This is a genomic window from Nocardiopsis prasina DSM 43845, assembly GCF_000341265.1.
Taxonomy (GTDB): Bacteria; Actinomycetota; Actinomycetes; order Streptosporangiales; family Streptosporangiaceae; genus Nocardiopsis; species Nocardiopsis prasina.
Genome location: NZ_ANAE01000002.1, coordinates 1 through 56,925 on the forward strand (window position 1 = coordinate 1; position 56,925 = coordinate 56,925).

Annotated in this window: 52 protein-coding genes and 1 pseudogene (1 of these 53 only partly in view); 21 read left to right on the top strand and 32 right to left on the bottom strand. The window is 71.3% G+C overall.

The features are described 5' to 3' along the window. Nucleotides 1-85 precede the first annotated feature (85 nt). Nucleotides 86-616, bottom strand: a complete 531-nt coding sequence (locus D452_RS0100015) for a hypothetical protein (RefSeq protein ID WP_026128825.1) — start codon at nt 614-616, stop codon at nt 86-88. Between the two features lie 171 nt (nt 617-787). Continuing rightward, nucleotides 788-1,351: a hypothetical protein gene (locus tag D452_RS0100020; protein WP_026128826.1), complete on the bottom strand. Its 564-nt coding sequence runs from the start codon at nt 1,349-1,351 to the stop codon at nt 788-790. 327 nt (nt 1,352-1,678) lie between these two features. Between D452_RS0100020 and D452_RS0100025 the strand changes: the two genes are divergently transcribed. Continuing rightward, a complete protein-coding gene (locus D452_RS0100025; RefSeq protein WP_026128827.1) occupies nt 1,679-2,347 on the top strand; it encodes a response regulator transcription factor in 669 nt (222 codons plus the stop codon). Nucleotides 2,348-2,412: 65 nt separating this feature from the next. Then, a complete protein-coding gene (locus tag D452_RS0100030) occupies nt 2,413-3,699 on the top strand; it encodes a sensor histidine kinase (protein ID WP_017542136.1) in 1,287 nt (428 codons plus the stop codon). Nucleotides 3,700-4,443: 744 nt separating this feature from the next. Here D452_RS0100030 and D452_RS0100035 read toward each other — a convergent pair. The 3 genes from D452_RS0100035 to wecB all read right to left on the bottom strand — a co-directional run bounded on the left by D452_RS0100035 (nt 4,444) and on the right by wecB (nt 9,716). Beyond that, entirely contained in the window at nt 4,444-6,633 is a 2,190-nt protein-coding gene (locus tag D452_RS0100035; RefSeq protein ID WP_017542137.1) for a glycosyltransferase, read from the bottom strand. Between the two features lie 118 nt (nt 6,634-6,751). After that, nucleotides 6,752-8,497 carry a hypothetical protein gene (locus D452_RS0100040; protein WP_017542138.1) on the bottom strand — a complete coding sequence of 582 codons (1,746 nt, stop codon included), beginning with the start codon at nt 8,495-8,497 and terminating at the stop codon, nt 6,752-6,754. Nucleotides 8,498-8,606: 109 nt separating this feature from the next. Beyond that, complete coding sequence (wecB, locus tag D452_RS0100045) at nt 8,607-9,716, bottom strand: non-hydrolyzing UDP-N-acetylglucosamine 2-epimerase (protein WP_026128828.1); 1,110 nt, start codon at nt 9,714-9,716, stop codon at nt 8,607-8,609. 176 nt (nt 9,717-9,892) lie between these two features. Between wecB and D452_RS0100050 the strand changes: the two genes are divergently transcribed. The 4 genes from D452_RS0100050 (at nt 9,893) to D452_RS0100065 (ending at nt 15,338) form a co-directional block, all read left to right on the top strand. After that, the gene (locus tag D452_RS0100050) at nt 9,893-11,710 is read left to right on the top strand and encodes a glycosyltransferase family 4 protein (protein WP_040692598.1); all 1,818 of its coding nucleotides are present in this window, start codon (nt 9,893-9,895) and stop codon (nt 11,708-11,710) included. Nucleotides 11,711-11,822: 112 nt separating this feature from the next. After that, nucleotides 11,823-13,193, top strand: a complete 1,371-nt coding sequence (locus tag D452_RS0100055) for a nucleotide sugar dehydrogenase (RefSeq protein WP_017542141.1) — start codon at nt 11,823-11,825, stop codon at nt 13,191-13,193. 247 nt (nt 13,194-13,440) lie between these two features. Further along, the gene (locus D452_RS0100060; protein ID WP_017542142.1) at nt 13,441-14,622 is read left to right on the top strand and encodes a glycosyltransferase family 4 protein; all 1,182 of its coding nucleotides are present in this window, start codon (nt 13,441-13,443) and stop codon (nt 14,620-14,622) included. A 110-nt stretch (nt 14,623-14,732) separates the two neighbouring features. Beyond that, a complete protein-coding gene (locus D452_RS0100065; protein ID WP_017542143.1) occupies nt 14,733-15,338 on the top strand; it encodes a malonic semialdehyde reductase in 606 nt (201 codons plus the stop codon). A gap of 270 nt (nt 15,339-15,608) precedes the next feature. On the opposite strand, the gene D452_RS0100075 is transcribed toward D452_RS0100065, so the two are convergent. Continuing rightward, complete coding sequence (locus D452_RS0100075) at nt 15,609-16,775, bottom strand: PP2C family protein-serine/threonine phosphatase (protein WP_026128829.1); 1,167 nt, start codon at nt 16,773-16,775, stop codon at nt 15,609-15,611. A 168-nt stretch (nt 16,776-16,943) separates the two neighbouring features. Here D452_RS0100075 and D452_RS0100080 point away from each other — a divergent pair, with 168 nt between their 5' ends. Then, entirely contained in the window at nt 16,944-17,441 is a 498-nt protein-coding gene (locus D452_RS0100080; RefSeq protein WP_017542146.1) for a MarR family winged helix-turn-helix transcriptional regulator, read from the top strand. A 271-nt stretch (nt 17,442-17,712) separates the two neighbouring features. On the opposite strand, the gene D452_RS0100085 is transcribed toward D452_RS0100080, so the two are convergent. From D452_RS0100085 to D452_RS0100120, 8 genes are all read right to left on the bottom strand, one after another. Next, nucleotides 17,713-18,543, bottom strand: coding sequence for a glycosyltransferase family 2 protein (locus tag D452_RS0100085; RefSeq protein WP_017542147.1), 831 nt, complete (start codon nt 18,541-18,543; stop codon nt 17,713-17,715). Nucleotides 18,544-18,831: 288 nt separating this feature from the next. After that, nucleotides 18,832-19,602 (bottom strand): CDP-alcohol phosphatidyltransferase family protein, encoded by a 771-nt coding sequence (locus D452_RS0100090; protein WP_017542148.1) that lies wholly within the window; start codon nt 19,600-19,602, stop codon nt 18,832-18,834. Then, nucleotides 19,580-20,629, bottom strand: coding sequence for an iron-containing alcohol dehydrogenase family protein (locus D452_RS0100095; RefSeq protein WP_017542149.1), 1,050 nt, complete (start codon nt 20,627-20,629; stop codon nt 19,580-19,582). The genes D452_RS0100090 and D452_RS0100095 overlap by 23 nt, the downstream gene beginning before the upstream one ends. A gap of 5 nt (nt 20,630-20,634) precedes the next feature. After that, nucleotides 20,635-21,366 (bottom strand): phosphocholine cytidylyltransferase family protein, encoded by a 732-nt coding sequence (locus D452_RS0100100; protein ID WP_017542150.1) that lies wholly within the window; start codon nt 21,364-21,366, stop codon nt 20,635-20,637. Between the two features lie 33 nt (nt 21,367-21,399). Beyond that, on the bottom strand, nt 21,400-22,149 hold the full coding sequence (locus tag D452_RS0100105; protein WP_017542151.1) for a DUF5941 domain-containing protein: 750 nt from the start codon (nt 22,147-22,149) through the stop codon (nt 21,400-21,402). Next, entirely contained in the window at nt 22,146-22,913 is a 768-nt protein-coding gene (locus tag D452_RS0100110) for a hypothetical protein (protein ID WP_026128831.1), read from the bottom strand. Before D452_RS0100110 ends, D452_RS0100105 begins: the two co-directional genes overlap by 4 nt. 189 nt (nt 22,914-23,102) lie before the next feature. Further along, the gene (locus tag D452_RS0100115; protein ID WP_017542153.1) at nt 23,103-24,044 is read right to left on the bottom strand and encodes an ABC transporter ATP-binding protein; all 942 of its coding nucleotides are present in this window, start codon (nt 24,042-24,044) and stop codon (nt 23,103-23,105) included. Beyond that, on the bottom strand, nt 24,044-24,889 hold the full coding sequence (locus D452_RS0100120; protein ID WP_017542154.1) for an ABC transporter permease: 846 nt from the start codon (nt 24,887-24,889) through the stop codon (nt 24,044-24,046). Before D452_RS0100120 ends, D452_RS0100115 begins: the two co-directional genes overlap by 1 nt. 696 nt (nt 24,890-25,585) lie before the next feature. Between D452_RS0100120 and D452_RS0100125 the strand changes: the two genes are divergently transcribed. Continuing rightward, nucleotides 25,586-26,332, top strand: coding sequence for an IspD/TarI family cytidylyltransferase (locus tag D452_RS0100125; protein WP_017542155.1), 747 nt, complete (start codon nt 25,586-25,588; stop codon nt 26,330-26,332). Beyond that, nucleotides 26,329-27,108, top strand: a complete 780-nt coding sequence (locus D452_RS0100130) for a glycerophosphodiester phosphodiesterase (RefSeq protein WP_017542156.1) — start codon at nt 26,329-26,331, stop codon at nt 27,106-27,108. The genes D452_RS0100125 and D452_RS0100130 overlap by 4 nt, the downstream gene beginning before the upstream one ends. Nucleotides 27,109-27,149: 41 nt before the next feature. Here D452_RS0100130 and D452_RS0100135 read toward each other — a convergent pair whose 3' ends face one another. Together D452_RS0100135 and D452_RS0100140 are read right to left on the bottom strand one after the other, a co-directional pair. Continuing rightward, nucleotides 27,150-28,220, bottom strand: a complete 1,071-nt coding sequence (locus D452_RS0100135; protein WP_017542157.1) for a DUF4429 domain-containing protein — start codon at nt 28,218-28,220, stop codon at nt 27,150-27,152. Between the two features lie 141 nt (nt 28,221-28,361). Continuing rightward, on the bottom strand, nt 28,362-29,381 hold the full coding sequence (locus D452_RS0100140; protein WP_026128832.1) for a glycosyltransferase family 2 protein: 1,020 nt from the start codon (nt 29,379-29,381) through the stop codon (nt 28,362-28,364). Nucleotides 29,382-29,724: 343 nt separating this feature from the next. Here D452_RS0100140 and D452_RS0100145 point away from each other — a divergent pair, with 343 nt between their 5' ends. From D452_RS0100145 to D452_RS27265, 4 genes are all read left to right on the top strand, one after another. Further along, nucleotides 29,725-31,239: an LCP family protein gene (locus D452_RS0100145; RefSeq protein ID WP_017542159.1), complete on the top strand. Its 1,515-nt coding sequence runs from the start codon at nt 29,725-29,727 to the stop codon at nt 31,237-31,239. 20 nt (nt 31,240-31,259) lie between these two features. After that, nucleotides 31,260-31,973 carry a YIP1 family protein gene (locus D452_RS0100150; protein ID WP_017542160.1) on the top strand — a complete coding sequence of 238 codons (714 nt, stop codon included), beginning with the start codon at nt 31,260-31,262 and terminating at the stop codon, nt 31,971-31,973. Between the two features lie 265 nt (nt 31,974-32,238). Next, complete coding sequence (locus D452_RS0100155) at nt 32,239-33,570, top strand: UDP-glucose dehydrogenase family protein (RefSeq protein WP_017542161.1); 1,332 nt, start codon at nt 32,239-32,241, stop codon at nt 33,568-33,570. Nucleotides 33,571-33,696: 126 nt separating this feature from the next. After that, a complete protein-coding gene (locus D452_RS27265) occupies nt 33,697-34,032 on the top strand; it encodes a hypothetical protein (protein ID WP_017542162.1) in 336 nt (111 codons plus the stop codon). A gap of 164 nt (nt 34,033-34,196) precedes the next feature. Here D452_RS27265 and purE read toward each other — a convergent pair whose 3' ends face one another. Both purE and D452_RS0100170 read right to left on the bottom strand, forming a co-directional pair. Next, nucleotides 34,197-34,730, bottom strand: a complete 534-nt coding sequence (gene purE, locus D452_RS0100165) for a 5-(carboxyamino)imidazole ribonucleotide mutase (RefSeq protein WP_017542163.1) — start codon at nt 34,728-34,730, stop codon at nt 34,197-34,199. Further along, on the bottom strand, nt 34,727-35,884 hold the full coding sequence (locus D452_RS0100170; protein WP_040692601.1) for a 5-(carboxyamino)imidazole ribonucleotide synthase: 1,158 nt from the start codon (nt 35,882-35,884) through the stop codon (nt 34,727-34,729). Before D452_RS0100170 ends, purE begins: the two co-directional genes overlap by 4 nt. A gap of 193 nt (nt 35,885-36,077) precedes the next feature. Between D452_RS0100170 and D452_RS27270 the strand changes: the two genes are divergently transcribed. After that, complete coding sequence (locus tag D452_RS27270) at nt 36,078-36,554, top strand: GtrA family protein (RefSeq protein ID WP_017542165.1); 477 nt, start codon at nt 36,078-36,080, stop codon at nt 36,552-36,554. On the opposite strand, the pseudogene D452_RS27275 reads toward D452_RS27270, so the two are convergent. Next, nucleotides 36,545-37,539 (bottom strand): annotated as a pseudogene (locus D452_RS27275) (CPBP family intramembrane glutamic endopeptidase). The gene D452_RS27270 and the pseudogene D452_RS27275 overlap by 10 nt on opposite strands. Nucleotides 37,540-37,944: 405 nt before the next feature. Between D452_RS27275 and D452_RS0100185 the strand changes: the two are divergent. Next, nucleotides 37,945-39,084, top strand: coding sequence for an Mrp/NBP35 family ATP-binding protein (locus tag D452_RS0100185; protein ID WP_017542166.1), 1,140 nt, complete (start codon nt 37,945-37,947; stop codon nt 39,082-39,084). 106 nt (nt 39,085-39,190) lie between these two features. Here D452_RS0100185 and D452_RS0100190 read toward each other — a convergent pair whose 3' ends face one another. From D452_RS0100190 to sigE, 4 genes are all read right to left on the bottom strand, one after another. Next, nucleotides 39,191-40,597: a S1C family serine protease gene (locus D452_RS0100190; protein ID WP_239646296.1), complete on the bottom strand. Its 1,407-nt coding sequence runs from the start codon at nt 40,595-40,597 to the stop codon at nt 39,191-39,193. Between the two features lie 297 nt (nt 40,598-40,894). Beyond that, entirely contained in the window at nt 40,895-41,968 is a 1,074-nt protein-coding gene (locus D452_RS0100195; RefSeq protein WP_026128835.1) for a sigma-E factor regulatory protein RseB domain-containing protein, read from the bottom strand. Further along, nucleotides 41,965-42,768: an anti-sigma factor family protein gene (locus tag D452_RS27280; RefSeq protein WP_233515948.1), complete on the bottom strand. Its 804-nt coding sequence runs from the start codon at nt 42,766-42,768 to the stop codon at nt 41,965-41,967. The genes D452_RS0100195 and D452_RS27280 overlap by 4 nt, the downstream gene beginning before the upstream one ends. Next, nucleotides 42,765-43,403, bottom strand: coding sequence for an RNA polymerase sigma factor SigE (sigE, locus tag D452_RS0100205; protein WP_049578218.1), 639 nt, complete (start codon nt 43,401-43,403; stop codon nt 42,765-42,767). The genes D452_RS27280 and sigE overlap by 4 nt, the downstream gene beginning before the upstream one ends. Nucleotides 43,404-43,721: 318 nt before the next feature. Between sigE and D452_RS0100210 the strand changes: the two genes are divergently transcribed. Then, nucleotides 43,722-44,312 (top strand): O-methyltransferase, encoded by a 591-nt coding sequence (locus D452_RS0100210; protein ID WP_017542170.1) that lies wholly within the window; start codon nt 43,722-43,724, stop codon nt 44,310-44,312. Nucleotides 44,313-44,433: 121 nt separating this feature from the next. Here D452_RS0100210 and D452_RS0100215 read toward each other — a convergent pair whose 3' ends face one another. From D452_RS0100215 to D452_RS27285, 4 genes are all read right to left on the bottom strand, one after another. Further along, nucleotides 44,434-45,939 carry a leucyl aminopeptidase gene (locus D452_RS0100215; protein ID WP_017542171.1) on the bottom strand — a complete coding sequence of 502 codons (1,506 nt, stop codon included), beginning with the start codon at nt 45,937-45,939 and terminating at the stop codon, nt 44,434-44,436. A gap of 110 nt (nt 45,940-46,049) precedes the next feature. Further along, a complete protein-coding gene (locus D452_RS29340; protein ID WP_017542172.1) occupies nt 46,050-46,217 on the bottom strand; it encodes a DUF3117 domain-containing protein in 168 nt (55 codons plus the stop codon). A gap of 354 nt (nt 46,218-46,571) precedes the next feature. Then, nucleotides 46,572-47,156, bottom strand: a complete 585-nt coding sequence (locus D452_RS0100225) for a hypothetical protein (protein ID WP_017542173.1) — start codon at nt 47,154-47,156, stop codon at nt 46,572-46,574. Between the two features lie 175 nt (nt 47,157-47,331). After that, the gene (locus D452_RS27285) at nt 47,332-47,934 is read right to left on the bottom strand and encodes a hypothetical protein (protein ID WP_017542174.1); all 603 of its coding nucleotides are present in this window, start codon (nt 47,932-47,934) and stop codon (nt 47,332-47,334) included. 62 nt (nt 47,935-47,996) lie between these two features. Between D452_RS27285 and D452_RS0100235 the strand changes: the two genes are divergently transcribed. Continuing rightward, a complete protein-coding gene (locus D452_RS0100235; RefSeq protein WP_017542175.1) occupies nt 47,997-48,425 on the top strand; it encodes a hypothetical protein in 429 nt (142 codons plus the stop codon). 55 nt (nt 48,426-48,480) lie between these two features. Here D452_RS0100235 and D452_RS0100240 read toward each other — a convergent pair whose 3' ends face one another. The 3 genes from D452_RS0100240 to D452_RS0100250 all read right to left on the bottom strand — a co-directional run bounded on the left by D452_RS0100240 (nt 48,481) and on the right by D452_RS0100250 (nt 51,446). After that, nucleotides 48,481-49,257 carry an LOG family protein gene (locus tag D452_RS0100240; RefSeq protein WP_193374193.1) on the bottom strand — a complete coding sequence of 259 codons (777 nt, stop codon included), beginning with the start codon at nt 49,255-49,257 and terminating at the stop codon, nt 48,481-48,483. 145 nt (nt 49,258-49,402) lie between these two features. Next, entirely contained in the window at nt 49,403-50,467 is a 1,065-nt protein-coding gene (gene dapE, locus D452_RS0100245; protein ID WP_026128837.1) for a succinyl-diaminopimelate desuccinylase, read from the bottom strand. Nucleotides 50,468-50,609: 142 nt separating this feature from the next. Next, the gene (locus tag D452_RS0100250) at nt 50,610-51,446 is read right to left on the bottom strand and encodes a 2,3,4,5-tetrahydropyridine-2,6-dicarboxylate N-succinyltransferase (protein WP_017542178.1); all 837 of its coding nucleotides are present in this window, start codon (nt 51,444-51,446) and stop codon (nt 50,610-50,612) included. Between the two features lie 320 nt (nt 51,447-51,766). Here D452_RS0100250 and D452_RS0100255 point away from each other — a divergent pair, with 320 nt between their 5' ends. Then, complete coding sequence (locus D452_RS0100255) at nt 51,767-52,654, top strand: hypothetical protein (protein WP_017542179.1); 888 nt, start codon at nt 51,767-51,769, stop codon at nt 52,652-52,654. A 303-nt stretch (nt 52,655-52,957) separates the two neighbouring features. Here the strand turns inward: D452_RS0100255 and dapC are convergent, their stop codons facing one another. Beyond that, complete coding sequence (gene dapC, locus D452_RS0100260) at nt 52,958-54,064, bottom strand: succinyldiaminopimelate transaminase (protein ID WP_017542180.1); 1,107 nt, start codon at nt 54,062-54,064, stop codon at nt 52,958-52,960. 140 nt (nt 54,065-54,204) lie between these two features. Continuing rightward, nucleotides 54,205-54,525, bottom strand: coding sequence for a ferredoxin (gene fdxA, locus D452_RS0100265; protein WP_014908468.1), 321 nt, complete (start codon nt 54,523-54,525; stop codon nt 54,205-54,207). A 183-nt stretch (nt 54,526-54,708) separates the two neighbouring features. On the opposite strand from fdxA, the gene D452_RS0100270 reads away from it, so the two are divergent. From D452_RS0100270 to D452_RS0100280, 3 genes are all read left to right on the top strand, one after another. After that, entirely contained in the window at nt 54,709-54,993 is a 285-nt protein-coding gene (locus tag D452_RS0100270) for a putative acetyltransferase (RefSeq protein ID WP_040692621.1), read from the top strand. A 123-nt stretch (nt 54,994-55,116) separates the two neighbouring features. After that, nucleotides 55,117-56,478, top strand: coding sequence for a hypothetical protein (locus D452_RS0100275; protein WP_026128838.1), 1,362 nt, complete (start codon nt 55,117-55,119; stop codon nt 56,476-56,478). A gap of 91 nt (nt 56,479-56,569) precedes the next feature. Further along, nucleotides 56,570-56,925, top strand: the start of a protein-coding gene (locus D452_RS0100280) for an SDR family NAD(P)-dependent oxidoreductase (RefSeq protein WP_017542183.1). Its footprint extends 382 nt past the window's final position; the window shows 356 of its 738 coding nt (coding positions 1-356); the start codon lies at nt 56,570-56,572; its stop codon lies off the right edge, out of view.

Sequence of the window (56,925 nt, forward strand, 5' to 3'; positions counted from 1 at the left end):
CCGGACAGTGAACGCGGGCCCGTCCGAGTGAAGACTCGGGCGGGCCCGCGCCGTTGTGTGGGGCCGGTCCAGCGGGCGGGGGCGGTCAGCAGCGGGGCAGCCCCTCGATCGGCTTCCATGGCTCACTGTTGCTGAAGGCGGTGGCGCTGACGAAGACGTCCCGGTTTCCGGTGTCGTCGTCGGTCAGCGCCCACCAGGTGGAGTAGCCGTCCTCGCCGTCGGAGTGCGGTTCGCCCTCGACCTGGCAGAAGAAGTAGTGGCGTCCGGCCCAGAGCCAGCCGCCCGTGGGGTAGCGGCTCTCCTGGGACCAGTAGGTCCGGGCGTCGCGCCAGGTGGAGTAGTAGTGCCGGCGGGAGAACGCGGTGGCCTCCGGTTGGTTGACCGCGTCGTCAGCGGAGGAGGCCACCGGAGTCTCCACGCGCACGGCCTCCGCGGCGGTGTGCCCGGCGGCCGGGGCCGCGAACGCGGTCGGGAGGGAGACCGCGAGGGCCAGGGTCAGGGCGGCCGGCGCCCCGAGGCGTGTCCCCGCCCCCCGCCACTCCCCCCACCCCCTTGGTCTGGTCGGGCCCTTCGGACCACCCGGTCGGCTTCCGGCCTTGTCGTTGCGCCGCACCATCCACACTCCTCACGTGCCCCGGACCGGGTTCGGGGTCCGAGTTGGGTGACGGGTCCGGTGGGGTGCGGTCACGCGGGACCGCCAACCACCACCAACACCACCATTGCCACTCCTATCATCACTCAGAGTGCTCAAAGGGACGCGTTACGACGCGGTTGCTGTTTCGGAGGGTCAGCAACCGGTGATGTTCCTGGCGTCGCCGGTCATGTCGTCACGCTCGGACTGGTCCGTGCCGCTGCCCTCGAACCAGATGAACACGATGTGGCAGGCGTTCTGGGCGTCGACCACGTCGTTGTCGTCCTCCTCGATCTGGGCGCGCAGCCCCGCGATGACGATCGAGGCGGAGAAGATGTCCTCGAAGGCAATGATGCGGGCCAGGTTGGTGTCCATGGCGCCCGTGCAGGCGAAGGCCTCCTCGGCGTCACAGATCTCGTCGGTCTTGTCCACTCCCGCCTCGAGACCGTGGTCTCCGCTGAGCTCGGAGATGATGTCCTCGACGGTCGCCAACTCCTCCGGCTCCTGCGTGGGGACGGTGGTGGGCTCCTCGGTGGGCTCCGGGCTGGGGAAGGGGTCCTCGGTCGGACTCGGGGACTCCTCGGGTGTGGGCGACGGGATCGGGGCGGGAGCGGGTTCGGGCTCCCTCTCCGCCGCGATCCGACCGGTCACGACGCCGCCCAGCGCGAGTCCGCCGCCGAGGAAGGAGGCCCCGGCCAGGATCGCGATGACGGCGAGCACCGCGACGAGGCCGGTTCCGTACCGCCCCCTGGGAGGCGGCGTCGGGTGGGGCGGGCCCTGCGGAGGAAAGCCGAATTCGTTACCGCCCGGGGGCGGCGGGTGGGGATTCACGTCCTGGCTCCTCTGCTGTCAGGTGAGTTCTGGCGAAGGGCACTCCTACACCCCGCGTTCCAGCTTCCCAGTTTCACCAAGAACGTGCAAAGAAAGGGCTGCTGATAGCTATTTGCACTATTTGACCGGTATGTGATTCGCGTATTTTCGGCCAACCTTGGGCCATCCGGCGCGCATAATAGGGAAATGCGCCACCCTGGACCTACGATCGGCTCCATGACCTGCGTTTTGCTGGCCGAAGACGATGTCTCGATCTCCGAGCCTCTCGCGCGCGCACTCCGACGCGAGGGCTACACGGTAGACGTGACCGTCAACGGCATTGAGACACTCGACCGCGCCCGTGCGGGAGACATCGACCTCATGGTCCTGGATCTCGGGCTCCCCGAAATGGATGGCCTCGAGGTGGCACGTCGGCTCCGCGCCGAGGGTCACGGAACGCCGATCCTGATCCTGACCGCCCGAGCGGACGAGGTCGACACCGTCGTCGGCCTCGACGCCGGTGCCGACGACTACGTGACCAAACCGTTCAGGCTCGCCGAACTCCTGGCCCGCGTCCGCGCCCTGCTGCGGCGTGGCGGGGCCGAGGTACCGGTGGTCCACGGTGTCCGGATCGACAACGACTCTCGTCGTGCCTGGCTGGGCGACCGCGAGCTCCAACTGACCACCAAGGAGTTCGACCTGCTGCGCGTCCTCGTGCGCGACGCGGGCAAGGTGGTCACGCGAGAACAGATAATGCGGGAGGTGTGGGACACCAACTGGTGGGGGTCGACCAAGACCCTGGACATGCACATCTCCTGGTTGCGCCGCAAACTCGGCGACGACGCCAACCAGCCTTCCTACATCACGACCGTCCGGGGCGTGGGGTTCCGGTTCGAACGAGACTGACACGACCTTGGGTTCGACGCGCTTGCCAGTCGACCGCCCAGGGGGTCGGACGGACGTGAGGTGACATGCGCAGGCGGATGGTTTTCTCCACCCTGGTGGTGACCGTCATCGCCGTCATGCTGCTCGGGCTGCCCCTGGGTGCGCTCACCTACAAACTGGTGCACGACGAGGCCAGTCGGCAGCTTGAGGGCGAGGCCGAACTGATCGGCGCCGAGAGCGACAACATGTTGGAGCTCCACGGCGAGCTGGACCTGGCGGAGTTCGATCGGGAACACCCGAACAGGTTCGTCCGCATCACGCCCGCGGGCGAACCGACCGCCGTGACAGCGGGCGATCCCGCGTTGAACCCCGAGGCCGTGGACTCACCGCGCCTGCTCAGGGCCACCGTCACCACCGGCCGCGACACCAGGGTCGAAGTGTGGAGCGACGGCGAGGACGTGCAGGAGAGCGTGGTCCGCGCCTGGTTGGGGATCGCCTCACTGTCCCTGCTGGCCATCGGGGTCGCCGTGGGACTTTCCATGTTCCAGGCCCGCCGCCTCACTCTGCCGCTGGTCGACCTCGCCGCCACCGCCGAACGTCTCGGCTCCGGGGTCACCACGCCGTGGGGGCACCGCTACGGCATCCCGGAGGCCGACCGCGTCGCCGAGGTGCTGGACCGCAGCGCCGAACGCATCGCCGGGCTCATCGCCACCGAGCGCCACTTCGCCACCGACGCCTCACACCAGCTCCGCACACCGCTGACCGCGCTCACCATGCGGTTGGAGGAGATCATCGCCGAGTCCGGCAACGCGGAGGTGGTCAGGGAGGAGGGCGAGGCCGCCCTCGCCCAGACCGAACGGCTCGTGGAGACCGTCGAGAGCCTGCTCGGCCGCGCCCGCAAGAGCCAGAACCCCGAGGTGGAACCGGTGGAGCTCGACCCGGTCCTCAACCACCTCCAAGCCGAGTGGTCGCCCGTCTTCCAACAGGAGAAGCGCCGGCTCCTCGTCACCGGGGACCCCGGACTGACCGCCATGACCGTCCCCACCGACCTCGCCCAGATCCTGGCGACCCTGGTGGAGAACGCCTACAAGCACGGTGCGGGGACGGTGACCATCCGCCGCCTCGACACCGGTCAGTCCGTGCGCATAGAGGTCAGCGACGAGGGTGAGGGCGTTCCCGAGCACCTGTCCGGGCGGATCTTCGAACGCGAGGTCAGCGGAGGCGGCGGAACCGGTCTCGGACTCGCCCTGGCCCGCCACATCGCCGAGTCCGAGGGCGCGAGGGTGGAACTGGTGCAGACCAGACCGACCACCTTCGCGCTGTTCCTGCCCGCCGGGGCGGGGGGGCTGTCGAAGATGACGGGGCCCGTCTGATCGTGCTTCTTTGGGCCGCCGCTTCGCTGTGTCTCTTTGCACCTCCGCTTCGCTTCGGTGCGTGTTCGGGCGCCCAAGTAGCCAGGGATTCTTCATCCTCATCCACGCCTGGCTCGTCCCTCACTGGCGGCTCGACTCGTCTTGCAGAACCCTGGCGGCACCCGAACGTGTGTCTCCTTGCACCTCCGCTCCGCTTCGATGCGTGTTCAGGCGCCCAGAAAGCCAGGGATTCTTCATCCTCATCCACGCCTGGCTCGTCCCTCACTGGCGGCTCGACTCCTCTTGCAGAACCCTGGCAGCGCCCGAACGTGTGTCTCCTTGCACCTCCGCTCCGCTTCGATGCGTGTTCAGGCGCCCAGAAAGCCAGGGATTCCTCATCCTCAACCACGCCTGGCTCGTCCCTCACTGGCGGCTCGACTCCTCTTGCAGAACCCTGGCAGCGCCCGAACGTGTGTCTCCTTGCACCTCCGCTCCGCTTCGATGCGTGTTCAGGCGCCCAAGTAGCCAGGGATTCCTCATCCTCAACCACGCCTGGTTCGTCCCTCACTGGCGGCTCGACTCCTCTTGCAGAACCCTGGCGGCACCCGAACGAAGGCACCCCCCTTGTGCCGAAGGTTCAGGGCGGGACTCACGCCCGTGGCTGAGCCGGGCCGTTGGCTCCCCGGCCATGGCTGAGGAGCCACGCCCGCTCGCCCAGCCCCGGGCTCACGGCGAAGTGCGAACTGCACACATCGATGCGGGGGCCTAGTTGGCGCTGGCGTGGGCGGTGGACCCCTGGGCGGCGGGCGTCTCGCCCCGGACCACCAGATCGCTCCACATCCCCCGGACCCGCTCCAGCGCGTAGACGGCGGTCACCTCCGCACGGGCCCGCTCGCTCTCGTCGACGAACCGGCCCTCGGAGACGGTCGTGTGGATGGACTCGGCCATGGCCACCGCGTCGTCGTGGATCCAGTGCGGGTCGTAGATGGTGTCCGAACCCGGCCACGCGAGGAGCGCCGGGACCCCACCGGAGGCCGCGCACTCGGCGGGGGCCAGGTGGAAGGACTCGTCGTCGCTGGTGGAGAGCACGAACCCCACCCGGCGCAGCCAGGTGGCCACGTCCGGCCCGAAGCCGTCGAAGACCACCCCGGAGGCCAGGTTCTCGTCACGCTGGATGCGCCGGTACACCCGCTCGAAGTAGGAGCGCTCCTCCGGCCGGTTCCAGATCCACCAGTACTCCCACGGCTGCTTGGTCTTGACCGACAGCGTGTAGCGCGGGTCCATCCGGCGCAGCTCGGAGAGCACGTCCAGCCCCCGGTCCAGGCGCTTGCGGGACGGTGCGATCCCGATCATGCCGAGCGAGAACTCGGCCCCGGCGAGCTTCGGGCGGTCCAGCTGGCGGTCGTCCACCCAGTTGGGCAGCACCACGACCTTCTCGGCGGGCCAGCCGGTGAGCTCGCGGGTGAGGTCGGCGTAGTGCGGGCTCACGCAGACGACCGCGTCGACCTTGGCGATGTCCAGGCGGCGCGGCCACTCCGCGTACAGCTCGAAGCGGTGCAGGCGCACGATCAGCCGCTGGTCGGGGCGCTTCCACTTGGCGTAGAAGAGCGCGTTGGGCCCGCACCACTCGCAGATGACCACGTCGGCCCAGGAGGCGAGCTCCCGGGACCGGTACTGGTCGTGGGTGCTCAGCCCCTCCCACTCGTCGATGCGTACGTCCAGGCCGGGCAGTGAGTCCAGGTACTCGGCCAGGCGGGTGAAGAACTTGAGGTCGTGCCCGGCGATGACCACCTTGAGCGGGCGCTCGGGGTCGGTGCCCTCGGGAGCCGCGGGAATGGCCTCGGCCAGGTATCCGCGCAGGCGCTCGGCGGCGCGTTCCAGGGTGTGGTTCGCGGCGGCCCTGCGGCAGCGTTCGGCGGCCTCGGTGTACACGGCGCGGTCGTGGTAGGCACGGGCGACCACCGCTGCCACCGAGGCGGTGTCCTCGCCGGCGAACAGCGGATAGTCGGCGCCGAGCAGGGCCTCGTGCATGGGGGTGCGGTTGAGGACCACAGGCAGGCCGAGCGCGCCGAGTTCCAGCACCTTGGTGGACAGCTCCAGGCTGGAGTCCATGTCCGGGTCGCGCCAGGACAGGCCGAAGTCGCACTCGGCGGACTGGCTGAGGGCGTCGGCCCTGGCCATGCCGCCTCGCCAGTCCACGTGCGGGGTGCTCTCCAGGGCCCTGCGCATGCGCTTGGCCCAGTCGGCGGGCTCGGCGTGGATCTTGTCGCCGATCATCACCAGTTCGGCGTCCACCCCGAGCCGGGCCAGCTCCTCGGGCAGCCCGGTCATCTCCAGGGTGTTCCAGCGGGGCGCGAACTTGCCGGTGTAGGCCAGGCGGGTGCGCGCGTGCGTCTGGCCCTCGGCGGCGATCCCCTCGGGCACCACCGCGACGGGCGGGAACAGCACGGACCGGCCGCAGGCGGCGGGGACCGTGGACTCCAGGAAGGCCCGCAGCTCCTCGGTCTGGCAGAGCACGAACCGTGAGGCCAGCGCGATGTCGGTGAGCTCGGCGGTGGCGGTCGCGGACAGTTCGCCGACGCTGTGCGGGAAGTCCGTGAGGTAGGTCCACAGCCTCCCGGCCAGGCTCTCCTCCTGGGCGGCCAGCCCGGCGAGTCGGCGGCCCCGGACGACGACCAGGTCGAAGGGCCTGCGCGAGTGCAGACCGCCCATGATCTCCACGGCCTGCTCGGGCGTGAGACCGCGCGGTCCGAGGTCGGACAGCAGTCGGTCCTCGTAGGGACGGACGAGGTGGACGCTGGGGTTCGCGGTGAGCGGCGCGGTGAGCCGGTCGGTGCGGACCTGGGCCTTGAGCAGCAGGGTGACCTCGCAACCCGCCGCCGCCAGGGCCTGCGCCATCGACTGCGCCCAGATCGCCGAGCCGTCGATGATGTTCAGGTCCACGTCCCCGTACAAGAGTGCGCGCGGAGGAGCTGTGCTCACGTTCTTCCCTTCGGATGCTGATGGGTGGCCCGAGTGTTGCGTACTACCGCGCCGCGCGCGCCCGTCGGGGGCGACTCGGGCGTGGCGGTGGTCAACCGACCGCACCCGTCGAGGCGTCGGCGTGGGTCGGTCCCTCGTTGTCGCCGTCGGTGCCGGACCCGTGGTCCGGTCCGAGGGCCAGGAGCCGGGTGCCGCGCCGGTTCCACTCCGCCGGGAGCCAGCCCCGGCGCAGCAGATCGGTCCGGGCCAGTTCCGGGGTGACCGAGGTGACGAACACGTATTGTCTGCCACCGGTGTCACGGTCGAAGAAGCCCCGTTCCCCCAGGCCCGGGGTCTTCTGGTCGCCGGTGTCGGGGGTGCCGACCGCGTCGGCGCCCGAGCACTCGGCGGCACAGGCGAGGTCGGCCAGGCGGTGACGGCCGACCGGGGCGGTCCACAGGTGCGCCCACGGTGAGGCCGCGCGTTCGGCCAGGGCCGCCCAGTGCTCCGGTTCGAACCCGCCGACCTGGGACCGGGTGCCCTCGCGGGTGAGTTCCTCGGGAGTGTCGGGGGCGGTGGTGCGGACCGCGCGCACCGTCAGGCCCTCGGCCCGCAGGCGCTGGACACCGGGCATCCGCGCGGCGGTGTCGGGGACGACCACCTCGGCTGGGCGCAGACGGGAGCCGAGGAGGTCGTCGGCGAGGCGGTCGGCCTCAGGTTCGGAGGCCGGGTCGGCCAGGACCGCGACCCCGCGGCCGCTCAGCGGGAGTTCGGTGCCGGGGGTGCCCGACGGGAAGTCGAGGCCCTCCAGAAGGGAGACCAGCCGGACGGGCGCCGCCTCGTCGAGGAACACCTGGCGGAGCATGGCCCGCACCTCACGGGGTGTGGGCGGTTCCGCGCGCAGTCGGGGCACGGTGACAGCGAGGTCCTCGGCGTCGGGAACGGGCACGGCCGGGTGGGAGACCACCCGGGTGCCGCAGGCCCACGCGCGGCGGCGCAGACGCAGGTCGCCGTGGCCGGACTCGGGGATCACGGCGACGTTGGCGGCGCGCAGGGCGTCGGGCAGTTCGGGCGAGTCGGCGTCCACCACGCCCACGCCGAGGTCCACCAGGACGTCGGGGACCGGCTGGTCCGGGGAGGTGCGGACGAAGACCGCCTCGGGGCCGGAGACGAGTTCGGCGGCCACGGGGTTGAACAGGTGCAACGGCACACCGGCGTCACCCTTGTGCACGCGGTCGAAGCCGAGCTGGCGCAGGGCGGGCGGAGACGGGGCGTCGTCGAGCAGGACCGTGGGGATGCCGCGCGCGGCCGCGGACTCCAGCACCCAGTGCAGGGCACGGGTGCGGTCGACGGCCGCGGGGTCACCCACGTGAGCCCAGGGAGACCCGGGAGCGGCCGCCGAGGTGGACACCAGGAGCAGGTCGACGTCGACGGCGTCCATGACGATCTGGGCGTCGTGCGGGCGCAGCGGCACCGAACGCAGGTAGGGGTCGACCGCCTTCTGCACGGCCGGACCGAGGACGGTGGCGACCACCAGCAGGTCCTCGCGGCCGCCGCTCAGCCCGGTGAGGAGGCGGGCCTCCTGCCGGTCGGCGTCGAAGGAGCGGACGGGCTCGACGCCGCGGCGTTCGGCGTGGTTGGTGCTGCCGCTGCGTCGCCACAGCCGGTAGAGGTCGCGCGGGAGCCTGACCAGGGAGCGGCCGGGGCGTTTGGCGGCGGCGGTGAGCGCGCGGCCCACCTGGAGGGAGGTCGATCCCTCGAGCGAGGCCAGGCGGGCCTGCGCCTCCTGGAGCTGGGCCTCGCGCTCGGCCAGGGCTTGCCGAAGCTGTTCGGTCTGGCTCTGTTCACGCCGTTTCACGGTCTGCCACCTTGTGCTCGGTTCGGGAAACCTCGGGTCGGGACACCGGGGTGTCCGTGGTGCGGTCCGGGTGCCGGGGGGCGCCCGCGCGGATGGGGAACACGGCCGGTCACCGTGACCACTGGGTGAGGACGGAGGCGATGCGTTCGCCCGCGTGACCGTCCCACAGCGGCGGCACGTCGCCGATCCGCTCCACGGCCCGGCCGTCCAGGACCTTGCCCAGTGCCTGGAGGAGATCGGCCTCGGTGACCAGCTGGTTGGTGCCGTGGGTGATGGTGATCGGGCGTTCGGTGTTGGGGCGCAGGGTCAGGCAGGGCACGCCGAGGATCGTCGTCTCCTCCTGGACCCCGCCGGAGTCGGTGACCACTGCGGCGGCGCCCCGGGTGAGCGCGACGAAGTCGAGGTAGCCGAGCGGTTCGAGCAGGCGCACGCGCGGGTGGTCGCCCAGCCCGGCGCGGTCGAAGGCGGCCTTGCCGCGCGGGTGCACCGGCATGACCACGTCGGTGAGGTCGGCGATCTCGTGCAGGCGCTCGGTGAGCAGGGCGACGTTGGCGGGGTCGTCGACGTTGGCGGGCCGGTGCAGGGTGGCGGCCACGTACCGCTGGGGCAGGTCGAGGCGGTCGCGCAGGGCGTCGGCGTCGAAGCGGTCGATGTTGCCCAGGAGCGTGTCAATCATCGGGTTCCCGACGAGGTGGACGCGATCCGGGGAGACCCCCTCGGTGGCCAGGTGGCCGATCGCCTCGGGGCTGGTCGCGAAGAGGAGGTCGCTGAGCTGGTCGGTGACCCTCCGGTTGATCTCCTCGGGCATGGTGTTGTCGAAGGAGCGCAGGCCGGCCTCGACGTGCGCGACGGGGACGCCGAGCTTGGCGGCGACCAGGGCGGCGGCCACGGTGGAGTTCACGTCGCCGTAGACCACGACCATCCCGGGCGTGTTCGCGGTGAACTCGCGTTCCAGGCCGACCATGAGCGCGGCGGTCTGCGCTGCGTGCGAACCGGAGCCGACACCGAGGTCGACGTCCGGGGTGGGCAGGCCGAGGTCTCGGAAGAAGACGGCGGACATGCGGTCGTCGTAGTGCTGACCGGTGTGCAGGACCGTCTGGTGCGCGCCCCGCCCGCGCAGGGCGGAGACGACCGGAGCGGCCTTCACGAAGTTGGGGCGGGCCCCGACCACGTGCACGATCCCGGTGTCCTGGCTGCCAAGAGGCGCACTCGTTGCCACGGCTGTTTCCTTCTGCTTCTGGTGGGGGTGACTGCTGTGCTGGTGTGGGCCGGGGTCCCGGCCGGGCGGTTCGCGGCGCGCGCGGTCCGGGTGACGGAGTTCTTTGCCCCAGCCGTCCCGTCCGTGTCGCCGTGTTGTCACCATCCGGCCACGTCCACGTGGTTGTGTGACTGACCGTGCATGACTCCCAGAATCCCGAACCCCGTGTTCCGCGTTCGCGCGTCCTCTGGCCGAGGGCGGTGACCTTCACCGCGACCCTGGCCTGGCACCACCTGCGTTCCGATCCGGCCCGCCTGCCGCTGCTGGCGCTGCGGCTGATGCCCGGCCCCGTGCGGACCTCGGCGCGTGCCGTGTCCGCCCGTTCGGGCGCGCTGCCGCGCGCCTACTCCCTGTGGGACCAGGGACGGCGCGAGGAAGCACGCGAGGTCCTGCTGTCCGCCGCGACGAACTCCCCTCCCCGCAGGGTGGGGCGCCTGGTCTCGGCGGCTCTCGCCGCCGGAGACGCCGACACCGCCCGTGAGCTGGTCGAACGTATTCCTCCGGGGCCGCACAGGACCTCGGCGGAGTATCGGACGGCACTGGCCACGGGACGTGCCGTCCCCGCGTCCCCGTCCGTTTCGCCTGACCGTCACGGGTTCACGTTAACCCGCGGTGCGCCAACGCGGCCTGACGACACGGTGAACGCTCAGCGACCGGCCACCGGCTCGGATGACGGCGGAGGCTGGCGCGTGGCCGTGGACCCGGGGCGGCCCGGGGCGGGGGTGCGGGTGCTGCACCTGGTCACCAACGCGCTTCCGCACACCAACGCGGGCTACACCCAGCGCACGCACCGGATCGCGGTGGCGCAGCGGGACGCCGGGATGGACGTCCACGTGGCCACCCGTGCCGGGTATCCGCTGACCAAGGGGGTCCCGGACCCGCGCACACTGGTGCGGGTGGACGGGATCCCCTACCACCGGCTCCTTCCGTGGACGGCGCCCGGCGACCACGCCGACGAGCTGGCGGCGGGGCTGCGGATGGCGTCGGAACTGGTGCGGACCGTGCGTCCGGATGTGCTGCACGCGGCCAGCAACCACCACAACGCGCGGCTGGCCCTGGAACTGGGCCGCCGGTTCGGGCTGCCGGTGGTCTACGAGGTGCGGGGGTTCCTGGAGGAGTCCTGGCTGTCCCGGGATCCCTCCCGTAGCGTGGACGATGCCTTCTACCAGGCCGAACGCGCCAGCGAGACCGAGTGCATGCTCGCCGCGGACCTGGTGGTGACGCTCGGGGAGACCATGCGCGCCGACATCGAGGCGCGCGGCGTGCCCCGGGAGCGGCTGCTGGTGGTCCCCAACGCGGTGGACGAGTCGTTCCTCGATCCGCTGCCCTCGGGAGACGAGGTCCGCAAGGAGCTGGGGATCGGACCGGAGGAGTTCGTGGTGGGCACCACCACGAGCTGCTTCGGCTACGAGGGCCTGGACGTGCTCCTGGACGCGGTGGCGGCCATGCGGGAACGAGGGGAGCGCGCCCACGCCCTGGTGGTCGGGGACGGCCCGGAGCTGGCCACGCTGCGTGACCGCGCCCAGCGGCTGGGGCTGGACGGTGCGGCGCACTTCCCCGGGCGGGTCCCGGCCGACCGGGTCCGCCACCACCACGCCGCGCTGGACGTCTTCGCCGTGCCACGACTTGATGAACGCGTGTGCCGCTTGGTGACACCGTTGAAGCCGGTGGAAGCCATGGCTGGTGGGCTTCCTGTTGTCGCGAGTGACCTTCCGGCGCTGCGAGAGATCGTGGAACCGGGGGTGTCCGGCGAGTTAATTCCGGCGGGCGAATCGGCACGTCTAGCTGATGTCCTCACAAATCTCGCCTACAGTCATCAAAAGCGGACGTCCTACGGTCAAGCTGGTCAGGAGCGTGTCGGAGCCAACCGAACGTGGACCGAGGCCGCATACCGCTACAGCCAGGCGTATCGGGTTCTTATTCGAAAAATGTCCGAACCAGGACAGAACCCGTAACCGAGGACAACGTCTACCTACACTCGGACGTCCTGCACTCCGAATGGTGGACCCATGGCAGTCCTCGACTATTTGCGCCCGTTCACGAAATGAATGCGAGTGTGACCGCGAAGTGGATGCCGCAGCCTCCAACCCAGCCACTGTCCCCGAGCAGAGCTCCGGTTCGGCCAGCGACCTCGTCGTCCTCGGCCTCGGTTACGTCGGTCTACCGCTGGCGGCGGAAGCCGTCTCAGCGGGACTGAGGGTGACCGGATTCGACGTCAGCACGCGAGTGGTCGACGGTCTCAACAAGTCCGAGTCGCACATCGACGACCTGTCGACGGACGACGTCGCCTCGATGCTGTCCCACGGGTTCAGCGCGACCACCGACCCGGCGTGCCTCGCGACGGCGCGCACCATCGTCATCTGCGTTCCCACGCCGCTCTCCCCGGAGGGCGGCCCGGACCTGGGTGCGGTCACCTCGGCCGCCAGGGCCATCGCCGGGCACCTGTCACCGGGCACCCTGGTGATCCTGGAGTCGACCACCTACCCGGGCACCACCGAGGAGGTCGTCCGGCCGCTGCTGGAGGAGTCCGGCCTGGTCGCCGGCGCCGACTTCCACCTGGCCTTCTCACCCGAGCGCATCGACCCGGGCAACCCGACCTTCGGCGTGGCCAACACTCCGAAGGTGGTCGGCGGGCTCACGGAGGAGTGCGGCGAGGCGGCCGCCACGTTCTACGAGAACTTCGTGAACACCGTGGTGCGGGCGCGCGGCACCCGGGAGGCCGAGATGGCCAAGCTGCTGGAGAACACCTACCGGCACGTGAACATCGCGTTGGTGAACGAGATGGCCGTCTTCTGCCAGGAGCTCGGCATCGACCTGTGGGACTCGATCGCGGCGGCCGCCACCAAGCCGTTCGGCTTCCAGGCGTTCTACCCGGGCCCGGGCGTGGGCGGTCACTGCATCCCCATCGACCCGAACTACCTCTCCTACAAGGTCAAGACGCTCGGCTACCCGTTCCGGTTCGTCGAGCTGGCCCAGGAGATCAACGGCCGGATGCCCGGCTACGTGGCACAGCGCGCACAGGAGCTGCTCAACGAGTCCGGGCTGGCGCTCTCCAGATCCAAGGTCCTGCTGCTGGGCGTCACCTACAAGGCCGACATCGCCGACCAGCGTGAGTCGCCCGCGCGCCCGGTGGCCCGCAAGCTGGCGGCGAAGGGCGCCACGCTGACCTACCACGACCCCCACGTGGACTCCTGGGACGTGGACGGGACGGACGTGCCGCGCTCCACCGACCTGGAGCGGGCGATGGCCGAGGCCGACCTGACCATCCTGCTCACCGACCACGCCGACTACCGGCCCAAGCTGCTCACCGAGTTCGCCCGGCTGCTGCTGGACACCCGCGGTGTCCTGCGCCGCTCGGACCCCGAGGCCGACGCCGTGGCCGACGTTCCCTCGCAGGCGCGCCGCCACGTGCAGCGCGAGGGGGTCCAGATCCTCTGACCAGCCGCTAGATCCGGTACCACCGAGGCACGCCGCTTCGGACGCCACCGCGCGTTCGACGGCGTGCCTTCGTGCGTTCACGGTGACCCAACGAAGGGTTCACCGGAATCACCCCACGCGTCCACTCAGCTTTCCTCGGCGTGTTTCCGCTGGTGAATACCGTGTCGTTCAGCTGATTCCGCACCCTCGGGGCGGATCATCGAATACGGACGAGTCGTACAAACGGTGACATAAGTAGGTGAACCCGATGCACGCGCTTGTGGCCACGATTGTGCACCACCCCGAGGACGCCCGGATCCTGCACCGACAGATCCGCGCCCTCGTCGACGCCGGACACACCGTGACGTACGTGGCGCCGTTCCGGGAGTGCGGGGTGACGCCCTGGGACCAGGTGCGTTCCGTGGACGTCCCCCGCGCCTCGGGCCGGGACCGGCTGTCCTCGCTGAGGGCCGCCCGGACCGCGCTGGCACGGCTGGCCCCTGAGGCCGACCTCCTCCTCTTCCACGACCCCGAACTGCTGCTGGCCCTTCCGACCAGACGCCCCGTGACGGTGTGGGACGTCCACGAGGACACGCCCGCCGCGCTGCTCACCAAGGCCTGGATCCCCGAACGGCTCCGCAAGCCGCTCGGCTCCGTGGTGCGCAGGTTCGAGCGGCGCGCGGAGCGGAGGATGCGCCTGCTGCTGGCCGAGGAGGGGTACCGCCCCCGCTTCCAGGGCGCGCATCCCGTGGTCCCCAACACCACCGAGGTTCCCGACACCCCGCTCCGCCCGCCCGGTGACGACCGTGTCGTGTACCTGGGCCAGCTCTCCAGGGCCCGGGGCGCCCACGACCTGATCGAGATGGGCCGCCAGCTGCGCGACCACGGGGTGCGCCTGGAGGTCATCGGCGGCGCCGACCACGAGATCCGGCCGCTTCTGCGCGACGCCCACCAGGAGAACGCCCTGCACTGGTACGGCTTCGTGCCCAACGACCGGGCCCTGCGCATGGCGGCGGGAGCCCTGGCCGGGATCAGCCTGCTGCACGACACCGACAACTACCGGCACTCCCTGCCCACCAAGGTCGTGGAGTACATGGCTCACGGACTCCCGGTGGTCACCTCGCCGAACCCGATGGCCCAGGCCCTGGTGACCGAACGGCCGGAGGGCGCGGCGGGCGTCATCGTGCCGTTCCAGGACCCGGCCGCCGCCGCCCGCGCCGTGCTCGAACTCAGGGACGACCAGGCGCAGCGCGAGGAGTACGCCCGCACAGGGCACCGGATCGCTCGGACCTCGTTCCACTGGCCGGTGCAGGCGCGTCTGTTCGTGAAGCAGCTGGAGGAGTGGGTCGCCGAGGCGAACGGACCGAGGCCGTCCATACCGCGTCCGCGTACGCCCCGGCCCGGCAGCCGCCGCCCCGTCGGCCGTCGCCCAGCGCGAGTGAGAGAGTGACCTCACCGACAGTTCTCTGTTGAAATAACTTCCCGGGAAACCATGTTGTGCTCGGTTGTCGGCCCCCAGCGGCACGCCATGAACCGCAAAAGCACAGCTGAGGTTTCCCTATGAGTGACGCCCTCGTCCTGTCCAAGGACGCGCAGGACCTGTTGTTCCGCAGCGCCCGCACCGCCAACTCCTTCACCGACGAACCGGTGACCGACGAGCAACTGCGCGCCATCTACGACCTGGTCAAGTTCGGCCCCACGGCGATGAACAACCAGCCGCTCCGCGTGACGGCGGTCCGCTCCCCCGAGGCCCGCGAGCGCCTCGTCAAGCACATGGGCGGGAACAACGCGCCCAAGACCGCCAAGGCCCCGCTGGCCCTGGTGCTGTCGGCGGACAGCTCCTTCCACGAGCACTTCCCCACGACCTTCCCCGTCCTGCCGGACGCCCGCGAGAACTTCTCCGGCATGCCGGTCGAGGCCCGCGAGGACATGGCCCTGCGGAACGCCTTCCTCCAGGTCGCCTACCTGATCGTCGGCGTGCGCGCCGCCGGTCTGGCCGCCGGCCCCATGACCGGTTTCGACGCCGAGGGCCTGCGCGAGGAGCTCTTCGGCACGGACTCCACCCAGACCCCGGTGGTCGTGATGAACATCGGCCGCCCCGGCCCGGACGCCTGGTTCGACCGCCTCCCCCGCCTGGACTACGAAGCGGCCGTCACCGAGATCTGATCCCACCGCGAGCGAGGGGCGGGGTGCCCACACGGCGCCCCGCCTTCCGAACCCCGGGGCATCGGTGTCGCTCACGCGCCGCTCTCCGCCACCTGGCCCAGGGACTCCGGTACGGCGCGACAGGCCTCCACCGCCTCGTCCCGGGTGACGGTGAAGACCGCCTGGAAGAGCGGCAGGTCGGCCCAGCGCTGGGCGATCTGCTCGTCTCTCTTCCCCAGGAAATGTCCGGCCCGGGGGCGGTTCCCTACTGTGGTTCCCCCTGTGGGGGACTCACACCTTGCCCCGCCAGTCAAGGCACACGACCAGCGCGTCGTCCTCGCTCCGCTCCCCGTGCCGGTAACCGCTCAGGTTGCGCAGGATCTCCTGGGGGACCGAGGCGGCGGGCAGCAGGCGGGTCGCGAGGATCGAGCGCGCGAGCGCGCGCTGCCCGAAGGTGTCGGCGCCGGGGCCGGAGGCCTCGAACACCCCGTCGCTGACGAAGACCAGCCGGTCCCCCGGCTGGACGGTGAAGCGCTGTGTCGTGTAGACGGTGTCCTCCGCCATCCCCAGCGGCATCTGCGCCTCGAAGGGGAAGTGCGCCACCGCGTCGTCCCTCAGGAGGTACAGGCGGGGTGACCCGGCGTCCACCACCTCGACCTCACCGGTGGTCTGGTCGAAGGAGAGCAACAGGACGTCGAGGTAGAGCCCGCCTTGGTGCTGGGCGTAGACCGCCTGGTCGGCGAGGGCGACCTGGTCCGCGAGCGGGATGCCCGCCCTGCGGGCGTTGCGCAGCGCGTTCACCGCCAGGCTGGTGAGCAGCGACGCCTCGATGCCCTCGCCCATGCCGTTGGTGACGCTGAGGACGAGGTGGTCGCCCCCGGCGGACCAGTCGAAGTTGTCGCCGCGGATGGCGTAGGCCGGCTCCAGCTGGGCCCCCAGCCCGTACTCCGGGCACTCGTAGGCGCGCCCGGCCAGGAGGTCCCACTGGATCTCGGCGGCCAGGGTGAGCCGGTCGCGGCGCCGGACCGTCCGGTAGAGGTCCGTGTCCCGTTCGGCGACGAGCAGTTCGTGGCCCAGGACCCGCGCGATCCGCTCCAGGTCCCCGAGCACGCGCGGGTCCGGCTCGACGACGGGCAGTTCGACCACGAGCACGCCCGTCCGGTCGCCGCGTACGCTCACCGGCAGGCGCACCACCGAGCGTCCGGCGCCCGGGAACCCCTCGACCAGCCGCTCCTGGGAACCGAACACCCTCCCGTCCGTGCTGTTGAACAGGGAGTGGTGGCTCGGCTCCTCCCCCGGCTCGGTGACGTGGCACAGGGACGTCATCCCGTAGTCGGCCAGCAGCAGGTCCACCGCCAGCGCCTCGAAGTACTCGGTCACAGCTCCGCGCAACGCGGTCAGCAGACCGTCGGGCCTGGCCTGTTGGAGGGCCCGTACGACTGCCTCGTAACCGTTCAAATTCGTCAACCTGTGTTTTCTGTCAGGGGGAGCAGACGTCCCCTCCGGCTCTCCGGAGGGCACGGGCGGCGGGCGCGGAACCGGGCGTTCCGTTATGGTCTTGGAGATACCCGGCCGCCGTCCAAGGCGCGGGTCCCACTCACAACCGCGATGTGGTGAGGCTGGAAAGTGAGCGCTGAATCCCAGGAGAAGGCACATGACGCCGCCCGCGTCGCCTCCGAGGCGACCGAGCTGATGGAGGTGTTGTGGGGCCGGGGGCGCGAGCTCGCGACAGCACCGGTCTCAGCGTCCCAGCTCAAGGTCCTGTTCATCCTCGATGACGAGGACGGCGTGAACCTGCGGACCGTCACCGATCGTCTGGGCTCCACCCCTCCGTCTGTCAGCAGACTGTGTGACCGCCTGGAGGCGGTCGGCTTCGTACACAGGACCTCCAGTCCCAGCAGCCGTCGCGAGCTGAGGGTCTGGCTGACCGAGAGCGGGCGCTCCTTCATGCGGGACCTCCGCGCCCGGCGGGAGCGCGAGCTCCACGCCGTGATCGCCCGTATGCCCCCGAGGAAACGGGCGATGCTGCTGGAGGGCCTCGCCGCCTTCCAGGAGGCGGCGAACCGTGTCGACGGTGACACCGGAGAGGCCGAACACGAGCGGCTGGGATTGCGCACGGCGTGAACCGCCGCCGCCCGGTACCCCTCCCACTCGAGAACAATGCCCACATCGTCAACTATTGTCAAGAAGCAACAGTCTGGTCGGTTCCAGGGGAGCCGGGCAGACCGGGCCCCGCACACGAACGCTCCCCAGGAGCCGGTCCGAAAGCGTCGGTCCGGCTCCTGGGGAGCGATCCACGGGGCGCGCACCGTCGGCGCCGACGCCCCCGAGCCTGTCTTCGTCTGTCTCCCGCCCGATCGGCGGGCCGCCCCGCGCGCGGCGGGTCGGTGGTCCGTCAGATGACCGGGGGCCGACCGGCCCGGGTCATCCGCCAGGCGGTCCGCCAGCTGATCGGCGTGCGTGGGCCCGCGTCCTCGCGCCATCCCTCGCGGAAACCGGAGAACCACGACTTCAGGGCGGCGCCGTTCCGCTCGCGCAGGAGGGTCAGCCCCACCCAGGTGCCCAGGTAGGCGAAGGCCAGGGGCCACGGCAGGTTGCGGCGGGCCAGCCACACCCGGTTGCGGGCGTTGAGCCGGTAGAAGTTCTCGTGCCGGGTCGGTGCCACCGCCGGGTGGTACATCACGGCCTCGGCGTCGTACTCGATCGTGTAGCCGGCGTCCATGATCCGCCAGGCGAGGTCGGTCTCCTCGTGGGCGTAGAAGAACTCGCCCGGCAGGCCCCCGCCCTCGTCGAAGGCGGTGCGGCGCACGGCGCTGGCCCCGCCGAGGAAAGTGGTGACCACGCTCGACTGGCGGGAGTCCCCCACGCGCAGCCGGGGCACGTGACGGCGCTGGTCGGGCCCACCGTCCGGGTCGGCGATCCGGAAGGACAGCGCACCCAGAGTGGGGTCGGCGGCGAAGCGGTCGCGCACGTGCCGGGCCAGGTCCATCGACCGGTACCAGCCGTCGTCGTCCAGGAACAGGATGACGTCGCCGCTGGTCGCCCGCACGCCCTCGTTACGACCGGCGGGGATGCCCACGTTCTCCGGGAGGCGCACCGTGGTGACGCCCTCGGGCAGCTCGGGCAGGTCCGCGCCGTTGCCGACGACGACCACCTCGACGTCGGCACCCTGCTGCTCGAACACGCTGGTGATCGCACGCCGCAGCTCGGCCGGACGGTTGCCCATGGTGAGCAGGACGCAGGACAGTGTGGGCTTTCCTGGCACCTCGGAGCTGCTCCGTTCGGCTCTGGGCGCACGGTTGTCGTGCGCCGTCGGCGCTCCGGAGCCTTGAGATGGAGGGATCACGGGTGTGGCCATGGTTGCGACCGTTCAGTGGACGACGTGCGGCTGACAGGTGGACACATGTCAACGTTCGCAGGAACAGACTAACGAAAGAATAAAAGCGACGTGTACGGAGCCACGGACGGGGTAACGTCCGCGGCTCCGTCAATGACGTCACGCGTCGGCGCGGCGCTACTCCAGGCGCCGGGAGGCGAGCACGCTCACGAAGTGCGCGAAACTCATCAGCACCGCGACGGCGGCACAGGCCACGACCAGTACACGGGTGGCCAGCAGGTCCCCGAGGAGGAGGTCGGCCACGGCCGCCACCACCACGATCAGGGACAGTTCCACCGCCTGGATCAGGCGGTGCACCTTCAGCGCCGAGGCGAGTCGGCGGGCCAGGCTCAGTCCCGAGGACTTCGGCCGCATGGCCTCCTCGGTGATCTTCTCCGGCAGCCCTGCCTTGGCCCTGGCCACCACCACGTTGTCGGTCTCGGCCTTGATGAGGACGACACCGAGCGCGGCGGCCATGCCCAGGATCACCCAGCCGCCCGCCTCGAACTCTCCCTGGGCTCGGATGCCCAGGCCGACGAGCAGGGCGACCTCGGACACGTAGTGCCCGATGCGGTCCAGGTAGATCCCGGCGACGCTGGTGCGTCCGGTGTACCGGGCCACCTCACCGTCGGAGCAGTCCAACAGGAGGTAGACCTGCACGAACACCGCGGCGAGGATCGCCGACCACAGACCGCCGAAGGCCACGATCACCCCGGCGAGCACACCGAACACCATCATCAGGTACGTGATGGGGTTCGGCGGCACGCGCAGGCGCACGAAGAACGTCGACAGGTACGGGGAGATGTCCCTCATGTAGAGACGACCCGCCCAGTGCTCCTCGTTGACGCGCTCCTTGATCCCCGCGGGCTGGCCGCCCGCGCGGACCTCAGCGACCGACGGCTTCGACATAGTCCGCGACACTCCGCCCGATCTCGTCCTCGGAGAGGTTCAGGTGTTCAAGGATGGTGAACCGGCCCGGGCGGGTGCCCGGGGCGTGGGCCACCGCGCGCGCGAACGACGCCTCGTCGAGACCGACGTCGGAGGGCACGATCGGCAGCTGGTGGCGGATGAGGCAGTTCCTGATCTCCTCCAGCCGCGCCTGGGGCCAGTCCAGGTGCCTGACTCGCAGGTAGGACGCGAACAGCGCGCCCAGCCCGGCGAGCTCGCCGTGGTTGCTGGTGCCCGGGTACAGCTGGGTGACGGCGTGCAGGATCTCGTGGCAGGCGCCACTGGCCGGACGGCTGGACCCGGCGACCGACATGGCCATGCCGGACAGCACCAGCCCCTCGGCCAGCACCTTGAGGAACCCGTCGGAGTCGATGGAGTCCGGGCGGTGCAGGACCGCCTCGGCCGCCACACGCGCGAAGGTGACCGCCATGCCGTCGACCGGCTCGCCGTTCACCCTCCCCGCCAGTTCCCAGTCCTCGATGGCCGAGATGTTGCTGACCACGTCGCCGACGCCGGACCGGACCAGGTGCGGGGGCGCCGCCTGGACGTAGTCGACGTCGATGACGACCGCGATGGGCATGGTGACGCCGATCGACGGCTTGCCGCCCTCGTGCTCCAGGGAGCTGACGGGGGAGGCGATGCCGTCGTGGGCCAGGTTCGTGGCCACGGCCACCATGGGGATGCCCGCCATGGTCGCGGCGAACTTGGTGACGTCGATGGTCTTGCCGCCACCGATACCGGCCACAGCCTCGTAGGCGCCGGAGCGCAGCTTCTTGCCCAGTTCGGTCGCGGCGTCGACGGTGCCTTCCTCGACCTGGAAGACCTCGCACTGCGGCAGGTCCAGGTCAGCGGCGATCTGCGCGCCCTGGCCCGGGCCCACCGCGACGGCGATGCGTCCCTCGGTGGCGATGCGGCGGTCGGCCAGCACCGTCCCGAGCGAGGCGATGGCTCCCCGGCGAACGTCGATCGCCAGCGGGGAGGGGAGCATTCGGGCTAGTAGTGGCACGCGATCTCCCTCGCCTTGGCCAGGTCGTCGTGGTTGTCGACCTCGACCCAGTCGACCTTGCCGATGGGGGCCACGGAGATCTTCTCGCCGCGGCGGACGAGCTCCTGGTAGCCGTCCTCGTAGTACAGCTGGGGGTCGCGCTCCCAGGTGGCCTTCAGGGCGTCGGCCAGGCGCGGGGCCAGCGAACCCTCGATGAGGGTGGCGCCGATGTACTCACCGGCGGCGGTCGCGGGGTCCATGAGCTTGGTGATGGTGCTGAGGTGACCGTCCTCGTCGAGGGTCACCTTCATCTCCTCGTCGGCCAGGTTTTTCACGTTGTCCACCGCGAGGAGCAGTTCCGGCCCCCTGGCGGCGAGTAGCGTTTCCTCGACACTGACGGGGTGGACGGTGTCACCGTTCACGAGGAGGACGCCCTCGGAGAAGAACTCGCGCGCGGTCCACAGGGAGTAGGCGTTGTTCCACTCCTCGGCCTTGTCGTTGTAGCTGAGGGTGAGCTTGACGCCGTGGCGCTCCTCCAGCGCCGCCTTGCGCTCCTCCACGGCCTCGGCACGGTAACCGACCACGACGACGACGTCGGTGAGCCCGGCGGCGGCCAGGTTGCGCAGCGAGATGTCCATGATGGTCGTCTCGCCGTCGACTGGAACCAGGGCCTTGGGCAGGGTGTCGGTGTAGGGACGCAGACGGCGCCCCGCGCCTGCGGCGAGAACCATTCCGAGCATGAGGGCGTGTTCCTCCTTAGTTCGAGGAGGCTCTCACGCCTCCCCGTTCGTTCCGGCGGCCGGTTGGCCCCCGTCTCCCTGGCGGGTGATCGGGTGATCCCCCAGGACGTCGGCGCCGTCGCCGCCTTCCTTCGCGGTGTTGACGCGGACGTCGGACACCGGTGTGGCGCTCCAGGTGCGCACGGCCTCGCGAACGAGCAGTATCGCCAGGTATGCGGCGAGTATGCCGTAGGCGGCGGTGAGGGCGGACAACGCGCCCCCGACCGCGATGACGATCATGCGGCCGTCCCAGCCGAGCGCGGCGCTGCGCACCCACGCCGGTCGGCTCACACCGACCGCGGGACGTGCGACGTCGTCACGGTGGTGGCAGACGACCGTCACCAAGAGTACGAACACCAGGGGACCGGGCACACCGGACGCGAGCCCGACCACCGTCAGGTAGCTGTACTCGGTGACGCGCAGGAGCGGGGGTACGAGCCAGTCGTACCGCCCGTCGTGGGGGTGGCCCGAGGCCAGACCGGACAGTAGCAGGGCAGCGACCGGTGCGAACAGGGTAATGCCTGTCAGCCGTCCCCCGTCCGCCGCGATCAGCACGAGGACGACGACGGCACCGGCGACGGTGGTGAGCAGCGGTGGGGCCAGGCCCGGCACCAGCCTCCCCAGCAGCAGACCCATGTGACTGTCATCACGGAGGACGCGGAGGTCGGGGACGGTCGGGCCGAACCCCTCGCGCACGGTTCCCCGGGTACGGCCGCTTCCCGGACCCGGTTCCGGCGCGCTCATGGGCGGGACTCCCGCGAGGAGGTGCCGACCAGCTCTCCGGTGATCGCCACGGCGCAGCCGACGACAAGGCTGAGGAAGGCGATCCGCGCGTCGAAGGCGACGGTGGCGACGGCGATGACGAGGAAGCGGGTGGGCTGGTCGAAGGCCATCGCCAGGCGGGACAGGCCGATCAGGGAGAGGTCCGCGGTCCCGGGGGCCTCGGCGCGCTCGGCTCCGTCCACCACCGGCCGGGACCTGGTGGCGGTCTCGGTCGCGGCCTCCCCGGCGACCTCGGAGGGCTTCCGGGGCCGGGGCACGCGGGGCTCGGGGAGCCGGAGGCCCTCAGGGCGACGCTGTGAGGGCAGGGTGAGGGGTTTCGGGTTCGAGGGCGCCGGAGGGGCCGAGCGGGCCACCAGAAGCGCGTCACGCAGGGCCAGGGCGATCAGCGCCCCGGCAGCCCACCCCCAGGCGCTGGCGAAGCCGGCGGCGGCCGCCCCGAACGCCAGGCCGACGTAGACCGCGTACTCGCGAAGCTGGGCGACCATGGACACCGTCCAGAGGGTGAGCGCGTCCCGCCGGTGGGCGCGCATCCGGTCGCGGACGGCGTCACAGCACAGGATCAGCCCGAGCAGGGCCGACCCGGCCACGGCACCGACAGGGTCGGCCCGGCTGAACCAGACCGCCGCGCCGACCGCCGCCACGAGGCTGATCCGGGTCACCCCCGAACGGGTGACGTGCCTGCGCTCCAATATGCGCGCGGTCACCCGCGCCAACGTGCCAGTCATGTCCGTGCCCTCCCAGTTTCAACTGAGAGTCACCGTCACTCACGCTCTGTGTGCAATCAACCACTGACACGCGTATGAGGGCCGTCGTCCGCTCTTCGAACCCCTGAGGGCTTTACGGACAGTTCCAGACACGAAAGAGCGCACCTCCGGAACTGTCCGGGATGCGCTCTTTGTGGGCTTGTCGGGGGATCAGGCGGCCTGTCCGCCGTCCTTGCCCTCGTTGCCGTCCTTGGGCTGCTCCGGAGCGGCGTCGCCCGGGGCGGGATCGGCGGCCTTCTCCTCGACCTCGATCTTCTTCTCCGCCGCCTCGGCTCGCTTCTTCTTCGCGGCGTCCTTCTTCTTGCGCTCGTCGATCTCCGCCTTGGTGTCCTCGTTGTAGGCGGCCAGCGCGGAGTCGATGTCGGTGTCCAGGGCGAGCGCGCCGCCCTTGATGTACAGACCGCGGTTGCAGAAGCGGCGCAGGTCCTTCTCGTTGTGCGAGACCAGCACCATGGTGCGCTCGTTGGCGAGCATGCGGTCGATGGCCTCGTAGCACTTGCGCTTGAAGGCCTTGTCGCCGACCGCGAGGACCTCGTCCACCAGCATGATCGGGTGCTCCAGCTGCGAGATGAGCGCGAAGCCCAACCGCACCTTCATGCCGCTGGAGTAGTGCCGCACCGGGGTGTCGATGAACTTCGGCTTGACCTCGGCGAAGTCGACGATGTCGTCGAAACGCTCGTCGATCTCCTTCTCGCTCATACCGTGCAGCGAGCCGACCAGGTACACGTTCTCGCGTCCGGTCAGGTTGTCGTTGAACCCGGCGCGCAGCTCCAGCAGCGGCGCCACCTTGCCGTGCACGCTGACCTTGCCCTCGTCGGGGAGGAGCACCCCGGCGATCATCTTGAGCAGGGTCGACTTGCCGGTGCCGTTCTTGCCGACGATGCCCACGCAGTCGCCCTTGGCGATCTCGAAGGAGACGTCGCGCAGCGGCCAGAACTCGTTGCCCTCGGCGTTGGGGTCGCGCTTGTTGCCGTGGATGAACATCTCACGGAGGCTGCGCTTGCGGCGGCGGTTCACGGCGAACTTCACACCGAGGCCCTCGGCCTCGATGACCGGACCGCTGGCGACCGCGGCCTCGTAGGTGGACGCCATCACAACTCCTTCAGAACGGACATCTCCAGGCGCCGGAACGTCCAGTACCCGATGACGAGCATCAGGATCGAACCGACCACCGCAGAGGTCAACGCGAGAGGACTGGGCGTAAGTTCCTCAAATCCGGCGAACCACACCGTACGGTGCATCTGGAAGATACCCATCAGCGGGTTGAGCTCGTAGAGGGTCTTCGCCCAGCCGGGCGCACCCGAACTCAGGACCATCGTGGCCGGGAACAGGATCGCCGACCCGTAGAACAGGATCCGGGTCAGGATACGCGTGAGTCGTTCCACGTCACGGAGCAACACGTTGACCGCGGACAGGAACAGCGTCACGCCGAGGCCGAACATGAAGGTCAGCACGATCGCCAGCGGCAGCCAGAAGAGCATGCCCTCCCAGCTGAAGCGGCCGCCCAGGGCGAACACGAAGATCAGCAGGACCGGCCAGGTCAGCAGGTACTCGACGAACTTGGTGCCGACGGTGGCCATGGGGAAGATCTCACGGGGGACCTTCATGGTGGTGATCAGCTTCGAGTGCGTGATCATCGCTCGCGGGGCCTCGCTGAGGATCGCCCCGAAGGTGGTCCACGGGAGGATTCCCGCGACGAGGAAGAGGATGTAGCCGCCCTGCGCCTTGGCGTCCTCGGGTATTCCGCGATCGGCCTGGAGCACATAACCGAAGATGAAGAAGTACACCAACGTCAGCGCGAGGGGTTCCAACATCGTCCAGGCGTACCCCAGCACGGACTGCTGGTACTTGACCTTCAGGTCGCGCCGGACCAGGAGGCCGACGACCTTCCGGTTCTCCCAGACGGCCAGCGTCCTTGACGCCACCGCCACCTCCAAGGTTTGAGATCGTCCGGATCACGATGTGCCGGACTGTCGCGTCTACGAACTCGCCTGCGCGCACCGACCGTCTACGCGGTCGCGCGGTCGGTTCCTCACCGGACCGGAAGAGGGGGCATCCGGGCGACCGGGGGAAGTCGCGCACCGCGCCCGTCTCCACTACCGAATCAGAGGAGGTAGGGACCGGGCACGCCCAACAGGCGTCCATAGGTTACCGCTGCATGGGACAGACCGTGCCAACCACGTGCCGTGCTCGCCGCATTCGTATGGTGAGCGACCGGGTCCGGGCCGACGGGATCGCCGGTCACGCGCCCGCCGGGGTCGTCCGCCACACGGCTCGTCGGTTCGACTAGGGTCAGCGTTTCCACGCACCTCCGCCCAGCCGTTCCCCGTGTGCGTCCGCCACGGCCGCGGAGCCGATCGCTGACAAGGGGGCCCGCGCAAGTGCACCCGGGTACCTCAGCCGAGACGCGGACCCGTCCTCCTCAGCCCACAGCCGTGGGTCCGGCCCGCAGGCCTGGGCCACGGGGGGGTTCCCGTTCGAGCCCGGGGAGACTTCTGCAAGGGATTCGAGCCGCCAGCGAGGAACGAGCCAGGCGTGGACGAGGATGCTGTGTTGCCTGAAACCCAGCCCCCTCCGCAAAGGCGCCGAACACGGGCCGAAGCGAAGCGGAGGCCAAAGAGAAAGGGAAACCCATGCCCACACGGGTGATCGCGGCGGTCCTGGCGGGAGGCGTCGGCTCCCGGATGGGCGCCCCCTCCCCCAAGCAACTGCTGCCGCTGGACGGTCGGCCCATCATCGAGCGGTCCATCGCGGCCTTCGAGGCGAGTCCCGAGGTGGACGAGATCGTGGTGCTGATGGTGGAGGAGTACGTGGGCCGGGTCGAGGAGATCGTGGCGGACGCCGGTTTCACCAAGGTGACCCGCGTGCTGCCGGGCGGGGAGACCCGAACCGACACCTCCTTCGCCGCGCTCGCCGCGATGGCTGGGGCGGCCGACACTGACCTGGTCCTGCTCCACGACGCGGCGCGTCCCCTGGTGCGGCCGGAGACGATCGCGGCCTGTGTCTCCGCGCTCGGTTCGGCCGGGGCCGTGGGGGTGGCGGTACCCAGCGGGGACACCGTGGTCGAGGTGGTTCCGGGGCGCGACGGCGGCGAGGCGATCGCCCGGACCCCCGACCGTTCGCGACTGCGCCGGATGCAGACGCCCCAGGGGTTCCGGCTGGGGGTGGTCCGGCGGGCCTACGAACTGGCGATGGCGGACCCCGAACTGGTGGCCACCGACGACTGCGGCGTGGTGCTGCGGTACCTGCCGGACGAGGAGGTCCGGATCGTGCTCGGAGACGAGAGCAACATCAAGGTGACCAACCCGGGTGACGTGGAGGTCGCCGAGACGCTGCTGCGCCGGTCCGGCGAGGGCGCCGGGCTGGGGGCGGCGTCGTGAGCGGGGTGTTCGAGGCGACCGAGGTGATCGGCCACCGGGGCGCGGGCCGGGGCGTGGTCGACGGGGCGGCGGAGAACACGCCCGCCTCGTTCGAGTTGGCGGCGCGGACCGGCGCGGACTGGATCGAGATCGACGTGCGCCGTACCGCCGACGACCGGCTGGTGCTCTTCCACAACGCGGCGCTGGACGACGGCCGGGCGGTCGTGGACCTCACCGAGGCGGAGTGCCGCGCTGAGGGGCTGGTCGGCCTGGAGGAGGGGCTGGCCGCCATCCCGCCCGAACTGGGGCTGGACGTGGACGTCAAGACGGTGATGGAGGACGGGGTGGACGCTCCGTCGCGGCGGACCCTCGCCCTCGTCCTGCCGTTCCTGCGGCGCGAGGCCGGGCGCCGGAGGATGTTCGTGTGCTCCTTCGACCCCGGGCTGCTGTTGGGTGTGCGCGAAGGGGCACCGGGGGTGGCGACGGCGTGGATGCCGTTCGTGCGCAACCCGGCGGACACCGCGATCCCGGGCGCGGTGGGCATGGGCTGCCCGATCGTGGCGGTGGACGCCCGGGCCCTGGGGCTGGCGGAGGACGGGCCCCGGCCGGGCCGCCGCGCGCTGGAGTACACCGTGGAGACGGCGCACCGGGCCGGGCTGGAGTTGATCTCCTGGTGCCCGGACCCGGTGGACGCGGCGCGCTTCGCGGCGGCCGGGATGGACGCCGTGGTCGTGGACGACGTGCCGGGAGCGGTGTCGGCGCTCGGTTCGACCGGCGGCGCGCGGGAAGCGCAGTAGGCACCGGTCCCGGGCGCCTGGCGGCCTCGGGGCGGCTCCGCTCAGATCCGGTCGAGGAGTTCGGCCTTCTTCTGGCCGAACTCCTCGTCGGTGAGCAGGCCCTTGGCGTGCAGGTCGCCGAGGCGTTCGATCTGCTCGAAGATCCACGCGGTGTCCGCGACCGCCGTTCCTGCGGCCGCGCCTTCCGGGGCCGGGGCGGGACCGGTTCCGCCCGTTGCCTCCGGTTCGTCGTCGATCCGGGCGTTCCCTCCTCCGGGGAGGTTCGCGGTGAGGCGGGGCGCGCGCACGGTCTCCATGGCGCTACGGGCCGCGTCCTTCCACCACTCCGGGTCGTCGGGGCCGGGCCGCGCCTCCTCTTCGGAGACGTCGCCGGAGCCGAGCGCGCGCCGGGTGGCGGCGCCGCGCGCCCAGCGGTGCGCCGTGACGGCGGCGGCGAGCAGGAAGACCTGGTGGATCTCGTTGCCCTCCTCGCCCGCGCGCAGAACGTTGAGGTCGTTCTTGGGTTTGCCCGAGTCCTCCTGCCCGCTCCCGTCCGTGACGAACCGGACGAAGCCCCAGCCCCAGTCGTCGAGCGGCGCCCACTCCACTCCGGTGATGTCGGCGAGGGCGTACTCACGGCGCTGTTTCTTCTTCTTGTAGCCGCTCGCGTAGGTGCCCGACCAGACCAGGGTGAGCCGGTCGCCTTCCAGGCGCGCGGTGCCCTCGCAGGTCATGATGTGCAGAGGGAGGCTGGGAACCAGACGGGTGGGGGTCGAGGGGGCGGGTTCCTCCGCCTGGCTCGCGGCGAAGCGGAGCTGGTCGGCCAGGTACTCGGCGACCAGCTCGGTCTTGGCCGGGCCGGTGAGCCGGAAGGGCTGGGCCCTCTCGTCGAGCATCGCGCCCACGGCCGCGTAGGGGTCCATGCGCTCGTGCAACCGCAGATTCATCACCCAGCCGTTCCTGCGACCGGCTCCGGGACGGAAGTCGACGTCCCGTACTGCGGCGACCGGTACCTCCAGGTTGCCGAGGAGCTTGAGCAGCGGGCTCCTGAACCAGCCCTTCGTCTCGTACCTGATGGAGACCGACTGACCGTCGAACCCCCAGGCGGCCTGGTCACCACGCAACTCGTCCATTGGCACCTTCTCCAGTTCTCCGCTGCCCCGATGAACCCTGCCTAGCAGAACGTCCGCCCTCGATCGAGGGCGGACGTCGTCCACTTGTGGCCGATGCGCTCGTGCGGCGGTCCGGGACCACCGCACGCGGCCGGAGCGGGGTCAGGCGTTGCCGGACCCGCTCGCGGAGCCACTGCTGGTGCGGGCGGTGCGGGAGTCGGCTCCGAGCCCGGGCGGACTGGTGATGAAGCCGACGCCCCACGACATGTGCATGGCGGCGAGCGCGACCGGGATGAGCGGCCACGAGGAGGCGGGCAGGCCGCGGGTGAGCGGCGCCGACGCGACGGTGATCAGGGCGAGGTAGGCGGCGGGCACCAGCCAGAGCGGCCAGAAGAACGCGCCGCCGACCAGACCGGTCACGACCCCCGCCACGGCCACCGGAGGGGCCAGGTAGCGCAGGTTGATGGTGCCCTTGTGCTGGCGGGCGACCACGCGCCGCCAGCGACCGTAGTGGAAGTACTGCTTGGCCAGCAGCCTGACGTTGCGGCGCGGACGGTAGGAGACCCGCATCCGGGGCTGGAACCAGACGGTGCCGCCGGTGGTGCGGATGCGGTGGTTCATCTCCCAGTCCTGCGCGCGCAGGAACGCCTCGTCGTAACCGCCGACCCGCTCCAGGGCCGAACGGCGGAAGACACCGAGGTAGACGGTGTCGGCGGGGCCGCCCTCACCTCCGGTGTGGAAGCGGGCGTTGCCCACACCCACCTTGGAGGTCATGGCGGCGGCGACGGCGCGCTCCCAGGGGGTGGTCCCCTCGGCCGCCATGATGCCGCCGACGTTGTCCGCCCCGGTCTCCTCCAGGGTCTCCACGGCCACCCGGAGGTAGTCCGAGGGCATCATCGCGTGACCGTCGATCCGGGCGACGATGTCGTGTGAGGAGGCTCCGATGGCGGCGTTCAGCCCGGCGGGGGTCCTGCCCGTGGGGTTGTCCACCACCTTCACGCGGGGGTCGGCCGCGGCGAGGTCGTCGGCGACCTCACGCGTGCGGTCCGAGGAGGGGCCCACGCCCAGAACGACCTCCAGCTCGCCCGGGTACTCCTGGGCGAGGACGTGCTCCACCGCTGCGGCGAGGTGGCGCTCTTCGTTCAGTACGGGCATGACGACGGAGACAGGCGGCCAGGACACAGGCACTTCCCAAGGTCAAGACTGTCGGGACTGCGTGACACCGTGAGGGCTCCAGGGGCGCGGGGCCCCGGGCTCGCTCGACGGTGGCGCGGGCTCAACGGTACTGCACGCGGACCCGCCGAACGGCCGGGTCGCCCGGTGTGTGGGGGATGGCCGAGGGGGAAGGTGAAGACGAGACGATCGGGTCCCGGAGAACTCTTCCACTGAACAAGGCGTCTCACCCAAACGGGAGAACAACACGCCGAGGGTTGACATCCCGCACCCTTCGGCCGATCGGGTGACAACCTAGATACCCAGGTACCTATACCTAGGACACCGTTGAACGGGTGGGACGGGGACGCCGATGAGCGACGAGGACGCCGGACGGCAGAGGAACACGGGCGAGTTCCGACGTGAGCGCTCGCAGCCTCAGCCACCCGGTCGGCGGCGCTCCTCCCGGTCCGGCAGGTTCACCGTGCCCGAGCCGCGTGTGCGCCGCCACCGCAACGGGCTGGTCCTGATGAGCGTGCTCTCGGTGCTGGTCCTGCTCGCCTCCGGCACCTCGTGGGCGATCACGGGGTGGATGTCCGGTTCCCTGAACCGGTTCGACGTGTTCGGCGGGCTCGCCGAGGGCGACCGCCCGGAGGACACCGGCGGGCTGACCTTCCTCGTCATCGGCTCCGACAGCCGGGACGAGATGAGCAAGGAGGACCAGAACGCGCTCAGCGTGGGCTCCACACCCGGGCAGCGTTCGGACAGCATGATGCTGGTGCGCCTCAACCACGAGCGCGACCACCTCACCGTGGTGGGCCTCCCCCGCGACCTGTGGGTGGACATCCCCGGCGAGGGCGACGACAAGATCAACGCCGCCTACGCCTACGGCGGCCCGCAGCTCGCCGTACAGACGGTGGAGTCCGTCACCGACGTGCGGATCGACCACTACGTCGAGGTGGACTTCAACGGGTTCGTCGAGGTGGTCGACGCCCTGGAGGGCATCGACGTGTGTCTGCCTGAGGCCATCAACGACCCCAAGGCCCAACTGGACATGCAGGCCGGGACGCACCGGGTGGACGGCACGGAGGCGCTGGGATTCGCGCGCACCAGGGCCACCGCGCGCGGTGACCTGGACCGGATCGACCGCCAGCAGCAGGTGCTGTCGGCCATGCTCGACCGGGCCATGAGCACCGAGACCCTCTCCGACCCTCGCAAGCTGACCGCCTTTCTGGACAGCGCGCTGTCGTCGGTGACGGTCGACGAGGGACTGGACACCGGCACGATCAACGACCTGGCGTACCAGATGCGCCACCTCGACCTGGAGAACGTCACCTTCGCCCAGGTGCCCATCGCCGACATGGAGCACTGGACGCCGCGCGGCGACGTCGCCCTGCTGTGGAACGAGCCCGCGGCCCGGGAGATGTTCGCGGCGATCAACGCCGACCGCCCGCTGTCGGAACCCGAGGACGAGCCGGAGAAGGCCGACGAGGGGGACGATGAACCGGTCCCGTCCGACGTCACCCTGCGGGTGTTCAACGGCACGGCCACCCCGGGCCTGGGCGCGCAGATGGACGACCAGCTGACAACCGCCGGGTTCGACGTCACGGACGAGGCCGAGAACTGGAGCAGCCGCGACGTGGCCACCACGGAGATCAGGTTCGGTCCGGGCCAGGAACAGGCGGCCGAGTACCTGGCGGGAACCCTGCCGGGTTCGCAGACCGTTGAGGACCGGACCCTGGACGACGACCTCCAGGTCGTGATCGGATTCAACTACACGACGTTCGAGGCGCCCCGGGTCGAGGCGACCGAGGCGGCGCCGGAGGAGGAGCCCTCCGCCGGCGCCGAACCGGCCACCACGACCGCGAAGGACAACATCTGCGGTTAGCCCCGCGAAGGAAGGGACACGTGCTCCGCCACCTGGTCGGCCTGCTCTCCGGAATCGCCCTCGCCCCAGTGCTGTGGGTGGGTGTCGCCTGGTCCGCCGACCTCCTGCCAGGGATCACCGGGGGCGACGTGAGTGTCGCGACGGTGTTCTCCGTGGTGGTGCTGTGCCTGGTGGGGATCGTCTGCGCCTATCTGGTGGCCTCCAGGTTCTCCCCGCTCGCGGCGGGCGCCTCCGGGCTGCTCCTCGTGGCGCTGTGCCTGTGGCCGGTGGTCGCGCTGGACTCGGTGGGACCGGCCCTGTACTGGCTCAACGAGGAGAGCTTCCTCTACCCCGACGGCGCGGGGATCGGTGTGGCGCTCCCCCTGGGCGTGCTGCTGCTGGTCTCCGCCACGACGCCGACCCGGTGGCGGGCGGCCAACGACGCCGGACCGCTGGGCGCTCCCTCGCGTGAGCGGGTGGTGGCCAGCCACAGCCGCGAGGAGTTCCGGCGCGAGGCCGATCCCGAACTCGACGGGGAGTCGGTCAGGCTGGTCACCCCGGACCGGGCCTGGACCGACGGCGGGCCCGTGGGCGACACCGTTCCGGACGTGCCTCCGCCCTCCTCACCCGTGCGGCAGTATGACGATCCAAACAAGACCACGACACCGTTTCGTCGCGGTGAGACCGGCGCCGTGTGGACCCCCGTGGACGAGGACCCCGGTCACACCCGGTCATTCAACGACGGAAGGTACTAGGCGGCACAGGGTGTGCATTGCCACACGAAGCCTGACAGTCCTCCCCCGGTGCGGAATGTCCCCGACCCGCCGGTAATCTGACCGCCTGACTGTTCACGTGTTGTTCGATCGAGCGCCAGCCCCCGACGCGTAGGGTGATGCACCGTCCCCCCGGACAACCCGTCGGCCGAACCATGTCCGTTTTCTGCCCTCATGCGGGATGTGAGCCGCCACCAGCGGGCACACCAGCAGGTGAGGCGCATGCGGAAGCAAGGAAGGAACACCAGTGGTCGAAGCGGAACGTATGCGGGTCTCCGTCATCGGAACCGGCTACCTGGGCGCCACCACGGCCGCCTGCCTGGCCGAGATGGGCCTGGAGGTCATCGGCCTCGACGTCGACGAGGCCAAGATCAGCATGCTCCGCTCCGGCAGGGTCCCCTTCTACGAGCCCGGACTCGACGAGCTGCTGACCGCCAACCTCCAGACGGGTCGGCTGCGCTTCACCACGGACTTCGCGGAGATCGCCGAGTTCGCCGACCTGCACCTGATCTGCGTGGGCACGCCGCAGCGGGACGACTCCGGCGCCGCTGACCTGCGGTACGTCAACTCCGCGGTGGACCAGCTCGCGCCGCACCTGACCCGGCCGACCGTGGTGGTGGGCCGCTCCACCGTGCCGGTGGGCACCGCCGCCACCCTGGCCGCCCGCCTGGCCTCGCTGGCGCCGGTCGGCGAGGAGGCCGAGCTCGGGTGGAGCCCGGAGTTCCTCCGCGAGGGCTTCGGTGTGGAGGACACCCTGCGGCCCAACCGGATCGTGATCGGCACCGACTCCCCCCGGGTGGAGAAGGCGGTCCGCGCGCTCTGGCAGCAGCAGGTGGACGAGGGCACGCCGTTCCTGGTCACCGACCTCCAGACCGCCGAGCTGGTCAAGGTATCCGCCAACGCGTTCCTGGCCACCAAGATCTCCTTCATCAACGCGATGGCCGAGGTGTCCGAGGTCGCGGGCGCCGACGTCATCCAGCTGGCCGAGGCCCTCTCCTACGACGACCGCATCGGCGGCAAGTTCCTCGGACCGGGTCTGGGCTTCGGCGGCGGCTGCCTGCCCAAGGACATCCGGGCGTTCATGGCCCGCGCCGACGAGCTCGGGGTGGAACCCGCCCTGTCGTTCCTGCGCGAGGTGGACGCGATCAACCAGCGCCGCCGGGCGCGCACGATCGACATCGCCCGCCAGCTGATCGGCGGCAACTTCGCCGGGCGCACCGTGACGGTCCTGGGCGCGGCCTTCAAGCCGAACTCGGACGACATCCGCGACTCGCCCGCACTGGATGTGGCGTCCACCATCGCGTCCCTGGGTGCGCACGTGACCGTGTACGACCCGGCCGCCCTGGAGCGGGCGCGCGAGGCGCACCCGGAGCTGAACTACGCGGAGTCCACCCTGGAGGCGGCGCGCGGGGCCGACGTGGTCCTGCTGCTCACCGAGTGGGCGGAGTTCCGCGAGGCCAACCCGGAGGAGCTGGCCACGGTGGTGGCGCAGAAGAGGATCGTGGACGGGCGCAACGCGCTCGACCCGACCTACTGGCGCGCCTCCGGCTGGACCTACCGGGCGCTGGGCCGCCAGTAACGACAGCACCGAACGGCCGTCCCTGAGGGGGCGGCCGTTCGTCGTGTGCGCCGCACCCGTGATTGACTGCGCTCCGCACCCAATTCATGACCCTCGGTATTCCCCGGGGTGGTCGAACGGAGCCCGATGTCGAAGTTCCCCGTACTGGCCGGGGCCGCCCTCGCCCTGCTGATGGCCGCTGCCACGCCCGCCCACGCCCGGTCCTCGGACTGCCCGGTACCGCCCGCCCAGCGTGACGCCCCCAGCCCGGGCCCGTCCGTGAACACCCGTGTGGACAGCCCGGACACGGAGTACGAGCTCCTTGACGAACTGTCCCCCGTGGAGTGCCTGGACCGCTCGTGGACCATCAAGGGCACCTGGGACCAGGGGTTCGTGGTCGCCGACGGCCAGCCGCTGAAGGACCTCCAGAAACTGCCCTCGGGCTGGATGCTGGACCGCTTCGCCTTCCCCTGGCGCGCGTAGGCCACCCCAGCGGTCGAGCCCTGCTCCAGCACGCTCTGGAGGATGCGGAGCACGGTCAGTTCCTCCCCGCCGCGGCCCTGGCGTCCGTCGGATACCACTTCGGGTCCAAGGACAACCTGATGAATGACTGACCGGGTCCCGGGGATCACCGGGACCCGGGCCTCCTATCGGCCGAAGCCCATGGTCCGGCCGCCGTCGGCCACCTCTCGGCGCAGCCGCTCGCCCTTGGCGTGCGCCTGTTCCTTGAGCTCCTGCTGGAAAGCGGCCATGCGCTCGGCCAGCTCCGGGTCGTGCGCGGCGAGCTGGCGCACGGCCAGCAGGCCGGCGTTGCGGGCCGCGCCCACCGCCACGGTGGCCACCGGGACCCCGGCGGGCATCTGCACGATGGACAGCAGCGAATCCATCCCGTCGAGGTACTTGAGCGGTACCGGAACGCCGATCACGGGCAGCGTGGTCACCGAGGCCAGCATCCCCGGCAGGTGGGCGGCCCCGCCCGCGCCGGCGATGATCACCTTCAGCCCCCGGCCGGCGGCCTCCGAACCGTAGGAGATCATCTCGTGCGGCATGCGGTGGGCGGAGACCACGTCGGCCTCGAAGGGGACCCCGAACTCCGTGAGCGCCTCGGCGGCGTCGCGCATCACCGGCCAGTCGGAGTCGGACCCCATCACGATGCCCACCACGGGCTTGCTGTCGGTCACTTCTGGTCTCCTCGCAGGTAGGAAGCGGCGTCGCGGGCGCGCTCCAGCAGGTCCTGGTAGTCGTCGCCCATCACGGTGACGTGCCCGATCTTGCGGCCCGGACGCACGTCCTTGCCGTAGAAGTGCACCTTCACCTCGGGGTCCTTGGCCATCACGTGCAGGTAGCGGCGGTAGACCTCGGGGTCCTCGCCGCCCAGCAGGTTGGCCATGACGGTGTAGGGGGCGTTGGTACGCGGTGAGCCCAGGGGCAGGTTCAGAACCGCGCGCAGGTGCTGCTCGAACTGGGACGTGCGGGCGCCCTCGATGCTCCAGTGCCCCGAGTTGTGCGGACGCATGGCCAGCTCGTTGACGACCACGTCGTCGGCGGTCTCGAACAGCTCCACGGCGAGCACCCCGGTGACGTCCAGGGCGTGCGCGATCTCGATGGCCAGCTTCTGGGCGCGCAGGGCCCTGTCCTCGGGCAGGCCCGGCGCCGGGGCGATCACCTCGTGGCAGATCCCGCCGCGCTGAACGGTCTCCACCACGGGGTAGACGGCGACCTGCCCGTGCGGGGAACGCGCCACCTGGACGGCGAGTTCGCGGGAGAAGTCCACCTTCTCCTCCACAAGCAGCGGGACGTCCTCTGCTGCGGCGCGGTCGACGACCTCGCGGGCCTCCTCGGGGCCGTCGACGACCCACACGCCCTTGCCGTCGTAGCCTCCGCGCGCGGCCTTGAGGACGACCGGCCATCCGGTGTCCACGGCGAACCCGGTGACGTGTTCGAGGGTGGTCACCGCCCGCCAGCGCGGTGAGGGCGCGTCCAGCTCGGCCATGCGGGTACGCATGCGCAGCTTGTCCTGGGCGAAGCGGAGGGCGTCGCGGCCCGGCCGCAGCAGCCCGCCCGCCTCCTCCACGGCCCGCAGGACGGGTTCGGGCACGTGCTCGTGGTCGAAGGTGACCACGTCGTTGGCCTTGGCGAAGGCCAGGACGTCGTCGAGGCCACGGTCGTCGCCCAGGGTGACGTCGCCGCAGACCAGGGCCGCGCTGTCCTTGGGACCGGCGGCCAGGACGGAGAAGTCCACTCCCAGTCCGATGCCCGCCTGGTGGGTCATCCGGGAGAGTTGGCCTCCGCCCACCATTCCCACTCGGGGGACGATGCGGTTACGCTCGCTCACAGTTCCTCAACTCAATGCTCGTCAACCGCGGATGCGGGGCGGCCCCGCCCACGGCGGAACCTGGCCGTTCGGCTCGGAACCCGCGGCCGGGGTGTCCCGAAGGCCCCGGATAGAGTCTAGGGCGTGCGGGCGTGCCGCCCCCAGGGCCCACTCCCCCGCCGCCGTGACCCCCACAACCCGGAGGGCGCAGGCCATGCGCGAGTTCCTCTCCCGTCGTCCCAGGCTGGCCCGTCTGGCCTCCGAGGTCGGCAAGTTCGGCTCCGTCGGCGCGATCGCCTACGTCGTGCAGCTGGCCGCGACGAACCTGCTGTGGGCGAGCGGCATGGGGTCGATGACGGGGCAGGTGGCGGGCACCTCGTGCGCCATCGCGGTGGCCTTCGTGGGCAACCGGTTCTGGACCTTCAACGACCGGGCCCGTACCGGCCTCGGCCGGGAGACCTTCCTGTTCCTGGTGATGAACGGCGTGGGGATGCTCATCCAGGTGGGGTGCCAGGCCTTCTCGCTGTACGTGCTCGGTCTGGACAGCACCCTGGCGCAGAACGTCTCCGGCAACGTGGTGGGCGTGGGCCTGGGCACGCTGTTCCGCTTCTTCGCCTACCGGACCTGGGTGTTCCCGCCCGATCCGGTTCCGGACGCCGAGGACGACGGGGTCGCGCGGGCTCAGACCTGAGTGGTGACGCTGCGGCGGCGGACTCCGTGGCGGCGGGCCATGGCGGTGACCAGGAGCAGGTAGAGGCCCACCTGCACCAGGGCCAGGACCAGGGTCATCGGGGTGTTGGTCCCCAGGGGCAGGCCCCCGCCGAGCACCATGCCGGTGCCCACGTCGGCCAGGCGTCCCTCCACGGCGCACAGGCCGAACTGGACGAGGCTGTTCACCACGTGCAGACCGATCGCGGCCTCCAGGCCGCCGGTGCGCCAGGTCACCCAGGCCATACCCAGACCGAGCACGGCCAGCGCCGCCGTGTTCCACAGGTCCCCCGGGTGGGTGGCCGCGTACAGGGCGGCGAACAGGGTGCCGCCCGCCAGCACGGCGGGCCCCGGGNCACCCTGGAGAACGCGGAGTCGCCGTCGGGCGATCCCAGCGAGCCGACGAGCTGCATGACCATCCCGCGCAGCGTCATCTCCTCGGCCACGGACTGGAGCGGCACCAGCAGCACGATCACGAGGAGCGCGGCCGCGAGGACCTCGGCGGTTCCGTAGTCGACGGTGATCGGCGGGTCCGCGGGCCCCTCACCCATCAGCGCCAGGAGCAGCGCCGTGCCCGCGGTGACGGGGACGGCGGCCACCAGCACGCAGCGGGCCAGCCAGCGCCAGCGCATGCGTCCGGTGACCGAGATCAGGGAGCCGGGTCTGCGCCACTGCACGACGCGCGCCACGAAGAGTGTGACGGGTGCGAGCAGGGCGATCGCCGCCAGCCCGAAGGCCAGTCCGGCGATCTCCCCCACCCGGACCGAGTCGGGGGCCAGACCGCTGCCGCCGAGGATCGCCACGATGGTCATCACGACCACCACACCGACCCACAGGAAAAACAACAGGACGGCGAAGACCAGGAGCGCCAGCGGCGGCACCCACCAACGGAACCTCGGGGTCCGGGCGAGCCTGTGATAGGACTCACCCTCCGGGATCTCCGCGCAGGCGAAGAGGTTCGTCCGCACGGGACGCGGTGGCGGCCACGCCCACACCGACGGGTCCGGGGTCAGGGCGGGGTGTCCCCCGGGCGGGGTCTGTCGCGCGCCGCCCGGCGGCCATGCCCAGGTCTGTTCCTGGGTGTGCCCACCAGAAGTCTGCCCCTCCGGCCCCTCAGGCGCGGCGGGCCAGGACGAACCAGGCGGTGGCGGCACATTTCCCATCGTGCGCTGAGACTACTATCCGGGCATGTATCGCCTGCGTTAAGGCCACGCCGTTATCGCCTGGTCACAGTGAGGGACAGAAGCCGCGAAGCCCCGGGGAAACGGAATAGCGGACCACCCCTCCCCTGTTGGAGAAAGTGGTCCTGCGGGCGGTCAACGCGAGCGACACCTCAGGCCAAGACCCCGTCCCGCTGACCTACGATTGAGTACATGTCCTCCACACCAACCACCGAGCAGGTCCACGAAGCCCTGGCCACGGTGCAAGACCCGGAGATCCACCGTCCCATCACCGACCTCGGCATGGTCAAGAGCGTCGGGATCGACGACGACGGTGCCGTGCACGTCGGTATCTACCTCACGGTGGCCGGGTGCCCGATGAAGGGGCGCATCGAGAAGGACGTGACGGGAGCGGTGACCAAGGTCGCCGGCGTCACGAAGGTCACCGTCGAGCTCGACGTCATGAACGAGGAACAGCGCAAGGAGCTCCAGACCAAGCTCCGCGGCGGCCAGGCGGAGAAGGAGATCCCCTTCGCCAAGCCGAACTCCCTCACCAAGGTCTACGCGGTCGCCTCGGGCAAGGGCGGTGTCGGCAAGTCGTCCGTCACCGTGAACCTCGCCGCCGCGCTCGCGGCCCAGGGTCACAAGGTGGGCGTCGTCGACGCCGACATCTACGGCCACTCGGTGCCGCGCATGCTCGGTGCGTCGGACTTCCCGACCAAGGTCGAGGACATGATCCTCCCGCCGACCGCCCACGACATCAAGGTCATCTCGGTGGGCATGTTCACCGAGGGCAACACCCCGGTGGTGTGGCGCGGCCCGATGCTGCACCGCGCCCTCCAGCAGTTCCTCTCCGACGTCTTCTGGGGTGACCTGGACGTCCTGCTGATGGACCTGCCCCCGGGCACCGGTGACATCGCCATCTCCGTCGCCCAGCTCCTCCCGGCCGCCGAGCTGATCGTGGTCACCACGCCGCAGCAGGCTGCCGCCGAGGTCGCCGAGCGCGCGGGCGCGATCACCGCCCAGACGCACCAGCGCATCGCCGGTGTCATCGAGAACATGTCCTACTACCAGCCGGAGGACGGCGGCGAGCCGATCCACCTCTTCGGCCAGGGCGGTGGCCAGACGGTCGCCGACGCGCTCACGAAGACCCTCGGCGCCGAGATCCCGCTCATGGGGCAGGTGCCGCTGGACACCCGTCTGCGTGAGGGCGGCGACGAGGGCCAGCCGCTGGTCCTGACCCACCCCGAGACCGAGGCCAGCAAGGTGATCGTCTCGATCGCCGAGAAGCTGGTCGGCAAGCCGCGCGGGCTGGCCGGGATGCAGCTGGGCATCTCCCCCGCCGGACGCTGACGACCCGACCGCACTCGCGGGTCGGCTGGAAGACACGCGTACGGCCCCCGAATCCGCTGGGATTCGGGGGCCGTCGTGTTGCTCGGCGGGCGCGGGGCCGGGTCGGTCAGTCGCTGGGGCCGAGGGTGACGGTGACGGTCTCCCGCTCGCCGTCGCGCTCGTACTCCAGCTCGACCTCGTCCCCGGGGGCACGGTCGCGCACCATGGCCTGGAGTTCGCCGTGGGAGTTGACCCTGCGGCCGTCGAAGGTGACGATCACGTCGCCCGGTTCCAACCCTGCCTCGTCGGCGGCGCCGCCGCTCTCGACGGAGCCGGATCCGTCGGCGATGACCGCGCCGATCACCGAGCTGCCCTGGTCGAAGGTGACGCCGAGTTCGGCGTAGGTGGTCTCGCCGTGGTCGATCATCCGGTTGACGACCTCCTCAGCCTCCGTGGAGGGGATGGCGAAGCCGAGGCCGATGCTGCCGCCCGTCTGCTCGCCCATGAACCCGCCGCCCATGGTGGCGATCATCGAGTTGACGCCGATGACCCGCCCCTGGACGTCCACGAGCGGTCCGCCCGAGTTGCCGGGGTTGATGGCGGCGTCGGTCTGGAGGGCGAAGAACTGGCTCTCGCCCTCGTCGGAGCTGACCGGCCGTTCCTTGGCGCTGATGATGCCCTGGGTGACCGTCCCGTCCAGGCCCAGCGGGGCGCCGATCGCGATGACCTCGTCACCGACGACCGCCACGTCCGAGTCGCCGAACTCCAGCGGCTCGACGTCGTTGGGGTCCTCCAGCTCCAGCACGGCGAGGTCGGAGCTGGGGTCGGATCCGACCACGGTGGCCAGGCTGTTGCTGCCGTCGCTGTACTCGATCACGATCCCGTCCTCCTCCAGCGGCGAGGAGACGTGGTCGTTGGTGACCACGTAGTCGCCGTCGATGACGAAACCGGAACCGCCCGACCCCACGCGCCCGCCCGCGCTGCGCAGGGAGACCACGCTCGGGCTGACTCGCTGGGCCACGCCCGCGATGGTGTCGGGGTCGCGGTCGGGCGCCTCGGGCGGCGGTTCGTTGATGGTGGGGCCCTGATCTGACTCGGGCGCGGCCTGTCGCCCGGAGCCGAGCAGGCCGCCAGCGAGACCGCCCGCGCCGCCCGCGATGAGGGCGACGACCAGCATCCCGCTCAGCGCGGCCCAGGCCGGGACACCGCGTCTGCGAGGGGCCGCCGCGGGGTCGGCTGCGAGCTGGGCGTACTGGGCCGGGGGCCCGGGCGGTACGGCGAAGTGGCCGTGGTTCGGGTGGCCCTGGTTCGGGTGGCCCTGCCCGGTGGCCTGCGCCTGGGGGGCGGCCTGCGAGGGCTGGGCCCCCTGTGCGGGCTGGGGCTGCTGCTGCGCGGGCTGCTGCTGCGGTTGCCCCTGCGGGGCGGACGGGCCCTGGCCCGGGTGGGGCGCGTGGGACTGCTGTGGCGGTTGCCCCTGCGGGGCGGCCGGGCCCTGGCCCGGGTGGTCTCCGGACGGGGAGGGCTGGGGGTGCATGGCGTCTCCGGTGCCGGGGGGCGAACCCTGGGCGCCGCCCGGGTTCACGGGCCGATCGGGCTGGGGAGGTTGGCCTCCCTGGGGATGGGGCGGGGCGATCCACGCGCCGGTGGGGGGCCGCGGGGGTTCGGCTGGCCCCGGGGCTGGTGCGTCCGGCGCGCCCCGCTGGGGTACGCCACCGTTCGGCGGGGCCCACCCCTCGGCGGGTTCCGAACGGTCGTTGTCCTGGCTCAAGACCTGCTCCGTTTGTCGCTCAGCTATCGGTCCCGGCACGCGCCGCGCCGGTCGGCCGGGCCCCTACAGCAGGCCCAGCCGGGACAGACCTCGCAGCACCCTGGCCCAGAAGCCGGAGTCCTCGGGGCCTGGCAACGCGGCCACCGCCGAGGAGGCCAGGTCCGCGGGGGCGTCGGCCAGGACCGTGTAGACGAAACCGTTCGCCTGCCACACGCTCTGGTACTGGCCCACGTCCCCGCCGAAGATCGTGTCGTGCCCTGTTGTGACGCCACCACCCCCCGTTCCGGTTCCGGTGTATCCGTTACCAAGTGTGGAGGGATGTTCCGTTCCCAGCTTGCCACGCTGGACGAAGACCGAGACCTGGGAGAGTCCGTCCGAGTAGACGGCGTGCACGACCCGACGTTCCCCGTAGCGTTTGGAGCGGGTGTCGACCAGCCTGAGGTCCCAGGTGAGGTGTTCGGGCAGCGTCCAGCCCGCCTCACGCAGCTCACGCCGTTCCCCGCCGTCGAGGGCGTCGCCCCAGGGAGAGTCCCCGAGGGCCTCGTCCGGCCAGGCGCCCTCTCCCAGGCTGAGATCGGTGAGGTGGCTGCTGAACGCCTCCGCGCCGGAGCGGTCGTACACCGCGTGCCCCAGGAGGAGATGGGTCTCGGTGTCCACCCAGAACCGTCCGGCCACGGTGGAGTCCGCGCGCAGCGCCTCCACCAGATGGGCCGGGCGGCCGTCGAGGCTCTCCCTGCCCGCGTCCACCACCTGGTAGGTGTCCTCGAGCACGACCAGCAGGCGTTCGTCGAGGGACTCCAGGGCGGAGGAGGCCAGCACGACGAAGGCCGACTCCTCGTCCTCCTCCCCCAGCGGGGACATGGCCAGTCCGGAGCTCGGGCGGTTGACCACGCGAAGGTCCACCCCGTCCCGGTCCTCGCCCTCCGGTCCGCGCACCTCGCGCACGCCGGTGTAGGCCACCCTGCCGTGCGCGTCGGAGGCGCGGTGCAGCACGGCCATGCCGTCGTCCTCACCCTCGGCCGGGACCGAGGTGGCGTCCGGGTGCACCGCACCGGTGAGCACGAGGGCGCACATCAGCGCGGCGGCGACGGAGGCGGGAGCGGAGTTCGGTCCAGAGGAGGGTCCGCCAGACCTCACCGGGTCGTTTCGGTCGAGGTCGAGGGCGGCTGTCCCTCGGCCGCGACGGGCAGGGGCTCGAACGGCGGCTGTTCCGCGGGCAGCGGCTCCACCACCGGTATCTGGCGGCTGGTCACGGCGTGCTCGACCGCGAAGTCGGCCAGGTGGGGCTCCACCACCGGGGTGTCCTCGCCCTCACCGCCCGCGACGAACGCGCTCCCCAGGAGCGCCGTCGCCACCGCCAGCCCCGCGACCGCGTAGCGTCCGCCGGAGAAGTGCGGCAGCAGGCCGGAGAACCGGTCGCCGCCCCGGGGTTCGGGGCGGGGCGGGACGTACCGCTCCGGCTGGGTGCGCGGTGGGGTCCTCTGCTGGGCGGGCGACGCGGTCTCCGGTGCGGTGCGCGATCCCTCGCCCCGGCGCAGCGGTTCGCTCGGGTAGGCCGGTCGGCCCGCGCCCGCCATCAGGGGTCCGCCCGTGGGAAAGCCACCCAGGGGTCGGGAGTGCCCCAGCGGGGGGCTGGACCCGAAAGGGCCGGTCGGCGGCGGGTCCAGGGGGCCGCGATCACCCCGATCACGTGACCCCGTGCCGGGGCCGCCGGGACGGCCCAGGCCCGGCTGGGACAACAGGCGCCCCATGAAGTCCATGTCGGGTTCGGGTTCGCCGAGCCCGGTGAGCCTGCGCTTGAGTCTGCGCATCATGTCGGCCTCGAAACGGCACGACTCGCACTTGGCCAGGTGGATGAGGGCGCGCTCGTGGTCGGCGGCGCCCAGCTCCCCGTCGATGAGCGCCGAGAGGCGCTCCCCGAGGTGGTCCATGCTCATTCCGCCTCCCCGTGCATCACGTTGGCAGTGGCGCCGTCGGACCCCTCGGTGCCCCCCTGGGCCCCGTTCGCGGCCGCCAGCGACCTGCGGTGCTCCAGGGCGCGGCGCAGCTGGGCGCGGCCCCGGTGGATCCGGCTGCGGACGGTGCCCAGCTTGACGTCGAGCGTGGCGGCGATCTCCTCGTAGGAGAGCCCCTCGATGTCACAGAGCACGACGGGGGCGCGGAACTCGGCGGGCAGGGCGTCCAGGGCGCTCTGGACGTCGGCGTCGAAGTGCCGGTCGTCGTAGCGCTGGGCCGGCGAGGGCTCGCGGCCCTCCAGACGCTCGTCGGCGTTGTCGGCCAGCCCCTCAAAGCGGATGCGGGCCTTGCGCCGGGCCATGTCCAGGAAGAGGTTGGTGGTGATGCGGTGCAGCCACCCCTCGAAGGTGCCGGGGGTGTAGTTGGCGAGGGAGCGGAACACACGGATGAAGACCTCCTGGGTGAGGTCCTCGGCGTCGTGCTTGTTCCCGGTGAGGCGATAGGCCAGCCGGTAGACGCGCGGCGAGTGGACGCGCACGACCTCTTCCCAGCTCGGGGGTTCCCATGCCTCGAACTCGACGGCAGGGCCGGTCTCTGGCACCGCTGCTCCCTTCATCCCGCTGAGTCCACCACGCGAGGACAGGTAGGGGGTGTTCACTTCGTGGCGATCAACGTGCGTTCATCCCGATTCAACGCCGGAGGGAGCCGATTAAGTTCCCGCCGCCACACTCGGAGTTCCGGCCGGTTCAGGCTAGTCTTTTGCCCAGGGACATACCTGGCCGCGACCACCATTCTACGGTGGGTGACGATCCCCCGGTCAGAGCGCCTGGCCACGACATTCAGCAGTGCTTGGGAGGCCGTCATCAGCGCAGAAGAGAGCGTCGCCCGGACCGCGTGGGTCCGGACCGAGCAGGCTCGGTTCGAGGAGTCCGCCATGGGGGACGGACCTCTGGCGGACGCCTACGACGCGGGCGTACGGGCCTCGGCCTCGCCCGTGGACGCCGCGACGGGGGCCGCGCTGCGGTTCCTCACCGCCGCCATCGGCGCCCGTTCGGTGGTGGAGATCGGCACGGGATGCGGGACGTCGGGGATCTGGCTGCTGCGGGGGATGGCCCGGGAGGGCATCCTGACGACCGTGGACGTCAACGCCGCCTACCAGGACTACGCGCGCTCCGCCTTCTCCCGCTCGGGGTTCGGCGCGGGCCGGGCCCGACTGATCCGGGGGACGGCGCTGGACGTGCTGCCGCGGCTGACCGACGGCGGGTACGACATGGTGTCGGTCGACGCCGACCAGGCCTCCTACCCCGCGTACCTGGAGGAGGCGCTTCGGCTGCTGCGTCCGGGCGGGGTGGTGGTGTTCAACAACGTGCTGACGGCCCCCTCCGAACCGGACAGCCCGCTGCGGGTCCCGGACCCCGGGGAGACCGCGGTCCGCGAGGTGATGCAGCGGATGCGCGAGGACGAGGCGTTCATCCCCCTGCTGGTCCCGGTCGGCGAGGGGCTGCTCGCCGCCATCCGCCCCTAGGGGGCGGACCGTGGGAGGCGGAGCCGCGTTCGGGCGGTCGCCCGAGCGCGCACGCGCGCCGGGCCCGGACGGAGGGGGTGTTCCGCCCGGGCCCGTGGCCGTTTCGGTACCGGCCGGGTCACTACCTGGCGGCGAGCCAGCGGAGCAGGGTCCGGGTGGCGAAGGCCGTGCCGCCCTTGGTGAGCAGTCCGCTCTCCTGCAGGGACCGGCCCGGACCGGCGATGTCCAGGTGGGCCCAGGGCAGGCCGCCGGTGAACTCGCGCAGGAACAGGGCGGCGTCGGTGGCACCGGCCGGACCGAAGTCACCGCCCCGGGTGCCGATGTTGGCCAGGTCCGCCACCCGGGAACCGGTGGTGGGGACGTAGTCCTCGGTGAGCGGCATCCGCCACAGCGGCTCCCCCCCCCCCCCCCCCGCGGGCCCCNCGCCGGCGGCCTCGATCTGCGCGGCGACCGTGTCGTCGGTGCTGTAGAGCGCCCCGATACCGGTGCCCAGCGCCAGCTTGGCGGCACCGGTCAGGGTGGCGACGTCCACCAGCACGTCCGGTTCGAGGTTGGTGCTGGCGTAGCCCATGGCGTCCGCCAGGACCAGACGGCCCTCGGCGTCGGAGTTGAGCACCTCGACGGTCCGGCCCGTGTAGGTGGTCAGCACGTCTCCGATGCGGGTGGCGTCACCCGAGAAGGCGTTCTCCGCCAGGGCGAGCAGACCGGTGACCCGGACACCCGCGCCCACGGACGCCAGCGCCGACAGGACGGCCAGCACGATCGCCGCACCGCTCATGTCGGTCTTCATGAGCTTCATGTTGTCGTTGGGCTTGAGCGAGAGCCCGCCGGTGTCGAACGTGATGCCCTTGCCGACCAGCACCACGTGCTCGGTGGGGTTCTCCGGCGTGTAGGACAGCTGGACCAGCCGGGGCGGGCGGGAGGAGCCCTGGCCGACACCGAGGATGGCGCCGAACCCCTCGTCCCCCAGCTCCTTCTCGTTCCACACCCGCACACCGAGCCCGGACCCGTCGGCCGTCTCGCGTGCGCGGGTGGCCATCCACTCCGGGTCCTTGGTCAACGAGGGGGTGTTGATCAGGTCCCGGGCCAGGGCGGTCGCCGTGGCCAGGGTGGTTCCCAGGGCCAGGGGACCGTCCAGGGTGGTGACGTCTCCGACCACGTTGATCACCGGCGCGGGGCGCTGGGACCTCGGGGGTTCGGCGGTCTTGTACGTGAAGGTGTAGGAGGCGAGCAGGGCACCCTCGGCGAAGGCCGTGGCGGCCTCTTCGTCGGCGCCGGGCCAGGCCAGGGCGACGCGCTCGTTGCCCCGTGCGGCCCGGGAGAGGGCGGCGCCGGCCTTCCGGAGGTCGGCGGGGCCACCCGATCCGACTCCGAGAAGGGCCAGGCGGACCAGGCCCCCGTCCCGGGACACCGGGAACTGGGAGAGCTCACCGGGCTTGCCGGTGAGCGCGTAGTGCGCGAACAGGTCCGCGAGCGGCGAGGGAAGGACCTGTGTCAGTCCACCGTCGGTGACCCCTTCGACCGCCTCGGGGCCTTCCTCGCCCGCGAGTACGGGGAGGACCAGCAGGTCCGCGGTGGATTCGGCGAGGGTCCCCGGTACGGGGTGGATCTCCGTGGCGAATGGCACAGGCCGCTCACAATCGTTCACTCTGTGGGGAGGTTCACGCAGGTGGGAGGTGTGGAACCTCGGGGGTCATCAGGGCGTTCCGGCCCAGGTGGGGGACGATTCTTGTCCGGTCAGCCGACGACACCCCGAAGCGCGTCCCGGAGCTCCGTCGCCTCGTCCGGCGTGAGCTCCACGACCAGACGGCCGCCGCCCTCAAGCGGGACCCGCATGATGATGCCGCGACCCTCCTTGGTGACCTCCATCGGCCCGTCGCTGGTCCTCGGCTTCATCGCCGCCATGCCATTCCCCTTTCTAGGTGTTCCTCGCAGGTGGCCGGGGCCGACCCACAGCACCGACGCCGGTCCGCTGGGACGTGTCGGCTCCGGAGCCGTCGGCCGGTTCCGTGTGACTCGCGCCCGTGTGGCTTAGGGGTCGGGAATCACTCTTCGACCATTATCTCGGAGGTTGACCCCTGGGTGTGCGCCAGGCGACAGCCGGGGCACCTCCGTGGGCGCCCACCGGCGAGGAATCGTTGGTCAGTAAGGTTATATCGGTCTCGACCGAAACCCGCGCGGTCCGCGAGGGGCCGAGCCGCCTCCACACCGGGCGTTCCGGGCCGCGGCACGGGCCCGTCCGGGCCCCGTTCGGGCCCGTCAGTCCAGCAGGCCGGTGGAGAGCATCCGCGTCCCCTCCCGGGTGACGGAGGACCACTCGGCGTTGAGGCGGCCGCCCTCGGAGGCGGGCCAGAGGGTCAGCTCCGACTCGTCGACGCAGCGGTCGTCGGGGTCGGAGGTCTCGGTGTACGCGTACACGAGCCGGTCGCCGTCGCGTGCCGACAGCTCGAGGGTCCCGGAGCAGGAGAAGGTGGTCCAGGCGGTGCTGCCGCGCTCGGCGCCCTCCTCGATCCGCACCTCGGCGTCCCACTCGGCGACGGGCCGCCCGTCCGTGTCGACCTGGCTCATGCGCCCTGACCAGGCCCCCACGAACTCGTCGGGGTCGGACATGGTGGTGACGGTGTCCTCGCGGGCCCCGTCCAGGTGGGACCAGGCCACGAAGCCCCCGCCACCGACCAGGAGGAGCGCGGCCAGGGTCACGGCCGTCCTGGCGAACTGGCGGCGGCGCCTGCCGGTGTGCCTGGTCGAACGGGGCGGCGGCCAGAGGGACATCTGGCGCACCGGGGTCGCGGAGTTCCCGGGTCCGTCCTCGGAGCCCGCCCGGAGTTCGGGTGCTGTGTCCATCCTCGCCATCCTCACGACGGTCCGCCCGCTCCGGCGGAGCAGGGGGTACGCATGTACAGCGACCGAGAATAGATCACCCGAACCCACCACATCCGACCAAGAACGACAAGACGGATGTGATGCACGGCATAGACGGCCCGGGCGCGCCGGGGCCCCGCCGGGCGTCCAGGTGGGGTCAGCCTCGGTCGTCGCCTCGCCCGCCGACCGACGCGTCGTCGGCCTCGGGGACGGTTTCGGTCACTGAATCGGGGGAGGTTTCGGGGGTCGGTTCGGGGGTGGAACCCGAGACGGTCTCCGGAGCGGGGTCCGCGGGCGCGTCGTCCGCGCGGGTGTCAGTCTCGGCCGTCGCGTCGGGCGCCGGGACGAGGGTCACTCTCTCGATCGGATCCCTGTCCTGGTCCGCGTACCCGTCGAGTTCGTCCTGGCCGGGCAGGTACGCGCCCGGTCGCGGTCCGGTGCCCCGGGGGACGTAGGACGGGTCCAGACGGGCCAGCCGCCACTCCAGGTCCTCGATCCGCTCCTCACGCTCGCGAAGAGTGCCCGTGAGCCGCACCAGCAGTTCGTCGACCGCGCGCACGTGGTAACCCCACATGGACAGGGGGACGAGGAGACCGGCCAGGTCACGGGAGCCCACCGGGCGCCCCTCCGGCAGGTCCAGCGGGGGGAAGTCGGCCTCGAACCGGGCGAGCTGCCCGCCCTTGCCGAGCACGACGAAGACCACTCCCACGAGGACGGCGAGCGCGGCGGCGGCGACCAGGATCAAGATGAAGAAAGGCACGGGATCGATCGTGCCACACCGCCGTACCCCCCAGGGAACCCCGGGCATGGGAGACTCGGCGGGTGTCGAACGCACCTTTCCGAGTCCTGACCACGCAGACCGCACCCGGCGCCGTGACGGGGGTCCCCGCAGCCTCCGCCGAGGGCGGCGCGGCGGTGGGCGGCGACGCCCCCTGGACGGTGGACGCCGGTCACCGGCCGTCCGCCGCCCGGGTCGCGGCGCTCGTTGCAGAGGGGCACGCGGTCCTGGTCCGCTGCACGCGGCCGGACGGCGAGGGGCCGCGCACGGACCTGCCCCCGGCCCCGCCCGGGATCGCTGGCGCGGTCCCGGTCGCGGCGGCCGAGGAGGTGGCCCTGGCGACCGTGTACGCCTGGGCGGGGGCACGCGTGTTCGTGACCGACCACCCGGAGCGGGTGGGGCGGGCCCTGGACATGGTCGCCTCGGTGCGCGGCGAGCGTCCGCCCGCAGCCGTGCGCAGGGGACTCGCCTGAACCGGACCCGGGAGCACCGGGCCGCGACCGACCCCCGGAGCCCCGGCGGGGCAGCCTAGCTCGCCGGGCCCGCCTCACCGCGTTCGAACTTGTTCTCCAGGTACAGGTGCGCGTGCTGGACGATCCGCACGGCCTCGTCCGGGTCGTCGGTCACGTGCAGGAGCTCCATGTCCTTGTCCCTGATCAGCCCGTGCTTGAGCAGGCTGTCCTCCACCCAGCCGCGCAGACCGCCCCAGAACTCGGTGCCGACCAGCACCACGGGGAACCGGGTGATCTTCTTGGTCTGGACGAGGGTGATCGCCTCGAACAGCTCGTCGAGCGTCCCGAACCCGCCGGGCAGCACCACGAAGGCCTGCGAGTACTTCACGAACATCGTCTTGCGGACGAAGAAGTACCGGAAGGTCATCCCCATGTCGATGTAGGGGTTGAGCGACTGCTCGAACGGGAGCTCGATGCCCAGGCCCACGGAGAGCCCGCCCGCCCGCTGGGCGCCCTTGTTGGCCGCCTCCATCATGCCGGGGCCGCCGCCGGTGATCGTGGCGTACCCGGCCTCGGCGAGCTTGGCCCCGACCTCGACCCCGAGGTCGTAGAACTCGGTCCCGGGCTTGATCCGCGCCGAACCGAAGACACTCACCGCGGAGGGCAGCTCGGACAGCAGGCCGAAGCCCTCCACGAACTCCGACTGGATGCGCAGCACGCGCCAGGGGTCGGTGTGCACCCAGTCCGTGGGGCCGCGCCTGTCGAGGAGCCGTTGGTCGGTGGTGGTGTCGGGGATAGCGCGGCCGCGGTAGGTGAGCGGTCCGGCACGCCTCACGTTCTCTTCTTCCGTCATGCCCGTAAAGCTATCCATCCGTGGCCAGCCCACACCCGAACGACGCGTGTCGCTCCGGTGACCGGTAGCGGACACGAGGCCGCCCACCAGGACGGGAGCGCCTGACGGGCGGCTTCGGGGCGAGCGGGACGGGGCCCGGGAGGGGTCAGCGCCGACCGGTGAGCCAGGCGACCATGCGCTCCTCGGCCTCGCGGATCTGCGCGATGCTGGCGTACTCGTCGCGCGTGTGGGCGAGCATCGGGTCGCCGGGGCCGTAGTTGACCGCGGGCACGCCCAGCTCGGAGAAGCGGGAGACGTCGGTCCAGCCCAGCTTGGCCCGGGCCTGTCCCTCGCCCACTGCGGTGACGAAGGCCGCGGCCGAGGGGTCGTCCAGGCCGGGGCGGGCCGGGGCCGAGGAGTCGGTGACCGTCACGTCGAAGCCCTCGAACACCTCGCGCAGGTGGGCCTCGGCGTCGGCCGGGGAGCGGTCCGGGGCGTACCGGTAGTTCACCCGGACCACGCACTCGTCCGGGATGACGTTCCCGGCCACGCCGCCCTCGACGAACACCGCGTTCAGGCCCTCGTGGAAGGTCAGGCCCTCCACCTCGGGCTGGCGGGGGGTGTAGGCGCGCAGCACGTCCAGGATCGCGCCCGCCTTGTGGATGGCGTTCTCGCCCTTCCAGGAACGCGCGCTGTGCGCCCGCTTGCCGTAGGCCGCGACGTCCACGCGCATGGTGCCCTGGCAGCCGCCCTCGATGACGCCGTCGGTGGGCTCCATGAGGATCGCGAAGTCTCCGGCCAGCCACTCCGGGTGGTTCCGGCTGAGGCGGAGGAGGCCGTTGCGGACCGCGTCCACCTCCTCGTTGTCGTAGAAGACGTAGGTGACGTCGTGGACCGGCTCGGTGACCAGCGCGGCCAGCTTGAGCTGGACGGCCACGCCGGACTTCATGTCGGTGGTGCCGCAGCCGTAGAGGCGGTCGCCGTCCACGTGCGAGGGGACGTTGTCCACGATCGGCACGGTGTCGAGGTGACCGGCGACCACGACGCGGCGGTCCCGGCCCAGGTCCGTGCGGGCCACGACGGCGTCGCCGTCCCTGGTCACGGTGAGATGGGCCAGGTCCGACAGGGCGTTCTCGACCGCGTCGGCGAGGACCCTCTCGTCCCCGCTCTCGGAACGGATGTCCACGAGGGCGGCGGTCAGGTCCGCCACGTCCGAGGTCAGGTCCAGCATGGTGTCGCCCCGTTTCGGTGAGGTGAGTGGGTGGGTCGCGCGCATGGCCACCCTAGAACAACGGCGGGGCGCCCTCCCCGGTTGGGAGGACGCCCCGGACGTGGGTGCGCGGGCGCGGCGACGCGCGCCCCGGCGCGGGAGCCTAGGCGTTGACGCCGTGCTCGCGCAGGAGGTCGTTCAGGGCGAGCTTGTCGTGCTCCTGCCCCTCCTCCAGACGCTTGAGCACCAGCAGGACCGGCATGCCGAAGTCGCCGCCGGGGAAGCTCTTGGTCCGGTTGGCGGTGACGCACACCGACCAGGCCGGGGCCTCGCCGCGGGCCAGTTCCTCGCCCGTCTCGGCGTCGAAGACGCGCGTGGAGGAGGTGAGGATGGTGCCCGCTCCGAGCTTGGCGCCCTTGCGGACGCGGGCGCCCTCGACGACCATGCTGCGCGAGCCCAGGAAGGCGTCGTCCTCAATGATAACCGGGGAGGCCTGCGGCGGCTCCAGGACGCCGCCGACGCCCACGCCGCCGGAGAGGTGGACGTTCTCACCGATCTGCGCGCAGGAGCCGACCGTGGCCCAGGTGTCGACCATGGTGCCGGAGCCGACGTAGGCGCCGATGTTGGTGAAGGACGGCATGAGCACGACGCCCGGGGCGAGGAAGGAACCCCAGCGGGCGATGGCGCCCGCGACGACGCGGACCCCGTCGAAGCGGGTCTTCAGCGGCATGCGGTCGTGGTGGTAGAAGTCGCCGACGTGCGACTCCTTCATGTCCAGGACCTTGAAGCCGAGGAGGATGGAGCGCTTGGCGCGCTCGTCGACCACCACGTCGTCCGTGGCGGGGTCGACGAAGGCCACACGGGCCTTGCCCTCGTCGATCAGGTCGATGGCGCCGGTGATGACGCGGCGCGCCTCGGAGTGGTCGGGGGTCAGTTCGGAGCGCCGCTCCCAGAGTTCGTCGATCTGGTCGGGCAGCGGACTGGTGTACGAGCTGGTCATGTGAACCCACGTTAGCCGCTCGTCCGGGGTGGGTGGTCTGCGCCCCGCCCGCTCGGGATGAGCCCTTGGCCACTCGTCCCACGGACCCCGGGCGGACGGGTCCGGCGGGTGGCGCGGGAGGACCGGGCCGGGGCCGCGAGGACGGAACACCCGCCCCGCGAGAGTTCCCGTTGACTGTTCCCGGCGCCGACTACAATTTCGCCGAGGCCCGTCCGGGGCCCGCCTCCGACAGGTGCCCGGCGCGCCCAGCACACCGCCTCGGCCCCTCCCCCGGGTCCGCGACCGGTGCGCTCCACCCGTCGCCGACCCTTGGTTCGCCCGTGCCCAGTAAACGCAGGACGTTCTCCGCGTTCGCCAAGATCCTCCTCATCCTCACCTTCGTCTGCGGACTGTTCGTGGCCGGGGGTTACTACGTGATGACCAACTTCGAGCCGCTGGACACGCGCGAACGGCCCGACCCGGGATGCCGTCTGGCACTCGCTGAGGGACGCTACGACATGGAGATCACCCAGGCCATGAACGCGGCGACCGTGGGCGGCGTGGCCTTCAGCCGCGACCTGCCCGAGGAGGCGGTCACGGTCGCGTTCGCGACGGTGTGGCAGGAGTCCACGTTCTACAACGTGGAGTACGGGGACCGGGACTCGCTGGGCCTGTTCCAGCAGCGGCCGTCGCAGGAGTGGGGCGACCCGGAGGAGATCCTGGACCCGGTGTTCTCCAGCCGGTCGTTCTACGACGAGCTGGTGGAGGTCAACGGGTGGGAGGACCTGCCCGTCTACGAGGCCGCCCAGCGGGTGCAGCGCAGCGCGCACGGATTCGCCTACGACCAGCACGAGGACCTGTCCGCCGACATGGCCGATTCCCTCACCGGAGCCCGTGGGGCCACGGTGACCTGCTGGTTCGACGAGGAGACCCTGGACTCGATGCGGGCGGGGGACGCCGACATCGCCGGGGCCGAGGACGAGATGGCCCGGGTGTTCGGTACCGACCCGGCGGAGCTCCCCGTCCCGGAGGGCGGCGAGGGGCAGACCGGTGACCTGGGCTGGGCGATGTCCCTGTGGGCCGTCGTGCACGCCGAGGAGTACGGGATCACGTCGGTGTCGTACGGGGACCAGCGGTGGCGGGCCTCGGACGGCATGGACGGGGCGCAGGACTGGACGGAGATCGAGGACGCCAGCCAGGACACGGGGGGCCGCGTCGTCCTGAGGTAGGCGGTCGGCGCGGAGCGGTCCCGCAGGAGGCACGGGCCGGTACGAGCCTGCTCGAAACGGCTACCGCGTGGGCACTGAGCCAAGCCGCGGAACGCCGGTCCCGGCCTGGTCGGACAACTGCCGCGAGGTCACCTGGTCGGCGTGCGGTGGGCCGGTCCCCGAGCCGTTCCAGGCCCATCCGGCCTCGCTGGACGGCGACCACAAGGACACTGGGTGGTGCTGCGGTACCGGCCGTGTCCCGACACGGACGCGACGCGGCGGCGCGGTCCGGAGGCCGACGGCCCCGGACCACACCGCCGACGCTCACTCGGCCAGGCGCTTGGCCGCCGCCTCCACCCGCTCGTCGGTTGCGGTGAAGGCCACGCGGACGTGGCGCTCGCCGGTCGGCCCGTAGAAGGCGCCGGGGGCCACCAGCACACCGCGCTCGGCCAGCGTCCGGACAGCGCCCCACGAGTCGTGGTCGGGGTGGCTGGCCCACAGGTACAGACCCGCGTTCGAGTGCTCGACGCTCCACCCGGCGCCCTCGAAGGCCGCACGGAGGCGCGTGCGGCGGGCCCGGTAGCGCTCCTTCTGCTCGGCGGCGTGCGCGTCGTCGTCCAGCGCGGCCCTCATGGCCGCCTGGACGGGGGCGGGGACGATCATGCCCGCGTGCTTGCGCACGGACAGGAGTTCGGCGACCAGGTCGGGGTCGCCCGCGACGAAGGCTCCGCGGTACCCCGCGAGGTTGGAGCGCTTGGACAGCGAGTGGACCGCGAGGAGGTTCTCGTGGGAGCCGCCGCACACGTCCGGGTGCAGGATCGAGACCGGCTCCGCGTCCCAGCCGAGGTCCAGGTAGCACTCGTCGGAGGCGACGATCGTGCCCCGCTCACGCGCCCACTCGACCACCTTGCGCAGGTGGTCGGCGCCGAGCACGCGACCGGTGGGGTTGGCGGGCGAGTTGACCCACAGCAGCTTGACCTCGGCCGGGCCGAGGGCGGTGAGGCTGTCCGAGGCGACCGGGGTGGCCCCGGCGATGCGCACGCCCGCGTCGTAGGTCGGGTACGCCAACTCGGGGAGGACGACGGTGTCACCAGGGCCCAGGCCGAGCAGCGTGGGCAGCCAGGCCACCAGTTCCTTGGAGCCGACCGTGGGCAGGACCGCGCCGTCGGCGACCCGCACGTCGTGGCGGCGCTCCAACCAACCCTGGATGGACGCGCGCAGCTCGGGCGTGCCCCAGGTCAGCGGGTAGCCGGGCGAGTCGGAGGCGTCGGCGAGGGCCGCGCGCAGGTTCGCGGGCACCGGGTCCACGGGCGTGCCGACCGAGAGGTCGACGATCCCGTCCGGGTGGGCGGCGGCCGTTCTCTTGTACGGCGTCAGCCGGTCCCACGGGAAGGTCGGAAGCCGATCGGTCACCGGTCGACGTTCACCCATCGGTGCACTCTCCATTCGGTTCTCGGGCCGTTCAGGTCTCGGTCGGGCCCCACACAACAGCGTCGCGCCGACCCCGGGTGGGGTCGGCGCGACACGTCACGTCGGCGACGCGACCTCTGCGCCAAGGGGTCGCGCGCGGCTCACTCGGCCTGCGGAGGCAGCTTGGCGACGATCGGGTGGTCGCGGTCGATCTTGCCGACCTTGGAGGCGCCGCCCGGGGAGCCCAGGTCGTCGAAGAAGTCGACGTTGGCCTTGTAGAACTCGGACCACTGCTCGGGCAGGTCGTCCTCGTAGTAGATGGCCTCCACCGGGCAGACCGGCTCGCACGCGCCGCAGTCCACACACTCGTCCGGGTGGATGTAGAGCATGCGGTCACCCTCGTAGATGCAGTCCACGGGGCACTCGTCAATGCACGCCTTGTCCAGCACATCAACACAGGGCTGCGCGATGACGTAGGTCACGTCGTACTCCTTGTCTCACCCCCGCTAACCCGCGGGGAGGCGGGGACCTTCAGAGGGCACCGGCACCGGTTCCGACGTGCGGGCGTCGGCCTTGTCCGGGCTCTGTAAAGCGATTGGCACAGATGTCGTACTCCTAGTATGGCGTCGGAGAGCACCCATCGCACACTCGGGGGGTTGGAAACCTTGCACTTGGGCGGACGGCTCGTACACAGGATCACGCCGGAGGACCTGGGCTCCAGGGTCTCCGTGCGAATCACCCGCGCCGAGGGCGGCTTCACCGATATCGTCGGCGTGGTGGAGTCCTGGACCGACGGCGTGCTCACACTGCGCAGGAGGGACGAGTCCACGGTGGAGGTCGCCGAGACCGACGTCGTCGCGAGCCGGGTCGTTCCCCCGGTTCCCCCGCGTCGGAACCGGCCGAGGCCCCAGGCGCCCACAAGCTGGAATTCTTCGGACTTTCCGGGGTAGGACAGGCTCAGCCCGGCGCAGCGAACCCCCAGCCGTGACCCCGGGCGGACAACGAAGCACCGACCCGGCCGTCCCACCCCCTGACGGACCGGGCACGAGGTACGCGGGGAGGTGGCGCCCATCATGAGGGAGGCAGTCGCGTCCGCACTCGCCGAGCTGGCCCGGCGGGACGAGCGGGCGGCCGACCTGGCACGACTGGCTCTTGACACGCTCGCCCCCGACCAGGAGATCCAACGGCTCAACCAGCACGCGGTGCAGCGTTTCTGCTGGTACGAGCTGCCCATGCGCTTCCAGGACTCCGCCGACGACCGGCTGTTCGCGGTGCGTTCCCTGAGCCACCTGTTCCAGCTCCTGAAGCTGAACCGGTACGCGGACGTGTGCCGGGCCCCCGAGACCACCACCCTGCTGACGCTGTACGACGTCGACCACACGGCGGGGCTGGCCATGTACGAGCGGCTCATGTGGGAGTCCGGGGTGGAACCGCCCGATCTGCCCGAACTCACCTGGGGCACCAGTGTGGGCGACGTGGAGATGCACGCCCGCCGGGAGACCGCCGCCGCCCTCGAACTCGCGATCACCCTGGGCGACATCCGCCCCGGCAAGAGCGGCTGGCGGCCCGCCCAGGAACGGTTCGCGCGGTCCTTCCTCACGCAGCCCGACCACCGGGGGCTCAGCCACCTGTACCGGGTCCGCGAGGAGCGGGTCCGGGCGTGGATCTCCTCTTCGGCGCACCCGCACCGGCAGCGGCTGTGGCCGCTGGTGGGACAGATCATCGCGGGAGCGGACGTCCCACGCGGTTCGACGGCCGCGATGGCGCCGCTGCAACGGATGCTGGACCTGGCCTCGGAGGGGATCGCGCTCACGCAGATCGGGTACATCTCCCCCGGCGTGGTGCGGCAGCTGTGTGAGGACTTCGGCTGGTCCACCTCCCCGGAACCGCCGCGCAGCGAGACCGACGCCACCCAGATCATCGCCCTGCACCAGGTGCTGCGCACGATGCGCGCCGTGCGCCGGTCCGGGCGCCGGCTCGAACTCACCCGGCGCGGCCAGCAGCTGCGCGAGGACCCCGAGGCGCTGTGGCGAGCCGCCACGGCGACGCTGTGCCGGACCGGCGGCATCCAGCAGGCCGCCGCCGAAACCCTGCTCGGGATGCTGCTGGGCCGTTCACCCCAGGGCCTGGGGTCGCACGCCAGACCCGGCACCTCGGACGCGGAGGCGGCCGAGCGGGCCCTGACCGAATCCGGGTGGCGCCCGGTCGACCCGCCCGTGGCCGCCGGACGGCACGCCGCCGCCCACCGCCGCGCCGCCGAGACCGCCTCGGACCGGGTGCGCGCCATGGTGATGGCGGTGGGCTGGCTGCTGGAGGCGCTCGGGCTGGTCACCGGGGACGACAGCGAGGGCCTCCGGGAGCTGACCCCCGCGGGGCGGGCGTTCGCGGTGGCGTCCCTGCACAAGTCGGCGGTGGCACCCCGAGCGGTGGTCTGAGGCGGCGTCCGCGCCCCGAACACCCGATGCCATACTTCTCCCCAGCCAGCGCCCCGAGGACGGGTGCGGCCGTCGAACCGGGGAGGCTCCCATGTCACGTCAGGTCACCGTTGTCACGGGCGGGAGCCGGGGCATCGGCGCGGCCACCTGTGTCCGGCTGGCACGGGACGGCCACGACGTGGTCCTCGGGTACGCCCGGGACGAGGCCGCCGCGCTGCGGACCGCCGAGCGTGTGCGCTCCGCCGGAGGCCGGTGCGCGACCGTGCGCGCCGACACCTCGGAGGAGGCGGGGGTGGAGCGGATCTTCGACACCGCCGTCGCGGACTTCGGCCGGGTGGACGGGCTGGTCAACAACGCGGGCGTGACCGGGCCGCTCGGCGCGTTCGCGGACGTGTCCACCGAGGATCTGCGCCGCGTGGTCGACGTGAACCTGCTGGGCTACCTGTT

What these genes read in the sequence shown, in the direction of transcription:
- dapC (WP_017542180.1), bottom strand. Translation starts at nt 54,064, where the DNA reads ATGGGTGAACGTCGACCGGTGACCGATCGGCTTCCGACCTTCCCGTGG.
- D452_RS27265 (WP_017542162.1), top strand. Translation starts at nt 33,697, where the DNA reads ATGTCGAAGTTCCCCGTACTGGCCGGGGCCGCCCTCGCCCTGCTGATG.
- D452_RS0100090 (WP_017542148.1), bottom strand. Translation starts at nt 19,602, where the DNA reads ATGTCGAAGCCGTCGGTCGCTGAGGTCCGCGCGGGCGGCCAGCCCGCG.
- D452_RS0100145 (WP_017542159.1), top strand. Translation starts at nt 29,725, where the DNA reads ATGAGCGACGAGGACGCCGGACGGCAGAGGAACACGGGCGAGTTCCGA.
- D452_RS0100085 (WP_017542147.1), bottom strand. Translation starts at nt 18,543, where the DNA reads ATGGGCAACCGTCCGGCCGAGCTGCGGCGTGCGATCACCAGCGTGTTC.
- D452_RS0100065 (WP_017542143.1), top strand. Translation starts at nt 14,733, where the DNA reads ATGAGTGACGCCCTCGTCCTGTCCAAGGACGCGCAGGACCTGTTGTTC.
- D452_RS0100135 (WP_017542157.1), bottom strand. Translation starts at nt 28,220, where the DNA reads ATGGACGAGTTGCGTGGTGACCAGGCCGCCTGGGGGTTCGACGGTCAG.
- D452_RS0100110 (WP_026128831.1), bottom strand. Translation starts at nt 22,913, where the DNA reads ATGACTGGCACGTTGGCGCGGGTGACCGCGCGCATATTGGAGCGCAGG.
- D452_RS0100015 (WP_026128825.1), bottom strand. Translation starts at nt 616, where the DNA reads ATGGTGCGGCGCAACGACAAGGCCGGAAGCCGACCGGGTGGTCCGAAG.
- D452_RS0100225 (WP_017542173.1), bottom strand. Translation starts at nt 47,156, where the DNA reads ATGGACACAGCACCCGAACTCCGGGCGGGCTCCGAGGACGGACCCGGG.
- D452_RS0100105 (WP_017542151.1), bottom strand. Translation starts at nt 22,149, where the DNA reads ATGAGCGCGCCGGAACCGGGTCCGGGAAGCGGCCGTACCCGGGGAACC.
- D452_RS0100115 (WP_017542153.1), bottom strand. Translation starts at nt 24,044, where the DNA reads ATGGCGTCCACCTACGAGGCCGCGGTCGCCAGCGGTCCGGTCATCGAG.
- D452_RS0100095 (WP_017542149.1), bottom strand. Translation starts at nt 20,629, where the DNA reads ATGCTCCCCTCCCCGCTGGCGATCGACGTTCGCCGGGGAGCCATCGCC.
- D452_RS0100025 (WP_026128827.1), top strand. Translation starts at nt 1,679, where the DNA reads ATGACCTGCGTTTTGCTGGCCGAAGACGATGTCTCGATCTCCGAGCCT.
- D452_RS0100030 (WP_017542136.1), top strand. Translation starts at nt 2,413, where the DNA reads ATGCGCAGGCGGATGGTTTTCTCCACCCTGGTGGTGACCGTCATCGCC.
- D452_RS29340 (WP_017542172.1), bottom strand. Translation starts at nt 46,217, where the DNA reads ATGGCGGCGATGAAGCCGAGGACCAGCGACGGGCCGATGGAGGTCACC.
- D452_RS27270 (WP_017542165.1), top strand. Translation starts at nt 36,078, where the DNA reads ATGCGCGAGTTCCTCTCCCGTCGTCCCAGGCTGGCCCGTCTGGCCTCC.
- D452_RS0100210 (WP_017542170.1), top strand. Translation starts at nt 43,722, where the DNA reads ATGGGGGACGGACCTCTGGCGGACGCCTACGACGCGGGCGTACGGGCC.
- D452_RS0100185 (WP_017542166.1), top strand. Translation starts at nt 37,945, where the DNA reads ATGTCCTCCACACCAACCACCGAGCAGGTCCACGAAGCCCTGGCCACG.
- D452_RS0100125 (WP_017542155.1), top strand. Translation starts at nt 25,586, where the DNA reads ATGCCCACACGGGTGATCGCGGCGGTCCTGGCGGGAGGCGTCGGCTCC.
- sigE (WP_049578218.1), bottom strand. Translation starts at nt 43,403, where the DNA reads ATGAAGGGAGCAGCGGTGCCAGAGACCGGCCCTGCCGTCGAGTTCGAG.
- D452_RS0100190 (WP_239646296.1), bottom strand. Translation starts at nt 40,597, where the DNA reads ATGCACCCCCAGCCCTCCCCGTCCGGAGACCACCCGGGCCAGGGCCCG.
- D452_RS0100100 (WP_017542150.1), bottom strand. Translation starts at nt 21,366, where the DNA reads ATGCTCGGAATGGTTCTCGCCGCAGGCGCGGGGCGCCGTCTGCGTCCC.
- D452_RS0100240 (WP_193374193.1), bottom strand. Translation starts at nt 49,257, where the DNA reads ATGACGGAAGAAGAGAACGTGAGGCGTGCCGGACCGCTCACCTACCGC.
- D452_RS0100250 (WP_017542178.1), bottom strand. Translation starts at nt 51,446, where the DNA reads ATGACCAGCTCGTACACCAGTCCGCTGCCCGACCAGATCGACGAACTC.
- D452_RS0100275 (WP_026128838.1), top strand. Translation starts at nt 55,117, where the DNA reads ATGAGGGAGGCAGTCGCGTCCGCACTCGCCGAGCTGGCCCGGCGGGAC.
- D452_RS0100060 (WP_017542142.1), top strand. Translation starts at nt 13,441, where the DNA reads ATGCACGCGCTTGTGGCCACGATTGTGCACCACCCCGAGGACGCCCGG.
- dapE (WP_026128837.1), bottom strand. Translation starts at nt 50,467, where the DNA reads ATGCTGGACCTGACCTCGGACGTGGCGGACCTGACCGCCGCCCTCGTG.
- D452_RS27280 (WP_233515948.1), bottom strand. Translation starts at nt 42,768, where the DNA reads ATGAGCATGGACCACCTCGGGGAGCGCCTCTCGGCGCTCATCGACGGG.